We start from the raw sequence: 57275 nt of genomic DNA, 5'->3' as shown, positions 1-57275 counted from the left end.
TTGCGATGGGACCAAAAGTTGCCGAGAAGTGCCACCAAGTTGGCCTGAACAATGTGGTGACCGTTGAGCCATCATATCAAGCCGTATTAACTGTTTTGAAGGAGGCAAAAAACGTTGACAAAGTCAGCAATTCTCATCGTTAGTTTTGGGACAACTTATCCGGATACTCGCAAGAAGTCGATTGGATCAGTTGAGCAAGCCTTTCAGCGAACCTTTCCCGATTCCAAGGTATTTCGAGCATTCACCTCGAACGTGGTGATCAAACGGATTCAAAAGAACGAACAAATTAAGATTGATACGCCAACAGAAGCATTGGAAAAGATTCGCCAAGTTGGTTTTGAGCAGGTCTATGTTCAATCACTGCATCTAATTCCGGGAATTGAGTATGACCTGGTTAAAGAAGTGGTCGCCAAGTTCCAACCAGCATTTCAAAAAATTGTTCTTGGCGCGCCATTATTGAAGACTTTTGAAGATTATCGGCGGCTGGTGGCTTTCATTAAAGGAATGGTTCCGGCTAAAGCAGAACACTCAGGCCTGCTGCTAATGGGACACGGGACAGCCGATAGTGCCTTTACGGCTTATGCCTGCTTGGATCACATGCTGATGGGTACCGGCAACTATGTTGGGGCCGTTGAAAGTTATCCAGATATTGATTTTGAAATTCAACGGTTGACTAATGATGGCATTCAACACGTTGTCATGCAGCCGTTGATGATGGTCGCCGGCAATCATGCCCACCATGACATGGCGTCTGATTCACCGACGTCATGGAGTTCTCAGCTTCAAGCGCATGGAATAACGGCGGATGCTAAGTTTATTGGCCTGGGAGAGTACCCAGAAATCCAGCAGATGTATATTGATCATTTAAAACAAGTGATGTAGGAGGAGCTTATGGGAACGTTTTATGGAATCGGCGTTGGGCCGGGAAATAGTGAATTAATGACGGTTAAAGCTGTCAAAACAATCGAACAGTTAGATATTTTGTACACGCCAAAGGCTCATAAAAGCGCCTTGAGTGTTGCGGAACAGATCGCAACGCCATACTTTACAGACTCGTTAACAATTAAACGGCGGCATTTTCCAATGACTCACAATTTAGAAGAAAAACAGCAGAGTTGGAATGAAATTGCGGCTGAAATTGTTCAAGATGTCAAAGCAGGCAACGATGTTGGGTTTATCACTCTCGGCGACCCATCCGTTTACAGTACTTATAGCTACCTTGCCGACATCGTGAGAGACGATGTGCCGATTAAGACCATCGCCGGGATTTCATCATACAGTCAGATTGCCGCCGAAGTTTCGATCCCGTTAACGATTGATGACGAATCTTTGGAGGTGATTCCGGCCACGGCGTCATTGGATAAAATCAGTCAAGCCCTTGATGTCAACGATAACGTCATCTTGATGAAAGTTTCTACCAAATTTGAAGCGATTTATAAACTATTGAGCGATAGGGAACTTTTGGGTAACGCTTTGTTAGTAACTGACGCGTCCCTTGAGAGTGAAAAGACCCGCAAACTTTCAGAAATGGATGTCTCAGAAAAAGTTCCGTATTTCTCAACGGTATTGATTAAGAAGCAACTTAGGTTTTGAAGGAGGAAAAGGTCATGGATCATTCCACCAAGCGAAATTTGGCCGTCACATCGATTGCGTTGAGTAGTTTCTCGTTTGTTGCTTATTTATTGTATCCGACTAATGCCAACGCAATGCACATCATGGAAGGGATGCTGCCACCAAAATGGTGTATTTTCTGGTTTGCCGTTTCGGCGCCATTCTTCGTGTATGGCCTTTATCGGATGAATAAAATTGTGAAATCCTCTACCCAGAATGCCAAAGTGATGCTGGCTTTGTGTGGGGCGTTTGTCTTCGTCTTATCATCGCTCAAGATACCTTCAGTAACCGGTTCGTGTTCCCACCCGACCGGCGTTGGTCTTGGAACAGTGATGTTTGGTCCCGGTGTCATGTCAGTGCTCGGGGTGATTGTGCTATTATTTCAAGCTTTATTGTTGGCTCACGGCGGCCTAACGACTTTGGGTGCCAATAATTTCTCGATGACGGTTGTCGGCCCATTCGTTGGTTTTGCGGTTTATAAAATTTGTCGAGCTTTCAAAGTAAACCGATCAGTATCGTTATTCCTATGTGCAATGTTGGCTGATTGGTCGACTTATGTCACCACTTCATTCCAGTTAGCCGTTGTCTTCCCTGATCCAAATGGTGGGGTGCTTGGGGCCGTGATTAAGTTCCTGGGAATTTATGCGGTGACCCAAATTCCACTGGCCATTGCCGAAGGATTCTTGACAGTGATCGTTTATAACCTGGTGATCAGCAACAACCTCTGGAAGGAGGCCAGCCTAGGATGAAAACCAAATCAAAGACCAAACAGAATTTACTCTTGTTAGGAGCCGTGTTGATCTTAATCATTGTGCCATTCTTCTATGCTAAGGGTGGCAGCTTTACCGGTAGTGATGATCAAGGAACCGAACAAATCAAAAAATTCGACCCCAGTTATAAAGTTTGGGCGCATCCTTTATGGACACCACCTTCAGCCGAAATTGAAAGTCTATTATTTACCGTCCAAGGTAGTTTAGGAACCGGGATTATTGCCTATATCATTGGGAGTGCCCGGGGTAAGAAAAAAGCCTTGAAACAGATTGAAGAACAAAAAAATGGTAAGAAGTAATGCTGATCATTTGATAGGAGGCTGATTAAAATGCTGGTTATCGACAAATATGCGTATACTAACCGAATCGTTAATTGGTCGCCTAAGATTAAAGGCCTAGTTTGGCTAATGTGTATGGTGATTGCTTTTCAGCCAATCGTTTGGTTGAAAGCCATCCTAATTGTGGCGGTGGCGGCGGACACGATATTTGTCACCAAGGTTTCGCTGCACCGGTATTTAAAGTGGTTCTACGTCATTTTACCTTTCTTATTGTTAAGCATTATTGGGATTGTGTTTACAATGTCGGCATCAAAAGCTCAATTGTATTTTCCAATTCATTTGTTTGGTAACTACTTTGGTGTCTCGCAGGCGATGTTGCCAAAAGGATTATTATTAGGCGTTCAGGTATTGGCTGCGGTTGTTAGTACCTATTGGTTTGCCTTAACAACCCCGTTTCGACAGATATTAGATTTGCTGGTATCACTACATTTATCCAATTTGATTATTGAGGAAACGATGTTGATGTATCGGTTTATTTTCATCTTTATCGATTCGTTCGAAGAAATTCACCGGGCTCAGAAGCTGCGGTTTGGTTATCGTAATATTTGGACATCGCTTCATTCGCTGTCAATTTTAGTCAAGATGCTGTTTGAACAAATTATGGTGAACTATGAAGCGATGACCCATGCGTTGGACGCCAAACTTTACGATGGTGAATTTAAGGTAGGAAAGAGCAGGTCTCAAAATGATTGAATTAAAGAATGTGAGCTTTGCTTATGAAAAGAATCGCCCAACCTTGAAAAACATTTCGTTGAAGCTGGGGGAGGACAATGAAAATATTGTCGGCATCATTGGCCCAAATGGCTCTGGAAAATCAACATTATTTTTGAATTTAGTGGGGATGCTGAAACCATCGCAAGGTGAAATCTTCGTTGATGGTGTGCCGATTAAGTATGGTAAGCGCGCTTTAAATGAACTGCGCAAAAAAGTTGGCATTGTTTTTCAGAATTCTGATCAGCAAATTTTCTACTCGATTGTCCAGGATGATATTGCCTTTGCGCTTCATAATCTCAAATTACCGCAAGCAGAAATTGATGCCAGAGTTGACCGGGTGTTAAAAGAATTAGATATCGAAAGCATCCGCAATAAGCCAATTCAATATTTAAGCGGGGGTCAAAAGAAACGGGTTGCCATTGCCGGCATCCTGGTCCTGAGATCCGAATGGCTGTTATTGGATGAACCCACCGCTGGCTTAGATCCAGATGGTAAGCGGCGAATGCTGGCCCTCATGAAACAGTTGGTTGCCAACGGACAAAAGATCATCGTTTCCAGTCATGACATGGACTTTATGTATGAAATTTGTGATCATTTCTTCATTCTTAATAACGGTCAAATCGTTAAGTCTGGGCGTAAAAAGGATGTCTTCTTAGATGAACAATTGCTGAATGACTGTAAGCTAGAGCAACCTTGGTTAGTCAAAATTCATCAAAAACTTCATTTGCCGTTATACGCTGATCAACAAGATTTATTCAATCAACAAGAGTCTGAACTGAAAGGTCGTGAGCAACAATGAGTGCTGAACGGATTATGTTTGTAGGAACAACTTCTGATTCCGGAAAGAGTTGGGCAGTGACTGCTTTATGTCGCATCTTAAAGCAGCGGGGCAAAAAAGTGGCGCCGTTTAAATCTCAAAATATGGCACTTAATTCGTTTATTACTGCAGACGGTAAGGAAATGGGCCGTGCCCAGGTCTTTCAAGCCGAAGCCGCCGGAGTTGCCCCCGACGTGCGGATGAATCCGATCCTCTTGAAACCATCAACTGATTCGGATGCCCAGATCGTTTTTATGGGCAAAGTGACCGGGAACATGGGCGCCGCTGAATATCAAAACTATAAGCCCAAGCTCCGAACCAAAGTCACCAATATTTTTAACTCGTTGGCCGCAGAAAACGATGTTGTCGTGCTTGAAGGAGCCGGCAGTCCAACCGAAATTAATCTGAGTGATAACGATATCGTTAATATGGGAATGGCCAAGATGGCCGATGCCCCAGTAATTTTAGTTGCCGATATTGACCGGGGTGGCGTGTACGCAACCATTTACGGTACGATCAAATTATTGCCAAAAGAAGATCAGAAACGGATCAAGGGCATTATCATCAATAAGTTTCGCGGCGATGAGTCGCTGTTGGTATCTGGTAATCAAATGATTGAAAAATTGACCGGTGTTCCAGTCATCGGCGTGCTGCCAATGACCGACATTGATTTGGACGACGAAGACAGCGTTTCACTGCAAAGCAAACGCCAGACCCGAGATACCACGAAGGATATTGATATTGCCGTGATCACTTTATCAAAGATTTCCAACTTTACCGATTTCCACAGCCTGGAAATACAACCGGACGTATCAGTCCGCTATGTGCGTCACGCTGATCAAGTTGGGACGCCAGATGTGTTAATCATTCCTGGTAGTAAAAATACCAATGAAGACATGGTGTTCCTGCGTGGAAAGCACCTGGATATGGCGATTAAGGAAGCCGCCGAAAATGGCAGTCAAATCGTTGGTATCTGCGGGGGCTATCAATTACTTGGCAATCAGTTGCGAGATCCCGAGTCAGTTGAATCTGATCTAAAGTCTCAGACGGGTCTGGGCCTATTGGATACCGACACGGTCTTTAATGAAGTTAAGACGACAACCCAAGCTGAAGCCAAGCATGATGGTCAACTCTTAACCGGTTACGAGATTCATATGGGGACAACAACTTTGGGACCGCAAATGCGCCCGTTTTCCCGAATCATTTCAAATAATGGCAAACCGACTGATCGAGACGATGGGGCAGTTAATCAAGACGGCAGCGTCTTTGGTACTTATCTCCATGGATTGTTTGACAATATCGATTGGACCCGGCAATTCTTGAATTCAGTGAGAGAGAAGAAAGGATTGAAACCGCTGGGCAAAGCCGTTGAGCGCCAGTTCAACACATACAAGGAGAATCAGTATGACAAGTTGGCCAATGTTTTCAAGGAGCACGTTGATATGAAACGGATCGATGAGATCTTGGCGGCTTCTGAGAATCATGAGTAAAGAAGGGATGAGAAATGCAAAAACCTTATCCAATTCTATTGGATTTGTCAGATAAAAAAGTCGGCGTTGTCGGCGGTGGTAACGTGGCTGCCCGAAAGATTAAAGGATTGCTGGCGGTGGGCGCTGATGTGACGGTTGTGAGTCCCGAGTTAAATGACAAGATTGACGCGGACAGCATTCATTGGATTAACAGCCGTTACGCAGCTGATTATCTTAAACAAATGGATCTCGTGTTTGCCTGTACCGATGATTTTGAAGTGAACCAGCGGATTAAACAGGAAGCAAAACCATTTCAGTTAGTGAACAACACCAGCAACAAGCACAACTCTGATTTTTATAACGTCGCCCAAATTAACGCTGACGACTTTATGATCACAATTTCAACTTATGGTGCTTCTCCGAGCGCGTCCAAGCAACTCAAGGCAAAGATGCTGACTTGGCTCAAATCTCAGTACCCAGATGAAAGAAGGTAAACTCAAAATTGTTCATTATTTATGTCGGGATTGACGTCAACTCTGTCCCAATCGATATCCGGGAAAAAGTCGTTTTCTCCAAGGAAGAACTCGCTGAAGCCAATTCCAAACTTAACCAAGAAAAAAGTGTCCTTGAAAACGTCATTCTATCGACGTGTAACCGGACGGAAATTTATGCGGTCGTCGATCAGGTTCATACCGGTCGATATTACTTGAAACGATTTTTAGCCCGTTGGTTTAATATTCCGTTGGAGCAGATCAATAATTGGGTTAATATTGGTATCAAAGAGAATGCCGTTAAGCATCTCTTTGAAGTGGCCGTCGGATTGGATTCATTGATCATGGGCGAACCACAAATTTTAGGGCAGGTTAAACAAGCATTTTTTAATGCAGAAGACAATGGCACAACGGGAGTTATTTTCAAGCATCTGTTTAATCAGGTCATCTCGTTTTCAAAACGAATGCATACCAAATATCCAACCAGTGAATTATCACTGACGTCTCATCAAGCGGGGCTCCATCAAATTAAGACTCACTTGGGAACGGTCAAGGGGAACAAGTTGGCCGTTGTCGGTTTGGGAGACGTTGGCTCACATTTGTTGAAGAACGCCAGTACCATGGGATTCGATCATATCTATATCCTGAATCGGACTGACAGCAAGGCCGAAGCAGCTGCTGATGCACTCGGTGATACCGTTGAGGCGGTTCAATTTGATGAATTGCCTGAAGTTGTCACCAAGGTGGATGCGGTCGCAACCGCCGTTTCCAGCAAACAGCCTATTTTAACGATTGACTCACAGGATAGCGGCTCCCTTAAAATCTTGGTCGATCTGGGGGTTCCTCGAAACGTCAAGGTTGTCTCTTCGAAGCCATCGTTTGATTACTTTGACATTGATGGCTTGCACGAAATCCTCGATGATAATCACGAACTGCGGGATCGGATGTTGGCTAAGACTGGGCGTGAGATCCCTCAAGAGGTGACCGACTTCTATATTTGGCAAAAACAGCTTCACGTGGTCCCCGTCATTCGAGACCTTCGAAAGTCAGCACTGACAGTTGAAAGCAACGTTTACGATAGCTTGATGCATAAATTGCCTGATCTGGACGAACATGAGCAAAAAGTGATTCGCAAACACATGAAGAGCATTATCAACCAAATGATTAAGGGACCAATTAAGCAGGTAAAGGAGTTGTCTGTCAAGGACGATGCCAATTTTGACCTTGAGTTCTTCTGTGACATATTTGGCCTGCCCAAGGAAGATATGAAATGAGGACGGATTGACATGGAAAAAGTAAAAGTAGTCGGTACCAGGGGTAGTAAATTGGCTGTTGTTCAAACCAAAATTGTGGTCGATTTGCTGGCAAAGAAGTTTCCTGATATCCGATTTGAGATCAAAACGATTACGACCCAGGGCGATCGTAATTTAAAGGATAGCCTGCAAAAAATCGGTGGTAAGGGCGTCTTCGTCAAAGAAATTGAGCAAGAACTCTATGATCACACAATTGATTTTGCGGTGCATAGCCTCAAAGATGTTACCCCAAAGCTTTCTGATGGGCTGGTGATTGGCGCTGTCCTCAAACGGGCCTCGCCCTATGATTGTCTGATTACCCCCCACCAGATCAGCGACTTTTCTGAGATCCCCCAAGGGGCCAGGATTGGGACTAACAGCTCGAGGCGCCAGGGCCAATTGTTAAACGCCCGGCCGGATTTAAAAATTGTGCCAATTCGGGGCAACGTTGAGACTCGGATTAAGAAAATTGCAACCGACAAGCTGTTTGGGGTTGTCCTTGCGGTTTCCGGCTTGAAGCGGCTCGGGGTTGATCTGTCAAAATACACTCAGCTTCCACTAAAGGACGTGATTATTCCGGCTGCTGGTCAGGGGGCTATTGCAGTTGAATGTCGGGAAGATGATTCTGATACCCTTGCCGTTTTGGATGCCATTAACGACCAAGAAACTCGTGACTGTGTGACAATCGAGCGGAATTTCCTCGGTGAATTGGGTGGTAGTTGTAACTTTCCAATTGGCAGCTTTGCATCCAAGCAGGCCAATGAATATGTCTTCGAGGGTCTGGTGGCCTCAATTGATGGCCAACACTTATTCAAGAAACAAGCCCATCAGAAATCCGTTGAGCACTTTGGTGAACAAATTGCCGATGATTTAATTTCTGAGGGTGCATTAAAAATTATTCAATAAACATCAATTTGAAAGGGAGCAATTATTTTGGTAACTTTTGATCGTCATCGTCGTTTACGTACAAGTCCAGCAATGAGGGATCTCGTTCGCGAGACTCATTTGCTTAAGGATGATTTGATTATGCCAGTGTTTGTGGATGCCAATATCAAGGATCGAAAAGAGATTCCATCCATGCCCGGGGTGTACCAATTTAGTCTGGATTCAATTCTGGATGAGATTAAGGCAATTGTCGATAAGGGCATCAAAGCCATTATTTTATTTGGGTTGCCTGATCATAAAGATGAAGTTGGGACTTCCGCTTGGGAAGATGATGGCATCGTTCAGCAAGCCATTCGTAAGATTAAAAAGGCTTATCCTGATTTGATTGTGATTGCTGACACCTGTTTGTGTGAATATACTTCTACCGGCCATTGTGGGGTCGTTAAGGATGGCGTTGTTTTAAACGATGAATCTTTAACCTACATCGTGAAGACCGCTGTTAGTCAGGCCAAAGCAGGTGCTGACATTATTGCCCCGTCCAATGCGATGGATGGCTACGTAGCCGCAATCCGTCAAGGCCTCGATGAGAACGACTTCAAGAATTTACCAATCATGTCATACTCAGTCAAATATGCTTCCAGTTTTTATGGTCCATTCAGGGATGCAGCTAACAGTGCGCCAGAATTCGGTGATCGCAAAGGCTACCAAATGGATCCTGCTAATCGATTGGATGCGCTGCGAGAGTCAGCCAGTGATGTAAAAGAGGGAGCAGATTTCTTGATGGTTAAGCCGTCAATGGCCTTCTTGGATGTGATGAGAGAAGTTCGCGATCGGTTTGATTTACCATTAGTTGCTTACAACGTTTCTGGTGAATATGCCATGATCAAAGCAGCTTCCCAAAACGGCTGGATCAACGAAGACCAAATTGTTCGCGAAACGTTAGTTGGCATGAAGCGGGCAGGCGCCGATCTGATTATTACTTACTTCGCCAAAGACGTTGCTGATCGCATGAATAAAGGGGAGGTATTTTAAACTTGAGGTCAATTGAAAAATCTAAGCAAGCATTTAAAGAAGCCAGCAATTATTTCCCGGGCGGCGTTAACAGTCCTGTTCGGGCTTTTAAGAACGTTGGTGGAGATCCTTTGTTCATCAAAAAAGGCGCTGGTTCACATATTTATGACATTGATGGTAATGAATACATCGACTACGTTTTGTCGTGGGGACCACTTATTTTGGGCCATGCTGATCCTAAAGTAGTGAGTGACTTACAAGCTGCCGTTTCAAATGGTACCAGCTACGGGGCCCCAACTGAATTGGAAACTGAACTTGCTAAGAAGATCCAGTCCATCGTTCCCTCGATGGAAATGATGCGAATGGTTTCTTCTGGGACTGAAGCCACGATGAGCGCAATCAGAGTTGCTCGGGGAGTGACTAAACGCGATAAGATCGTTAAGTTTATCGGCAATTACCATGGTCATAGTGATTCCTTACTGGTTGATGCCGGTTCCGGCGTTGCAACGTTTGATATCAACACCTCACCTGGCGTTCCCAAATCTTTAGCTTATGACACATTGACTTCGCCCTATAACGACGTCGATACGATCAAGCAGATTTTTGCCAAACACGGCGATGAAATTGCCTGCATCATTGTGGAACCGGTTGCTGGTAACATGGGCGTCATTCCGGGGACCAAGGCCTTCTTGCAAACGTTACGGGATCTCACTCAACAATATGGCTCAATTCTGATTTTCGATGAGGTCATGTCAGGATTCCGAGCTGCCTATCACGGTGCGCAACAGTTGTATGGGATTAAGCCGGATATGACGACCCTTGGTAAAGTGGTCGGTGGTGGACTGCCGGTTGGTGTCTTTGGCGGTCGCCGCGACATTATGGAACAGGTTGCGCCGGCTGGTCCGATTTATCATGCCGGAACCCTTTCCGGAAATCCATTGGCAATGACTGGCGGGATCAGTACCCTGAATCAGTTGACCCCAGAGATGTACGAGCAAATGAGTTACAAGGTCGATCGATTGGCTAAAGGCATTGAAGAGGCTGCCAAGGCCCATCATGTGCCAGTGGTTGTTCATCACGTTGGAACGATGTGGAGCTACTTCTTCAACCAAGGACCGGTGAATAACTTTGCCGATGTCCAAAAGAGTGATATGGACTTCTTCGCGAAATTCTTTAGGGCGTTGTTGGAAAATGGTGTTTATACCGCCCCATCTGAATATGAAACTAATTTCATGTCCAGCAAACACACGGACGAGGAAATTGATCAAACGATCGCTGCATTTAATCAAGCATTTGATGCCGCTTTGAAAGGTTAATTAACATGGCAAAATTAACACTCATCACGGGTGGCGCCAAGAGTGGTAAATCTGAAGTCGCCGAAGATATGTACGCTGACGAGCACGGGGTTTGCTACATCGCTACCAGTGTCATCAGAACGAACCAAGATTCTGAGATGAAATTAAAAATTAAAAAGCACCGTCAGCGCCGCCCAGCAGATTGGACAACCGAGGAGCGTTACAAGGACGTCAGTATTTTTGTGTTGATGAATGATTATCAAAAGTATTTGTTAGACGACGCAACAATGATGACGACGAACCTATTCTTTGATCTGGCTGCTAAAATGTACAACGATTTTCCCGGCAACGTTGATGAAGACATCGACAGGATGAACAAAGACGAAATTGAGTCCATTCAAACCACAATTTTGCAGGAATTTTCCAAAGTGGTTGACTCTTTGCGCCGAACCAATCAAGAGATGACGATTGTCACCAATGAAGTTGGCCTGGGGTTGGTTCCAGCTTCCAAGGAGTCGCGGATTCTCCGGGATACTTACGGGCTGGTGAATCAGTTGTTGGCTAAAAAAGCTGATGATGTGTATTTTGTGATCTCCGGCCTGACTCAGAAGATCAAGTAGGATTGGGGGGGATAAAATGACTTATCTGATTACCTATCCGAAACATAACGTTGCAAGCGACCTTCAAGCCCAATTAGCTGTCAAAGCAGAGACTATCTATCTGCCACTCGGGCACTTTCGACCGGTTGAATTGACTGTGGCGGATATTTCATTAATTAAACAGTCTCAATTTTTAATTTTAACGAGTCCGGTATCAGTGAATCTTTATTTGGACCGGTTAAAGTCGCTTAATCCAAACGCGAACCTTTTAGTCATTAGTCCCAAGATGGCAAATATCCTCAAAGCAGGTGGGATTCGTGACGTTCGCGTTGCTGAGGAAGAAAACGGTCGTTCGTTGGCAAAATGGGTGACCTCGGAAATGGCAGCCAAAACATGCCTGCTGCGAGGTGATAGGAGCGCTATTCAGCAATTCTTGCCAAAATCCGTCAGGCAGGTCATGATCTATGAGAATTATTGGGACCAACAACTAGCCGATACGGCTGTTCAACAATTAGGTGGTCACAGGTTCACAAAAGTATTGGTGACCAGCCCATCCAGCTTTGAACGGCTGACAGAAATTGCAAAACGGATTCCTGAATGTTTTTCTGACGTAACTTATTACACGTTAGGCCGGACCACTGCCAAAGTGATTCCTTCAGGCAAGGTGATTGTGGGCGAAGGTCCTGGCGTCTTAAGAAATACAATTTCGAAGATGTGTGAGGCGTGAAGTTTTTAAGAAAACAAAACGAGTGGGTTTGAAACAAAATGGATTTAACCCAGATTTAAAATAAAAACGGCAATGCATTCTAATTTTGGATGCACTGCCGTTTTTATTTGACTGGCGGGGTTGGCTGCTTGTCGCAAGTTTTATCAATCTAAGAAAGGAAAACCAAGTTGTATTTATGCTCAACTTGCCAGCTAATGTCCCAGCCACACACGTATTGGTGAGGATACTGATGTGAATAGGCTGATTCGAGATTATCGAATATAGGATGCAGCATATGTCCACTGGATCACCGATTTCTTATTGACCGTAATTTCGGCGGCCGGCGCCATTGGTTGGTTGCAGTCGACTGTGTAGATCCAACCCCGTTCATCGTCTGAATCGGTGTAATCGCCGATCCGGCTAATGTAGGGGTAGCCATTGACTGAATGGAAGTAATACGGAATATTGTGGCGGTTGAAGAACCGTTTAGACACATCATAGACACTATCACTACTATTCCAAGAGAGGTCCCGGGAAATTGTGTAGATCTTGTCGATTGATGCATTTGTTTTTCGGTAAAGCAATGGGGTTTCGCCGGTATATGATTTGAAAATTTTAGTGAAATAACTCGTTTGCGAATAGCCGATCTGACTCGCGATTGCACTGATCTTTGCGTTGGTGGTAATCAATTTTTCGCAGGCCAGGGCGATTTTGAGGCTATTTACATAATTGATGAAGTTCACGCCGAGCTTTTGTTTAAACGCCTTACTCAGGTAGGACGGCGACAAAAAGACTGATTTGGCAACTGATTCAAGCGATAATGGCTGGTTAATATTGGACTTGATAAATGACAGGGCGCGTTGAATGTTGACTTGAGAATCGTTATTCAAATGAGTGGTGGAATTGGTGACCAGGCTGCCTGATTCAGGATGAATCATCTCGGCAATTCCGACCAACTTGCGTAATACGGTGACGTTGGCCAAATCGTCTGCTCGAACCGCATTCAAAATTGAAACGTCATTTGGTGCTGCTTTAAAGGCGTTGTTAAAAATGTTCTCTAAAAAGGTTCGCGCTAACTTAATTCGCTCAGGTGTAATCCCTGAACCCTCACAAATGATAAATCCAGACAGGCTGTTTTTTAAAGTGACTGGAAAAATAAAGAAAGAATTTGTATTCGAAGTCGGAAGATTTTTTAGAACATCTTCCGTCTTGGTATAGACGTTACCGTCAATCAATAATCGGTTGTCCAGGTCAAAATAATAACCGTTAATTTGGCTGACCTTGGAAAATTCATTAATCCCTTCAGAAATTGATTTATAGATAGTTGTTTTCGTATTATTTGGTGTGATCATGAGCACCTTCCCTCGGATAGATTATATAATAATATCTTGTGCAGTGCTGAATAATGATAAAAATAATTGAAAATTCTTAGAATTTGAATGAAAATTTTGATTTGTAACACTATTTGTCTCTTAAAATACGATAATTTAATGCTTTATCAAAATTTATTCATCAGATATTCAAAAATGTTATAAAAATGATGTCAAAAATGGAACTCTTTTCTTCAAATTGTTGAAACGAGCCTGATATTTAAAGTGTTACAAATCCAAAGACTGCAAGCGTTTCCAAGTGAATGCTGTTATAATTAAAACAGTGATCATCCGATCATGTGAAATACTTCTATTAGTGATCGGAATACCAGTGAGAAGGATGAGGGTTGAATATGGCGATTAAACAAACAAAAAAGTCGGTACAGACTAAACAAACAGTCGATCTGAAGGCTGCGGATAAACTATTAAAGCAGTTCGCTAAAGTTGTGAACAGTGATCATGCGGTTCGAAAAGCCAAAAAAGATGAAGTCTTTAGTTGTGGAGTTGACTTAGGAACGTCTTCGATTGTTTTAACGGTCCTGGATAAAGACGACAACATCATTTACGGTGCATTTGAATATGCCAAGGCAGTGCGTGATGGGATTGTTGTCAACTACGTGGATTCAGTCAACATTTTGAAGCGATTGAAACACAAAGCGGAAGACGTTTTAGGCGTTGAGCTCACCACAGCTTGTGGGGCAATTCCACCTGGCACAGGCGAAGGCGCGGCAAAAATTGTTGCCAACGTCATCGAGTCGGCGGAACTGCAATGCAAACACGTGGTTGACGAACCAACAGCTGCTGCAAAGTTCTTGAATCTCAAGACGGGAACCGTTGTGGACATTGGTGGTGGCACAACTGGGATTAGTGTCTTCAATCATGGGAAATTGACCCAAGTGCTGGACGAAGCGACTGGCGGTTTCCATATGACCTTGGTCTTAGCTGGTAACCATAAAATTGATTCGGATGATGCCGAACTATTAAAGCGCGATCCGGAAAAAGAGGATGAGGTGTTCCCAGTTATCCGACCAGTTGTCGAAAAGATGGCCACGATCGTCAAAGATTCAGTTGGCAGTTCAATCAAGCAACCCGTTGTCGTGGTGGGTGGTGCGATTAATTTTAAGTCATTTATTCCGGCATTTAGCAAAGTATTAGGAATACCGGCGTATAAGACCGCATTCCCACAGTTCATCACCCCATTGGGAATTGCAATGTATGACCACGACTAGTGCGCGGAGCAAAGCGGTTAGCAACCGAAACATAAGACTCCTCAAATAGAAATCCCGGGTTTGGATTTTTATTTGAGGAACTTATGTGCAGGTTGGTGCTTTGCGGAGCGATCCTAATGGATGATGCCAAAGAAACTAAATTTTCGCATTGGAAATCCCGGGTTTAAATTAAGAAAAGGCTTCAATGATTCGCTCATCATTGGGGCCTTTCGTTTCGCGGTTTCATTAGGCATGGCTATTTTCGGCCAGACACACACACTCCAGGTGATTAAAATGACTCAAGTTTAAGTGATTCCAATCATGATTCACTTCCAGTGCACTTCGTGGATCAATCCTGTACAATATACACTAGATTATCAGCGGAGGAGAATGTGGGATGAATGATAAAGGAATCGTCAATTTTAGAGATATTGGTGACACCGTTGTGGCAGGTGGGTACCTAAAGCTGGGCTATTTCTATCGAAGTGGTGAAATCAGTAGTCTGAACCCTCAACAGATTTCATTTTTGAAAAATGATTGTCAGCTCGATTCAATTTTTGATTTCAGAAGCCAAAATGAAGTTGCCAAGGATCCGGATACCAAGATTCCCGGTACCCGCTATTTTAAGGATGATATCTTGGCTGACCAAACGACTAATGGTGCGAGTTTGGCGGGGATGTTTGCCAATGGCGGCCATATTCGGGACGCGATGCTCAAAACATATGAACAAATTGTGTTAAGCGATTCTGCGCAAGCAGGTTATCGTGAATTTTTCAACGAGATCATTCAAAGTCGCAAGCCAACTTTGTTTCATTGTTTTGCCGGCAAGGATCGAACAGGGTTTGCTGCCGCGGTGATCCTAAAAATGGCTGGAGCTAGCGATGAGGCCATCATGAAAGATTATTTGCTGACTAATGAACTGAGAAAAGCCGCCAACGCTAAGTTACTTGAACAATTCAAGCAAGAAGTTAATGAGCAGCAACTGCACAACTTGAGTGTTGCCCTGGTCGTCGATCAAGATTATTTATTACATGCTGAAGAGACGATTAAACAGAATTTCGGCAGTTTTGCGGGCTACTTGAAATCTGGATTAAAATTAGATAATGGTTACGTTAATGAGTTTCGACACGCTTTTGTGGCAACAAAGTAAACGCATACTTGTTTGTGGAACACGAAGTTGCTAAAATTAAGTTGATTAGAAGCGTTAATTTGGCATACCAATAAACGTCATGAGAAAAGGTGAATTCCATGGTTAACAAACCACTTGTTTTTGATTTTAACACCGCTCAGAGTAAGCCGGAGAACATCAAACATCCTGATGGGTATTGCCCGTTTTGCGATGTTGATCACTTGGAAAATATTTTGGCCAAGGAAGACGATCGAATTTGGCTGGTCAATAAGTTTCGAACATTAGAGGATACGTTGCAGACCGTCTTAATTGAATCCAGTGATCACAACGGTGGTCCGTCGACCTACTCGGTTGAACAGAACCGGAAAGTTTTCGAATTTGCGTTTCGCTGCTGGCATCAAATGATTGCTTCAAATAAATATGCCAGCGTAGTGATGTATAAGAATTTTGGCCCATTATCGGGTGGCAGTTTGCGACATCCTCATTTTCAAATTGTTGGCCTCAACCATTATGACGTTTACCAAAACGTGGGCGTTCGTAATTTTAATGGCGTCGAAGTTTCCAAAAATGAGGATCGCCAGATTACACTATCAACTGATCCGATTATTGGCTTTGTGGAAATCAATATTGCCATTAGTAATGAAAAAAAGATCGATAATCTCGCCGATGCCGTTCAAGCGATCATTAAGTATTTATTGAAAGACTACATGCATGGAACAATGACTTCCTATAATTTGTTTTTCTACAAAATCTACAGTAAGTTTTATTGTAAAATTGTTCCCCGATACGCGACTTCGCCATACTATGTGGGATATAAAATTGCCCAAGTTCAAAATATGCCGCGGTTGGAAGAGATTGCAGAGGACATTCGGCACCAGTTATCATAACTGACGGACCAAAATTAATTAAATATGTCAATATAAAACCAATAGCGCAACCATCCGATCAGGACGGGTTGCGCTATTGGCTTTTAAGGTTACAGTCGTTTTAATTTTATACCGCACTCACGAGTGGAATCGTTGAATCTTCATTCACAACAGTGACATTGGTATCTTGTGCCAATGCTTGTTTGATCATTTGGTTAATCTCAGCATAAATCTTTGGGTCATTTTGGTTGATTTCATCTCGTGAGGCAACGAATAGATGACGAATGTCTTTTGAGTTTAGCAAGTTCTGAATATTGGTAAAGTCGGTAAATAGTTTGTCGCGGAACGTTTTGGTGATAGCATCCGCGGTGTTGGTACGATTGTGCTTCTCGATTTGATCATTTACCAGCTTGGCAATCTCGGTAGGAGCCAGGTTCTGGACGGATTGGTCAATTTCAACCGGAGCAAGTGGTAAGCTGTTATTTAACTTCTTAAACAAATTAATATTCTGGGCGAGCCCCATTAAAATAAATTGATGGTTGGCCAAATCGCTGTCCTTATTGATTAAATCGATAATGAAACGGTAATAACGTTCCTGGTCAATTTTCTTTTCCTGACTGGTTTCGTTATGACCGTGATACTGGGTAGAACCACCTTTACCACTAAAGTTCAGTTCACCACCACGGATTTCAGTTCCAAGCGCATCTTGAACGGTCGCTGGATAATCCTTGACTGCTAAAGGATTAACTCGTTTATTTTTAAGTTCGTACAATTTACTATTGTCACGATTAATTTCAATTAAAGTATAGTCGGCGTTTGGCGCCTCACTCAATAACAACAACCAGTCAATGGCGTCTTCAATTCGATAATCAGGTTCATCAACACTGGTGCGAATCAGGTGATAGACCTTTGAGCCGGTTTTATCAGTGATCACCGAAATTCCTTCATAAGGCAGTTGTTGACGGGTTAAGTCATCCACGTCAGTGACAAACGACTTGAGATCACTGCCAGATTTCTTTTCGATTTCTTTGAGCATATTCTTGACCCGGAGCCGTTCACTTTGATCAAATGCCAGTTTACGCAGGTTCAGATTCAATGTAATCACTGGAGCCTGTAAATCGGGTAATTTTGCCAAGTCGGAAACACTTATAATAGTTGCCATAAATAGGACACTCCTTCGTTTAGAATTATTACAGATTGTGAAATCTATAACTACTATATTAAGTGTATCAGATTCAGTGGGGGAAGTCGCCTTTTCAGCTTGTGAAAGAGGTTACATCATTGGTACTGTTGATCTCCAACGCTGTTGAAAATAATGGGACCAATGACTAAAATCAAGAAAATAATTGCGAACCAAATAATAGATTGATCGAGCATTGACATACATCGTTACGCTGCTCGTTTCCGGTCCATTCTGATGAGCCAGACCAGGCCAACTAGCACAACCATTACGCCAATTAATAAGATCAATAGTTTGAAGTTGCCCTGAAAGAGGGCGTCACCACTGAATGAGTAGAGCGCTGAGGTCACAAGGCTGCCGGTCAAGCACAAGCCAAATAGTTGGTTAGCAGGGAACTTCAAATCGGTGGCGGCAACGTTGACTAAAAAGCTGGGAATAAACGGGATTGAATAACCAATAATAACGCCCAGCTTTGGATGACGCATATTGACGAGATCCGTATAGAGGCGGCTGGGATGTTGCTTGACCAAATGTTGGGAAATTGACTTGAGAAAGGTCGCGCCGATGAAATTTCCCATTGTGATTCCAATGACGTTAATCCCAAAACCCAGCCAGTGGCCAAAACAAACGCCTGCAAGTAGGCCAATAACGGAGGCTGGTAAGCCGGGGATAATTGAAAAGACCATTAGTAAAATCGAAAATGAGATCAGATCAACTGGCGAATTGGACTGGAAATGGTTGAGAATCCATTGGCGGCCCGCTCCCGCATTAAAGAGGGGTTGGATCTTGGGGGCAAATCGAATGATCAAGAGGCCCAAGAAAATCAGACCGATTATGGCAGCGATAATCAAGATAACTGTTTCAAACTGTTTTTTCATTTGGGACTCCTTCAGGTTGATTTTTTATGATGATTTGGGCCAGTTGTTCAGGAGTGAGGGAACGGCTTTGCTGAAAGATTTCGTAGGCCTCAGTTGGCGGCAAAATTGGGTTTTGGTTTAACCAGTAAGTAATTAAATCAATAATGCCCTGCGACACAATTTCAGTTGCGAATGAAACCGGAAATTTTGCTGGATCCCCAGAATGATGAGCTTTTGACTGGACTAGAAGCGCCTCAATCAATCGTTTGATTTTACTGACAAATTTGGTCGTCGTGCCATTTAACAGCAGGGCAGCCAGACTTCTCTGACGGTATAAATATTTGAACAACTGAAAGAAGGCATTATTCTCTTTATCGGCGGATTGAGCCAGCAAATTAAGTTCTGGTTTTGGAAACCGATTAAAAATTTCCTTGATGTTTGCCACAAGTTCATCTTCGTAATGAGTCAACAGATCATACTTATCAATATAGTGTAAATAAAAGGTTCCGCGACTAATTTCAGCTTCTTGGCATAGTTTTTGAATAGTGAGTTTATCGAATCCGGCTAACGTCACCAGCTTAATGAATGCTTTTTGAATTTTGATTTCTGTGGCTAACATTTTAGTATTCGCTTCCAATTTAATTGACCTCCAATAGACACAATGTTCACTTTGTCCTCATTAAACACCAAATGATTTCGTGATGCAATGAACAGTTCTAATGAATTTGTTTATCGGATCCGTTCCTGATAGTCTTTCAATTTCAACTTAAAGTCGTGATTATTTAAGATTTTAAGTGAACAGATTGTGTCAAATTGCATATTGTTATCACATGGGATTCCGGCTATTCTTTCAAATGAACACAGTGTTAATTTGAAAGGTGGTCATTTAATGTTAGTGAGTGAATGGAAATACTTGAAGGAACACAAAATGATTTTGGTCGTTCTAGTGGCGATCGCCTTAATTCCGGCGATTTATTGTTTTATATATTTATCATCCATGTGGAATACTTATGGCAAAATGGATCGACTGCCGGTCGCAGTGGTTAATCATGACCGGTCAGTAACAGACAATCATCGCACTATTAAGATTGGCGAGCAGCTCACCCAGCGGTTGGTAAAATCGCCAACCTTGGATTTTCATCAGGCTTCTGCCAAGGATGCGGCGGCCCAACTCCGGCATGGCAAGTATTATATGGTCTTGACCATTCCAAAGAACTTCTCAAGGGAAGCAACCACGATTATTGGGGCAACTCCTCAAAAGATGGCACTCCATTTTACCTTTAATTCCGGTCAAAACTTTATTGCATCAAAAATGACGACTGGGGCGGCTACTGCGATCAAGGCCAACGTTTCTGCCCAAGTAACCAAGCTTTATTCAACAGTTATCTTAAATGCCTTAGCTGGCGCTAACCACGGGATGAGTCAGGCAGCCAAAGCCAGCATAACGATAGCTCAAGGAACTCAACAGCTTTCTGCTGGTGAAAACAAACTCGTCGTTGGGGCTGGGGCATTGCATGCAGGCATCGGTCAAATTGCTCGCGCTAACGAAAAAGTAATAAAGACCAATCAGAAATTAAGTCAAGGATCCGCCCATTTAGCAGTTGGAGCTCAGCGTTTGATGACTGGAACTCGAACTTTGGAAACAGGGACCGGTAAACTTGCGAGTGGCAGTCAGAAGTTGGCAGGGAAATTGAACCAAGGAGCCAAGAAACTGCAACTCATTCATACCAAGCCAGCGAATGCTGATGCAGTTGCCAGTCCAGTTCATGAGGTTGTTAAGGATATTTCTAAAGTTCCAAATAATGGAACGGGGATGGCGCCGTTTGCGATTGCAATCGGGTTATACGTAGGAGCAATCGCATTAGGGACAATGTATGATGGCTTCCTGCCTCACAAAAAGCCCAGGTATGCGATGACGTGGTGGGGCAGCAAGGCTTCGGTGATTGGGGCCGTTGGGTTATTGCAAACAGTCTTATTGTTTTATTCACTCACCCAGGCTAACCGTTTAAAAGTTGAACAGCCGGTCACTTTCTTTATTGCACTCTTGTTAGGGTCACTACTCTTTCTTTCGCTCATTTTTTGTCTGCGATTATTGTTAGGCGGGTTTGGCACGTGGCTGGTTTCGATCGTATTGGTTCTCCAGTTGGCCGCTTCAGGCGGATTGTACCCAACCTACCTGACGAATTCGTTCGCTAAATCCTTAAATGAATGGCTGCCGATGACTTACCTCATCAATGCGTTGAGAAGCCTCATATCCACACATCAAGGAATCTCGATGGATTTTATTGTCATGATCGGCCTGATTCTGTTGTTTAATCTCGCGATAATTGCCCGGTTTAAGTTGGGCTTACATCAAAGTATGATCGAAATTGAAGAGGATCCACGGACTGCATAGAAGGGGGATCAGAGAATGTCACAACTAAATAAGCTGAAGCAGTCCAAGCTGGCAATCAAGACTGGTGAAAATGCCAGTCAAGCCAGAAAAATGCTATTCGTGAATTTATTGGTTTATGTAATCATCTCACTTGCGGAACTTGAGATTGGCACTCTTGATCATTCGGTGGCTTTGATGGCCGATGGGGAAAATAACTTCACGGGAATTGTGTCAGTATTGTCATTAATTGTTGGCCTGACATTTTCAAAACGGCCATCTGATGACTATCACGTTGAAGGCCACTGGCAATACGAAAATCTCGCTGTTTTTCTTGCCGGGCTCACCATGTTTATCGTTGGCTTGAGCTGTCTCTGGAATGGTGGGGTGAAATTAATTAATTTGGCAAATGGTCGAACTGGTAGCCAGTTAAACGGTCGAGCTGCCTATATGGCAATCGTTTCAGCCGTGTGCATGTTGGGACTTTCGATTATTAATGAGTTTGTCAGTCACAAATTGACCAGTGCATCATTGGCCGCATCAGCCCGAGATTTTTTCAGTGATTCGTTAACCTCGTTTGGAACCATGCTAGCGATCGCTGGGGCCACGTTTTTGCACATTGATTGGGTGGATTCAGCTGCCGCAATTCTGCTGGGCGGCTTTATCATTTATAATGGCTCAAAAATTTTAAGCACTAGTGCCGCCAAACTTTCGAACGGATTCAGTCCGACAATCAGAAAACAGATGGTTAAGGCTATTCAAGCAATCCCTGGGGCAGGAAGTGTGACGTTCATTGATGTGAGATATTCGGGCAATAACCTAGTTGTCACGGCAGAAATTGAACTTGCCGGTGAAACGAAGGTTGTCCAGTCTTATGGCCTTTGTAAAGAGATCGAGCAGCTTCTCCAGCGTCAGTATCCAATCCTTTATTGTTGCATTCAAGTAAGGCCAAAAAATTCTGGCTAAATTGATCGTAATTCTCTTGAAATACCCATCCCTTAAAATAAAAAAAGAACCCGCGAACAAATCGCTGGTTCTTGATAACTAACGGTTGGCAGTGCCTCGGTTAGCGAGCGGAGAGCCGCTCTTTCATTAAGTCGTATCCTACTAGTGATTATTAATATAGTCAATTAAAACGGTCAAAATCTGCTTAAAAGTATTCATATTAACGTTATCTGAGTACCAATCCCGATGCTTGTTGAATCGCTCAATCAGGTAGTCTCCGGTTTGGCGGCGGTGGGCATCGAGTGGTTGGCTGCGCAAAAGCTTATGAAGATAAAATAACGAAACGAGGTCGTTAATTTTCCAGTCATGCAAGTATTGTGACGAAATGCCTAACGTACGGGCAGCGGTTCGAATCGGGGCGGCTGGTTTACGCAAAAATGTTTTGTCTGAAAATAAGTTGACCAGGATTGGGTTGTTGTGGGCGCAAGCGTTTCGGATGTTTTTGGCGTACTGTAAATAATTATGAATTTGCCGGGTTACTTTTGAGGAGGTCCGTTTGGTATAGAAATCGACAAATAATACGAGGGTGCCGAAGGTCGTGCCTTCAAAGAACAGCCAAATAGAAACCTGGTCGGAACGTGGTTGAAATAAGTCTTGTAGATACTGGCTTTTCTTCAAATGATCCATTGTCTTGCCATACTCAAATTTATTTTGCCGGCCAAAGTCCTGAACGATCGAATAGCCGTCTTCCCTTGGATCGTTGGCAATTAAGGCCATGAGCTTTACTTTGATTCGATGCTCAATGTCGAGGCATAGTTGCATCAAGTATTCACGAAGATGGAAATCCAGCGAGGACACATCAACGAGGTAAGCGAAGTCTAAGTTCTGATATTGTCCCTTGATCTTTGGGAAATTATCCGCGTATAAAGACAGTTCGAAATAATAGTTGTCATGTTCCAGAATTTGGCGGGCCTTTGTGGTTGATACCTTGTTAAACACAATCCCTTTGCTCTTCATCGTCTTAATTAATTGACTAGTTGCCAGCATCGGTTTGCGATTACTTGACGTCATCCCAATCATCCCTTCATTCAACCCGAGAAAAATGCTCCTGGCGATCGGTCGCCGAGAGCATCGCCAATGCTTATTTTTGGTCTTTTAACAGGATTTTCAACACTTCATATACCAGTGAATTGGCATATTCCATCGAGGCCTTGTCGCCGTTCTTAACTAATTGCGCCAGCTGATCGGTTGAATCACCGGCCGTTGGATTGTACCGACCGCTTTTGACCCGCTCATTATGACGAACGGTTGCTGCCTGAATTGCGGAACGGATTAGTTCCTGTAATTTTTCATCATCCATTTGAATTGCCACCTTTCACGCTCATTATAGCAAATAAGTGTCGATCAAGCGGGTAAATGATAGCTTAGTGATTTCGACGAATTAGAATCCACTCTGAGTTAAAGATAGAGGTCATTAGAATGGAATGCTCACATTCTATTTGGTGGCTTTTTTATTTACGATTGAGTCGCAACTGGTTCTTACGTTTTTTATAAGCTAAGCGGCTGATCCACCTATTTAAGATCCATTTAACCCACCTTCAATAAACTACTTGTAATTAGAAAATTAGTTTGATGATCAGTCTGAAAGGAAGGTGCTCATGATGGTTCGATGGATTCCGTTTTTTATGAATGTCACTGCGTTGATGATTTGGTTAAAACTGCAATCTCGGCGCTTGTCCCAGTTGTCGTTGTGGCAGCTCATCACGGTCATTTCGGCAGTGAGTTATGTCATGGTGGTCGGGTACCTCACGTTGGCACCGACCTCGAATGCCTTTGTAACCGATCAACAAGTTGCCCCGATGATGATTGATAAAGCACCCGTGAACTTGATTCCATTTTGGAGCACGTCGGCCGATTTTTACCAGAACGTGTTGATGATGATCCCAATGGGCGTGTATTTGGCACTATTATTGCCGAACTTCAAATTCAAAGATATGATGTTAACCGGGACGCTGATTGGCATTGGGATTGAAAGTATGCAATTTGTATTAGACCAGGCAATCAATTTGTTGCGTTGGGTTGACATCAATGACATATTGACAAATGCGGTAGGGGTTATGCTTGGTTGGCTTTTAATGAAGGGATTGGCTCACACAAGGATCGATCATATAATTAGAAAATTTAGGGTTGACCTTTATTAACCGGCATTTTGTTAGATAACAAAAAAGAGCCCAAGTTCGGCTCCTTCATCCTTCATTTATAATAATTGCCCCAATAGCGATCGTATTTACCTTTGACCCCAGAGTTCGCCATATGATGACTATTGAACCATTTAAAGTAGCGGTTGGTCCGTTTTTTGCTGTATAGCGGCTCATAACCGTTAATTACGTAATAATGGTGGCCGAGATATTTATAGCGGGTGTTCTTAATGTAATCTGGATCAAATCCGGTGGCGTAAGCGGAAGTTTTAGTAATCTTATAAGTGAATGTGTGATGAAGTGATCTATTGTAAGACTTCCAATATCCCCTCAATGCAGTTGGAGTCCCTCGATGCCAACTGGCTGCTTTGGTTGTTGATCCAAAAAGCGGTAATGCGAGTGCGACTGTTGCAAGTGCCAATAATGTTTTTTTCATCCAATCCCTCCTTAAAACCATCATACCCTGAAATGAGGTGGCCGAGGCATTTAATTCGACTACTCAGAAATCTCTACCCAGAGTGTTTGGATTTGGCCCTTTGAATTAAAAGTGTAAGTGTCGTAACCGTGAAGGGCAAATAGTTTACCAGTTTTCTTCCGGCCTGAAACTGCCCATTCTGCCTGATACTTGTTGCCTTTGACAAATACTCTGCAGAGATGCTTTAACTGTTCATTGCGTTCAAAGAAAGCTTGAAAAAAATGCCTGATATTTATGATACCAGTGCAAGTGTCTCCGGTCGCGCTTCGGACGGTTGAATCATTCGCAAAAAGTTTGATAATGGAATTGAGCGCTTCTTGATCGCTGGATGCTTGATCAGATAATTTGAAGTATTGGTTAATTATTTTTTCTGGTTGATTCATATTGATTCCTTCTTTCAACTGTTTAGTATATACTAAACAGTTGAAAAATAAAGGCTGTGAGGTGAGAAAATGGCAGAATCGCAATTACCCGATATTGATTTGAAAAATATTCCTATCACAAAAATCTTGAAGTCATTAAGTGATCCCACCAGGCTGGCAATCATTACCGAACTTGAAAATAATGGAACCGAAATTTCATGTGCGGAATTCGAACATTTAGGTAAAAAAAGTAATCTTTCTCAACATTATCGGAATTTAAGACTATCGGGGCTGATTTCTATTAGGCGAGAAGGCCGGCACAGTTATTTAAGCTTGCGAAAGGACGACCTGGACAAAGAATTCCCTGGTTTGATCGAAAGTATTGTGAAAAGCACAAACAGGCACAATTCTATTGGATTCTAATCACTTCTATATTTGGACAATCTATGATAAGATATCTATTGTATCGGGGTCGTTATGGATTCGACGGGTATAGGTTGAGCCTGGATTGCGTTTCGTGCAGCGTCACGTTAAACCGCCCAGTTTATTATAACTGCAAAAAATAATAACAATTCTTACGCTTTAGCTGCCTAATAAGCGCTTAACGTAGATCCTCCTAATCTCGCCCATGGGTTAGATCTGGGTCCTAAATTTAGTGGGCTCACGCAAATTGCTCCCACCTGAAGTGATTTGAAGAGACTAATCAGGTTAGCCTACTGTGGGTGCCTTGATTTATGGCGTTTCAGTAGGTGAACTTTAAATAATAGATCTATGAACGTAGATATCTAGGTGGCGATATGCTCGGACGCGGGTTCAACTCCCGCCGACTCCATTGATAGTAAAAAGCCAGTCGTAATTAATGCTTAAAACGTTGATATGACTGGCTTTTAATTTTTCTCCTAAATTGCCAAATATCACCAAATGCAATTTGGTGATATTTTGGCATTCATTTTTGAATCAATTAACCGTGGTAGGGATGGGCTGTTATCCGTTTTGGATAGCAGCTTTTTATTTTGTTTTAACCTTTATAAACATCCCGTCTATAAAATTTGCTGTCTTTGAGTTAGTTCATATTGTTGAGAAACCGCCTTCACTTACCTCTAAGCATGTGATAATCTTAATAATAAGATTAGTAAAAACAAAAAATGTCTGGATATGAATAGGAGCGGATAAAATGGATCAATTTGAATTAGTTAAATCAACCCTTGATAAGATGGGCATTTCTTATGATATTGTTGAGCATCCAGCAGCCCATACCACTGAAGAAGCTGATGAATACATAAAAGGCAAAGCCGGCGTTCGGACGAAGACAATGTTCATGACTAACAAGAAGAAAACGGATTATTATCTTCTGGTTATGGATGATGCTAAGCGGCTTGATTTTCATGAGTTCCAAGATTTAACTGATACGAAGCGAATCAAAATGGCATCATCGGACGCACTTATGGAGAAAATGGGGCTGGAGCCTGGCGTCGTTTCAATCTTTGGTTTGATTAACAACCATGAAAAAGATATCCATGTTTATTTTGATCAAGCCATTCTGGATGAAGAGATCTGGACATTTCATCCAAACGTCAACACGAGAACGATCTTTGTTAAATCTCAAGACGTTCTGAAATTTGTCAAAGAGATGGGCTACACTTACACAATATTAGATTTGGACTAACCGGAAAAGTTGACTGGACGTAAAACGCTGGGTTTCACTGATTGATTGTGAAACGCAGCGTTTTACTCGTTCAATTATGATTAGGCCATGCCAATTTTCACTTGATAATTGGGTTATGAGAAATTCAGAGGAAAGCATCACTCACATCAGATATGCCTGATAGCCCAAGACGATTGCCAGCCCGATTGCGAAAATTCCAATCGCCGTTTTGATTGCTTTGGAGGGGATGAACCGCACAATGATTGGACCAATGTAACCACCCGTGAACAGCCCGATCAGTAGCGGGATGATCACTGCCCAATCGATTCGAATCATCGAAATAAACATGGTAGCTGCCACAATGTTATTACAAAATGACGCGAAGCTTCGCATAGAATTATAAATGGCATAGTTTTCTTTAACAATTTTTGAAGGAGACGGCAATCATCAATAAATTGGGTGCAACACCGAAGTAACCGTCATAAATGCCGACCAGAAACATCCTTAACTAACTCATTTCAGCGACAATTGGAGTGCTCAAATATTGCTTTAACTTTTTCTCTGGTGCGTAAGACCATCATCCTAGCCAACAAACTCATCAGTACGCAACAAATAATTGACAGCGCAATTCTCCACTTGCATTGTTGCTTTTGGTTACATGCTGATCATGCATTAGTTAAATAACTGGTCGCTGTCTTTGTTAAAGCGCGCGCCAACAAAAATGATCGACAACGAAACGATGACCATTTGAAGGGCTGGGATATAGATAATCGCAACAATCGAAGCGATGATCTGAAGACTTGCCCATTTCCAGTTACGCATAAACCGAAAAATAGCCATTGATCGAATGCTCTGTGCAGCGTCCCACTGGTGGTCTTTTTTGTTAGCCCTCACAAGCATGAGAGATAGGATAAAGTATGCTACCGACCAAAGCAAGTAGACCATAAAGTAAAAAATCTCAGGCCCTTGCTGGTTTAATCCTTTACCAACCCAAGCAGTTGCGACTGGCAAAAATGACGTTGCAAACATCCAAAAGTTATTTGCCCAGTAAACATTTTGACTGATCCATCTGGTCTTTGAAAACATATAGTGATGATTGTACCAAGCCACGCCGATAAATAAATAACCAATTGCATACGAGATCAAATAAGGTACCTGATCCAAAATGGCACTAATCGAAAATGATTCTGGGGTTTTAAATTCCAAAATCATAATTGTCAAAATAATTGCCAAAACTGCATCTGTGAATGCTTCAACTCTTCCCTTGTTCATCGTCTAACTCCTTAGGACCATTTATTCATAATATACATCATTTGCTCTAAGGAGTTATATAAAAGGCTCGAAATAAAAATCATAGATCAACCTGTAGTGTTTTTGAGGTTAGTAGCTGTGATTTCTAAATCAATGGAATCATCTACCAAGCTCTGGCTGATAGTATTATTGAGGTTGCTAGCAAGCACCGCATGGGGGAACGTGGATCAGTTTGCTAACTAGTTTGTCATGAGTTTCCGTCAATGGAAGGACATAGCAAGCTAAGTTGTGGGCACAGCCTGAAACGGATCTTCAATTCATGCTTACACTTGTCAATATTATGATGATCTAACAGAAACTTTCAGATAATAAAAAGCCCTCAGATTTTACTGAGAACTGGTTGAAGCATTATTTAGCTGCCGAAGTTCCGACATCAGTTGAATCAATTGGGCATGGTAAACATCTGCCCGTAAAGCTTCATTTTGAGCGCTGAACCAATATTGTTTGGCCGGGGCAACATAGCTTTCAGGAACTTGATATTTATTGGCAATTTGCTGAAATGTCGTCGGATTATCAGCTGCTTGTTGCAATCTGTATAAAGGCTCTTCCTCAATAATGCGGACGACTTGTGGGCGGACCGCTTCCGGTAGTTTTGGTTCCACTACCTTGACGACGGTTCGCTTGATTGGCTTATCTAAAATGGTGTTGGTTTGGCGTTGGGCATCGGTGAGTTCATGCACCTGGTGACCGATGTAAAAGGCTCCACCTAGGATGACCAATAAGACAGCAATTAAAATATAGAGCTTTGTGTGTTTAGAATGTTTATTTTGTTGCTTCGATTTTTGCCGTTGAAGTCGCGATGGTGTTTGGTCTTGCATAAACCACATCTCCTTGGAATCGTTCTATCACAAGTTCAGTTTAACATTGATCTGGTGAGGTGGCGGGGTTGGCGATCGGAATTTGGGATTGGTGTTTCTGGAGATTCCGACCATGACATTGCTGAAACGTGAGCTAAAAAGCAATAACCTGCATGCAAGCGCCGAACAAACCAAGTGTACTTCTCATGTATTCCTGTTTCTCTGGGCAACATTGCCGAAACGTGAGCTAAAAAGCAACAATCTGCATGTAAGCACCTTTTGCCAAATTCCAAATTCGGGAATTCAGCAAAAGGAGACTTACACTCCGATTGCTAAGCCCTTTTTAGCTCACTCTACAAAAATGGCGAGCCGCTTCGACCTTCTGAACGCTCTCGCGCCGATCGTTACGAACTCACCGTGGTTTGGCACCGCCTTGGAGTATAGCATGAAAAAGGTGACCGGTGCAAGTCATCGTTTTACTTAAAGTAAATCGTAGTGTTTCAATCCATTCACAATGCCGTGGTCAGAATTCTTGGTGGTAATATATTCAGCGTATTCTTTAACCCGGTCAAGCCCATTACCCATGACGACGGGATGATCCACATAGTCTAGCATTGGGATATCATTATTTCCATCCCCAAACGCATATGTTGGAATACCATCAAGGTTGGCATTCTTGATGAGTTCCTGGATACCCCGTTTTTTAGAGCTCCCTTTGGCAACAATATCCATACTAAATGGGGTATTCCTAAAGAAAGTAAGCGTGTCGCTGAATTTATTGATGTAGCGCTCGTCGGGGCCTTTTGTATTAATTAACATCATGACAATCTCATTATGTTCAATAAAGTCACTAACACCCAACGGAGGCTTACGAGAGTTGATAAAATGATAATTGCCCTCAACAATTTCGTTAATAAAATTAATTCGGGCATCTTGGCTATTCATAACCGTGGTTGCTTCGTCAAAACCTTGAGCGAAGTCGACAAAACTGTTCACAACGTTCTTTGGCAAGACAGCTTTGTACACCGGCTTGCCTTCAAAGATAACGTAACTACCGTTGGCTGAGACAACTGTGTCAATGCCGGTCTGCTTCATTGTCGTGGGAATCTCAAACAAGTTTCTGCCGGTTGAAATAACCGGTAAAACGTTATTTGCTTTCAGTTGGTGCATCGCGTCAGCAACTTCTTGATCTACTTTGGTTTGTTCATTATAAAGCGTATGATCCAAGTCAAAAAAGGCAATTCCTTTATACATAGGTTAAACCATCCTATTCTTAAGTAGTTTTGATAATCAAACATTACCATATTATGATAACAATCTGCTTAGTTTTCAAGCAAGTTTGTCATTTTATTGGTAAAATAGAATACATATGGGGTGAGATGATTGGAAAAAACGACTATTGCCAATGAGAAAACAAATCGATTCTTCGTTCGTTTGCGGAGAATTCCAGGAGAACACTGGTATTTAGCAACTAACACTGAAAAAAATGTGACGCTGGATGATCGGGTAAAAGTTCCCGATGATATCAAGGCACAAGATTTCTTGATTGACCAGATCAGTTTTTTTAACAAACAAATTTGGTATCATTTTACCCGGGATGATTTAGTCGGGTGGTTGCCAAAGCGCAATATCCGAAAAACTTTTAGAAGATTGGCGGTTCAACCGATTAAACAAGCAACTCAATCAGATATTGATAATGAGTGTGCAGCCGTTAAAATGTTATTGATGAGTGCTAATGCAGCCATTACTGATGATGCGCTCAAAGCAGCGGTTGAAAAATGGCGTCAACAGTCTGATAATTTAATTGATTTGAGTGAATTAATTATTTCTCAAACCCATTCAATTAGGGATCTTAGCCGGGTGAATTTTCGGCAGCTCAATAAACAATTGCTCAGAAGAAGGCCGGTTGTCATCAAAGTGGCCGGATTAGATAATTTAAAATCCAGCCTGATTGTTTTGACGGGCTTTAATCGAAAGTTGTACTACTATAATGATCCGTGGACCGGCCGACTAGAATCTATCTCCCAAAACCACTTGAGAAAGCATTGGAAACGCGGCAACTTAGAAGCAATCAGTTATTAGGGGTGGTAATTAAAATGAAATTATTGATGATTGAAGATAATAAGTCCGTTTCAGAAATGATGCAGATGTTTTTCCAAAAAGAAGGCTGGAATGTTTCCTTTGCATATGATGGTATTGAAGCCGTGAAGATGTTCAATGAGGATCCCGAAAGTTGGGATATGATCACATTGGATTTGAACTTGCCCAAAAAAGATGGGATGGAAGTCGCCAAAGAAATTCGAGCAAAGTCCCAAACAGTTCCAATTATCATGTTGACTGCCCGAGATTCTGATAGTGATCAAGTTCTTGGGTTCGAAATGGGTGCGGATGATTATGTCACCAAACCTTTTTCACCGATTACGTTGGTTGCTCGGATTAAAGCACTGCAGCGACGTGCGCATACTGAACAGCAGGCCGCAGTTGAAGATCAGCAAAGCGAAAATGACGCTTTTCAAATTACCACCAAACATTTCAAGTTGAACACCAATACGCGTGAAGCATATCTTGACGATAAATTAATCCCAGATTTAACGCCGAAGGAATTTGAACTTCTAAAAACCTTGGCTCAAAAGCCTCGCCAGGTATTTTCTCGAGAGCAGTTGCTGGAACTAGTTTGGGATTATGAATATTATGGCGATGAGCGGACAGTTGATGCCCATGTCAAGAAGCTCCGCCAAAAGATTGAACGGGTAGGGCCTCAAGTGATCCAAACTGTTTGGGGCGTTGGCTACAAATTTGACGATAGTGAAGTGGATAGTAAATAATGAAAATGATTTACCAGCAACTGATGGCGTTCTTTTTGGTGATTGCAATTACTATCGTTCTTCTGGGACTATCCTTTAGTAGAATGTCCAAAACATTTGTGTATGACAACACATGGAACAGCTTGGAAAAGTATTCTGACAGTTTGATTCAGCATTCATTAAAAGTGGATGGTAAACATAACGGTCGAGTGACTTTTAATTTAGACAAAATTAAGACGACGCAGTCCATTTTAGAGAATCAGTCTGTTCACTTTACGGTTTTCTCAGCTAAAAACCAAGTTGTTTATCCAGCTGATGGGATTTCACCACAGATTACCCAAAACGATTGGAAACACCTGAAAAAAGACCAGATTGTCCGAAAAGTGAATAATAAGAATTCAAAGCTCAAAAATGGGAAAACTCGACCAGCGATGATCGAAGTCGTCAAGCCATATTATTATAAGAAACGATTGGTGGCTGCTGTGACTGCTGGGGCGTTTATTTCCGACGTTAACTCCAACGTTGCCAGAATTAACCGTAATCTGTTAAAAGGACCCTTGGTAGCCTTGGTCATCTCAATGGTTATCAGTTTCTTTATTGCCCGGCGCTTAAATCGACGGATTGCGATGCTGAGAAGTGGCGCCAATCAAGTTTCCAACGGGAATTATAAGGTTAGACTGAAGCCTGGTGGTAAAGATGAAATTGGCGAGCTGATTAACGACTTTAATCACATGACCGCGTCACTCGAACGAGCGAATATCGAAATTCAACGGCAAGAGGAACGCCGCCAAGAGTTTTTGGCCGATGCTGCTCATGAAATGCGGACACCGTTAACGACTATTTCTGGGATTCTTGAAGGAATTAAGTATGATGTCATTCCTCAGGAGTCGCGAACAAAGAGTATCGAACTGATGAGCGAAGAAACCCAACGTTTGATTCGGTTGGTGAACGAAAACTTGGATTTTGAGAAGATCCGGTCGAATTCAATTCAGTTGGACAAACGGCACTTCAACGCAACCAAGGTCTTCCGTAACATTGTTGATCAGCTGACAAATAAGGCTCAAGAGTCTGGTGACAAGTTGATTTTAAATGCCCCGGATGACTTGCCGATCTATGCCGATTATGACCGGTTTGTTCAGATTGTTTTTAACATTGTGACCAACGGGATTCAGTTCACAAATAAGGGGACAATCACGATTACCGGTGAACGGGGATACAACGAGACAATTGTTAAAATTGCCGATACCGGTATCGGGATGACCCAAGATCAACAGAAGAATATTTTTGAACGGTACTACAAAGCTGATGCCTCGAGAAGAAGTGGCAAGTACGGCGAATCTGGTTTAGGATTAGCAATCGTTCATCAGCTGGTTAAGTCACATGGTGGTAAAATTTCAGTAGCATCCAAAAAAGGGAAGGGGTCGACATTTACGATTATTTTCCCTGACCAGACGGCTGCTGAAAAGAAAAAACACACGTCTGGGAGCAGTGATTAATTTGGTATCATAATTTATTAAAAAGGTGAGGTTTTACAATGTCTTATATTAAATTTGATAGCTCTAAACTTTCCAAGTTTGTCCATGAGAATGAATTACCTGAATTGCAAGCGATGGTCAATGCCGCAAACGACCAACTTCGTCAGGGAACGGGGGCCGGTAGTGACTTCCGCGATTGGTTGGAGCTGCCAACCAAGTACGATCATGAAGAAGTTGATCGGATTCAAAAGGACGCTAAAAAGATTCAAAGTGATTCAAAGTATCTCATCACTATCGGAATTGGCGGGTCATATTTAGGCGCCCAAATGGCCGTTAACTTTTTACACAAGAACTTTTATGAACGTAAAAATCAGGCTACTCAAGTTGAATTTGTTGGTAACTCTCTGAGTTCATCGTATATGAACGATTTACTGGAATTAGTTGGTGACGATGATTTCTCTATTAATATGATCTCTAAGTCTGGAACGACCACTGAATCAGCAATTGCTTTTCGGGTTTTCAAAGAAAAACTGATTGAAAAGTATGGAGAAAAAGAAGCCAATCAACGAATTTATGTAACGACCGATAAAGCTCATGGGGCATTGCGTCACGAAGCTGATGTGAATGGATGGGAGTCATTTATCATTCCAGATGGTGTTGGTGGCCGTTATTCTGTTTTGACGCCGGTTGGTTTGCTACCGATTGCCGTTTCAGGTGGTAACATTATTGATATCCTAAATGGGGCTGCCGATGCTCAAAATGAGTATACGGATCCTGATTTGAAGAAGAATGATGCGTATCGTTATGCGGCCTTGAGAAACATTTTGTATCGCAAAGGCTTCACAACGGAGATTCTTGAGAATTATGAACCCAATCTGCGGATGTTTGCCGAATGGTGGAAGCAACTTGCTGGTGAATCAGAAGGTAAAGACAATAAAGGGATTTATCCGTCATCAGCTAACTTTACGACCGATCTGCATTCATTTGGTCAATACATTCAAGAAGGTCTGCGTAACTTATTTGAAACTGTCGTTAAATTGGATTCGCCCGTTAGCGATGTCACAATTCCAAGCGCAGAGAAGGATCTTGACGGCTTGAAGTACCTAGAGGGTAAGGACCTTGATTGGGTTAATACAAAGGCCTATGAGGGCGTTGTATTGGCTCACACAGACGGTGGTGTGCCAGTGATGACTGTTCATCTGCCTGATGAGAGTGAATATTCCCTTGGTTACTTGATTTACTTCTTTGAGGTCGCCATTGCTATTTCTGGTTATTTGAATGGCATTAATCCATTTAATCAACCCGGTGTGGAAGCTTACAAGACTAATATGTTTGGCTTGCTGGGTAAACCTGGATTTGAAGAAATTGGGAAGAAATTGAATAAACGGCTTTAATCGAAAGGCACTGATGAGAAATCATTGGTGCTTTTTTAATTCGGGCAAAATCGGACATAAATCGGATATAGACTATCGATTCTCACAACCTGTCCGAAGTGTGACCGATCTTTTGTATATGAAACTTTTTGAGTGCATAAATATAGCCACCAAACATTGAATTATCAACGTTTGGTGGCTTCTCTGTACTTGCATATTCGACTATCTATCACCCGCACGGGGCTCGAACCCGTAACTCCGCCTTGAGAGGGCGACGTCTTAAACCAGTTTGACCAGCGGGCAATGCTATCAAACTCACTTAAATAGTTTATCTAAATTGGCGGGGTTTGTCAACTAAGAAAGAATAAATATAATGTTGACAAAAAGCCAAAAAATCGATAAACTATTTAGTTGTGATGTTCATTGGGTATTCGCCAAATGGTAAGGCAACGGACTCTGAATCCGTAATTTACTGGTTCGACCCCAGTATACCCAATAAGTGCTTTAGCTCGAATTTCATCTAAGCAGTATAAAATAACGCCAACCCAATTTGGGAAGGCGTTATTTTTATGCCGCTTACCAATAACCTAATAACTTGGTCAACTTTGCCCGGTTGATGTCTCGTGACGACAACTCGGCGGTTTCGTAAGACCTGGTTGCATCCGGATCCTTGGGCTCGGTCCAAGAGTACTTGACTGGACTGGGCGTTGATTCAGATTCGTTGTCTGTTGGGGCATACATGATATCGCTCTGATAGGGGGTGTGGTAAAGCCCTAACGCATGACCCAACTCATGGGTGATAACGGTTGTCCAATAATTTGTTTCCAAGCTTGCTGAGGAAGATTCTTGTTCAGCATTGTAGTCGTCTTTAATTTGCTGGCGAATTTGATCAAGTTGGGTATTGTAGTCATTCCGAATTTGTTGGTCGGTGATATGGTGATGATTCTTCAAATCATTTATTTGTTGAGTAATTTGATCTCGTTGGCTGTCGGAAGATGCATTGTTCAATTGTGAATTGAGCAGTTGCAGCTGGGTTTGATAATTTTCGCGGTTAGCTTTCAGCTCTGCATTCGTATTTGCAAGAAGTTGGCTGGCTTGATCAGAAAGTGCCTTGATCTTTTGTTGAAACGCTGGGCTGAGCGTATTCGCACTTACGTAAGACTGATCATTGAAATGGGTTTGATCCACTTGCACCGAGGTGCCGTTGAACAAACCATCCCAACCGGCCGCTGTGCCGTCACCAAATCCAACAGTCAGGGTGCTGTTAGATTTGCTGCCAATTGAAAATACGTCGGCTCCTAAAGCAGCATTCCATTTATCAATTGCTGAGTTGACGTTGCTTTGAAGGGCACTATCCTCAACGTAAATCGTTGCGTGATCGTGGAAAAAAACACCAGGAGCCGCAAAATTACCAACATTGTACTGCTTATTAAAAATCGTGGCATATTTACTGTAAACATCTTTGTTGAGACTTAACACCTGCTTGTCCGGTTGCAGATCCGGGGCAGCCGAGATGAGTTGGTTGAGCTTTGATTTAGAAATCAAATTTGTTTGTTTGTTGCTGGCTTTGGTTAAGTAGCCGCGCCAAACCCAGCCAGAGATTTTATGGTTAGCGGTATTTTTGGCATAGTAATAAACCCGATATTTGCCGTGAACTTTAACCTTCTGTTGATAGGTGACCGTAAATTGTTTGTGGGCATATTTTGATAACCGAAACTTCTCATGAGCGAGTTTGGCTGAGTACGCATACGATCGTTTTGACTTGATCCCTTTCATTTGATAGGTGGCCGCGGGTCGAACCTTATGGCGCCAAACGATTTTGACGCTCGTTTTTGCCTCGGCAGTCGTTGAATGGGTGCTCGTTGCCGCAAAACCCATTGTGAACAAGGTTGTCAATAGCATTGTTGAAATGAATTTAGTCCTGACTATCAATTTGATACCTCCTATTGTTAGATTAATACAGATTATTTTATCGCTCATCATAGCAAAAGCAATATACCAGTGTTGGAGGATGAGTGTGGCCATTGTTTTTGAGTAAAAAAATATCCGCTATTCGCGGACAGTGATTATTCAAACGACAGATCAACTAAAAACTTGTTTCGTTTCGCCAGGTGAGAAGTTGTAATCCATAACTCATGATAACTGGAATCTTTAACCCTGGTTTGATCATGGAAATAATCGAGCAGTTCGTTATTCATTGACATGAACTCTGGGGCCATTCGATTAACCATCAGTTTGTGGGATGGAAAATAAATTTCAGGGTTGCCCAGCTTAACGTCATCATCTAAATACATAACGATTGCATTGTCATACTGGCCAGGTTCGACGATCACCTTGTCAGGGTGGGCTTTGATATATGAAAGAACGTGGTAAAGTGTATCAGAATTGCTTGCCACAGTGGGGTGCCTCCAATTCGATTGGGATTTCTAATTCCATTGTATCAAATCTGATCGGTTCATGATGAATTTGTTTTGATTTTTTAAAGCCCTGCGTTGTTAACGGCATTTTCTGATATGATTGGGTTATTAAAGTTCGATCTGCCAGCTATTTCTAATTTAGAATGGCGAAATGGTCATGAAAGGATAATGTCGATGAAATACAACGAAACAATTGCGAAAATGCATCAATTTGTCGATGATCAAATTGTGCCCGGGGTCACCTATGGCATTATCAATCAACATTCAGTTCTTTCCAGCTACTTTGGTAATCAGGAGCTGATCCCCGAAACGCTCCCCTTGGAACAGGGCGAACTGTACGATTTGGCATCTTTAACTAAAGTGGTTGGGACTACCAATTTGATTGTCAGACTGTTGGCACTGGGAAAATTGTCATTAGACGATTCGTTGAGTCGGTATTTACCAGAATGGCAGTCACCCCAGGTTACGATTAGACACTTACTCACGCACACTTCGGATATTGTTGGGTACATTCCCAACCGCAATCAGTTACCGAAAGATGAACTCATTCCGGCATTATTGAATCTTAAGAGCGGGCCCGATATCGGCAAAGTCGTTCACTATCAGGATTACAATTTTATCTTCTTGGGGTGGATTGCATCAACAATTATGGGCGAGCCGGTGCAGCAATTGATTTCAGAATACGTTTTGCGACCTTTAGAATTACGACAAGCAACTTTTCATCCACAAAACCCACTAGAGGTCGTTCCAACTGAGAAATTACCTCATGAAGGGCTGTTAAGGGGAAGTGTCCATGATCCGAAAGCTCGGATATTAGGCGTTGATTGTGGATCAGCCGGGTTATTTGCAACGTTAACTGACTTGGTTCACTTTTCCAAATGGTTACTAGGTCAAATTAGTTACCCGGATTTCTTGTCAAATACGTGGCTGGATCAATTCTTCGTCGATCAAACCCCAGACCACACCAAGAACCGCTCGTTTGGGTGGATTTTACGTGAGTATAATGGTCATCCATATATTTTGCATACCGGCTTTACAGGGACGCTGATTGTGATTGATCGAACTGCCCAGCAGGCACTTGTGTTTCTATCAAATCGAGTTCATCCAAACGCCCTCAATAAGGCTTTTTTCCCATATCGCAGTGAGTTGATTCGGACATTCATCAGGGAAGCAAATGCATGACGCCGGGATTGCCGCTAACTGGGATTTAGAACGGTTCTTGCAATATCGATTACGAAAACAGGGGTTCATTACCGTAGCCCAAGATCAGGCTGTCGTAATGAACCCCTTATATTAATCACATCAGAATGTTTTTTCGGGTACTAGAATGTTTCGGTTACCTTCAACTGTTCCTGTTTGGAAATATCAGCATCCGGATACTTTCGTTTCAACGCATTAATCAAAACATGCTTCGCAATTTGATTGTTTCTGGCTAAGATTGGTCCGTGGAAGTAAGTGCAATAAACGTTCTTGTAGATCGCACCCTCGGTTTTATCCTGACCATTATTCCCATGGCCTTCCAATACTTTTCCGAGTGGCCGTTCACCTTTGCCTAGGAAGGTAATGCCTTGATGGTTTTCGAAGCCGTGGTATTGTTCACCGGTTTCTTCGTTTTCAATGACAACATTACCGATAAATCGATGATCTTTTTGTTTGTCTGTGTAATGGTCCAAAGCGCCAATTCCCAGCAGCTTTTCACCATTTGCGCCAATGTAGTAGTGTCCCAATAGTTGATAACCACCACAAATTGCGACAACTGAGCCATTATCCTCAATGAAGTCAGTCAGGCCGGCCTTCTTTGTTTGGATGTCTTTTGAAACAATTGACTGTTCAAAATCTTGACCACCGCCGAACACGATGATGTCATATTTGTCAGGATCAAATGCTTGATCCAAACTGATTACTTCGGAAGTGAGCTCAACGCCCATCTTTTCAGCTAAATAATTGAGTACCAGGATGTTTCCCAGATCGCCGTAAGTATTCATCAAGTCACCATATAGATGGCAAACATTCAGTGTATAAGCCATTAGTCAAGACCTCCTTTGATAAAACCTTTTGTGGCAAAGACTTTTCGCAAGTGCAGCATAGCCGTATAAGTGGCTAAAATATAGACTTTCTCGGTCGGGGCGTTTGGAATCATCTCAACGACCTTGTCCAAATCTGGTTCAACCAAGTGTTTAGCTGGATCTACTCCGGCAACTTGAAGCCGGTAGGTGATGTCTTTGTAGCGCTCGCCACCCGTGATGAATTGTTTGATGTTCATCTTGGGAAGTCGTTCGAAGTCGCCATCCCAAATCCAACTGGTATCAATTCCGTCTGCGTAATTGGCATTCAGTAGGCCAATAAACGTGAAAGGATCTTTATCAGTCGAAATCATGTCAATTACTTGATTTAAACCAACAGGATTTTTAACTAGGATTAAAGTCACTTTCTTGCCGTCAACGTCGATCTCTTCTTGGCGGCCAAAAATGCTTTTTCCTTGGTGGAAGGCCTGCTGGGTTTGAGCAGGGGTGACCCCCATGAACCGGCCGACCGTGTATGCGGCTAAGGCGTTATAGATGTTGTAGACTCCACCAATTTCAATTTTGATTGGCTCGCCATCGATTTCGAATTTTGACGACTTTGGGGTCAATTCCACAATTTTATTGAGCGCAAAGTTTAATTCCGGCCGTTGATACCCACAATTTGGGCAGAAATACTTACCCAAGTTTGAATAACTAATGTAGCGATAGTGCAAAATGTGTTGGCATTGGGGACAGAGCACACCATCAGTGTTTGGGGTCGCCTTGATGTCGCCCTCGGGCTGGTTAGCAAATCCATAATAGATCATGGGATTGGGGAGTTGTTTTGAATGGAAAATTGGGGCATCACCATTGGCGATAATCGTGGCGTTCGGCGCCAACGCAACCCCGTTTAAAATCTTTTGGTAAGTCGTGTAGATTTCACCATAACGATCCATTTGGTCCCTGAAAATATTGGTGAAGACGAATGCTTTTGGTTTAATGTATTTCGTTACCATGATCACGTTGGCTTCATCAACCTCTAGAACTGCCAGCGGGCGCTTGTTTTTAGTCCGGGGCGCATGAAGAAAGGTCGTGATAATTCCCTGTTCCATGTTTGATCCAGTCGGATTAGTCAGAATGTTTTCATACTTTTCCTTGAGAACTTGAACAGTCAAAGCAGTGGTTAGTGTTTTGCCGTTGGTTCCCGTGATGACAATCACGTCGTAATTTCGAGCAAGATTTTGTAAAATATTTGGATCAATTTTTTTGGTGATTTTTCCAGGAAACGAACTGCCACCCTTTAAGAACGTGTGTAAGAACCAGTAAGAAGACTTGCCGGCTGCAGTTGCAATTGAACTTTTCAATGACATAAGATTTACTCCTTAAACTAAGTACATATCGTACTAATCAAAGACTAAGTTTATCATACGGATGGCGGTTTGAACACGGTTTGGCTCTTTGTGGCCGAAAATTTTGAATAATATCGATATTCAAAGGGAATTTCTGTATAATGGAATAGAAGCTTTCAAGGAAAAAGGTGGAAATATTGGCTCAATTATTTTATCGTTATGGTGCTATGAATAGCGGCAAAACGATCGAAATCATTAAAGTTGCTCACAATTATGAGGAGCAAAATAAAAGTGTTATTATTATGACTAGTGCCTTGGACACACGTGAGAAACAGGGGATGATTGAATCTCGAATTGGCCTGGAACGAAAAGCGGATCCGATTTCTGAAAAGACAAATATTTTCGAACGGGTTCAAGAACTCGATCCCCATGCCAGTTGTGTCCTAATTGACGAAGCCCAATTTCTAACAAAGAAGCATGTGTTTCAATTGGCGGAAATTGTTGACGAATTGAATATACCAGTCATTGCATTTGGCCTCAAGAACGACTTTCAGAACCATTTGTTTGAAGGATCCGAATACTTACTGCTATATGCAGATAAGATAGAAGAAATGAAGACAATTTGCTGGTTCTGCGGCAAAAAGGCCATTATGAATCTCAGATTTCACGATGGTAAGCCTGTGTATGAAGGTGAACAAATTCAAATGGGTGGTAACGAATCGTACTATCCAGTGTGCCGAAAGCACTATTACAATCCACCGATTAAGTAACAAAGTGAGGAATTATTAAATGGATGAAATTTTCGACAAATTACAAGCTGTAGTTGATCGTTATGATGAACTGAATGAATTGATCAGTGACCCTGAAGTGATTGCGGATACCCAAAAGTTCATGAAACTATCAAAAGAAGAGGCAGATCTGCGGGACACCGTAGCGGCCTTTAAGAAGTATCAAAAAGTGACGGGTCAATTAAACGACGACAAAGAGATGCTTCGAGAAAAGATCGATGATCCTGACCTGGAATCAATGGTTAAAGATGAAATTTCCGATTACACAGAACAAAAGGAAAAGCTTGAGAGTGAATTAAAGGTTATGCTGCTTCCAAAGGACCCGAACGATGATAAGAACATCATCATGGAGATCCATGGAGCCGCTGGTGGGGATGAAGCCAGCTTATTTGCAGCCGATTTGTTTAGCATGTATTCCAAGTATGCTGAGCGCCAGGGTTGGCAAGTTGAAGTGGTTGATAAGAACGAAACCGAGGTCGGGGGATTTAAAGAAATCGCCTTGATGATTACCGGCGACAAGGTTTATTCAAAGCTGAAGTACGAAAATGGTGCTCACCGAGTTCAACGGGTGCCAGTGACTGAATCAGCCGGCCGAGTTCATACTTCCACCGCGACTGTTGGGGTGATGCCTGAAGAAGAGGACGTTGATATTGATATTGACCCTAAAGATATTCGAGTGGATGTTTATCGTTCATCGGGTGCTGGTGGTCAGCATATCAACAAGACGTCGTCTGCGGTTCGAATGACCCATTTGCCAACCGGAATTGTCGTTGCCATGCAAGACGAGCGTTCGCAACAGCAGAACCGTGCTAAGGCAATGAAAATTTTGAAAGCCCGGGTTTACGACTATTATTCACAACAAGAACAGGATCAATATAACGCCGAGCGAAAATCTGCTGTGGGAACGGGTGACCGCTCTGAACGAATTCGGACTTATAATTATCCTCAAAACCGGGTAACCGATCATCGAATTGGACTGACCCTTAACAAATTGGATCGAATCATGAATGGTGAACTTGGTGAAATCATTGACGCGTTAATTTTGTCTGATCAAGCCAAGAAACTTGAGAATTTGACCAATGAATAATTCAAATAATGTGACTTATTTTGAAGCCCGGAAATGGGCTTCTTTTCGTGTTAAAGGGACTTCAAATATTGATATGTACGATGTGGATTTCATTCTTCGCCATCGCGCACATTTATCTGCGACCCAATTGTTAATTAATTATCAGCACAAAATGCCAAATGATCTGTGGCAAACGTTCCAAGAGGATATCAGTCAACTGATTGCTGGAATGCCACCTCAATATATTGTTGGCCAGGCAGACTTTTACGGACTCACGCTCACAGTTAGCCCAGCAGTACTGATTCCCCGAGTTGAAACTGAAGAGTTGGTCGACTGGATTTTAGCCGAAACTCAGCAGGAATCTGGTCAACTTTCTGTGTTGGATATTGGAACTGGAAGTGGGGCGATTGCCCTTGCACTTAAAAAGCAACGATCCCAGTGGCAAATGACTGCTAGCGATATCTCCAACGCTGCATTGCAAGTTGCCAAAAGCAATGCTGATCAGTTGAACTTAAAGGTGAAATTTATCAACAGTGATGTGTTTGAGCAGATTGATTCACAATTTGACGTGATCGTCTCAAACCCACCGTATATTTCCCACAGTGAAACCAATTATATGGATCAAAGTGTCATCCATAATGAGCCGGATTTGGCTTTGTATGCTGAGGAAAACGGTTTGGCAATTTATAAACGGATCGCTGCCGGTGCTGCCGCCCATCTAAAGCCAGGTGGCCGACTCTTTGTCGAGATCGGGTTTCACCAAGAGTCTGCAGTGGTCGCTATTTTTTCTAAAGCAATGCCAACCGCGACAATTAGTGTTAAGCATGATGTAACCGGGCATCAGCGAATGGTTCAAGTAAAGAAATGAGGTTAATAAAATGAAAACTTTAATATTGAACGGCAATCAATTGGACACTGCCGCCAAAATCATTCAGCAAGGTGAATTGGTCGCTTTTCCAACCGAAACGGTATATGGGTTGGGAGCAGATGCAACCAATGAATCAGCTGTTAAAAAAGTTTATCAGGCAAAAGGCCGCCCGAGCGACAACCCGTTGATTGTGACTGTGTCAAGTGTTTCAATGGTGGAAACTTATGTGGCTAGTTTTAGTGATGATGCCAAAAAGCTGATTAAACAATTCTGGCCAGGTTCTTTGACAATGATTTTTAAGCTCAAGCCTCACGCCCTTTCTAAAACGGTGACGGGTGGTCTTGACACTGCAGCTTTCCGTTTTCCAAATAATCAACTCACCTTGGATTTGATCACCAAAGCGGGGGTGCCAATCGTTGGCCCTTCAGCCAATACTTCCGGCAAGCCAAGCCCAACAACTGCCCAGCATGTTTATCATGATTTGAACGGCAAAATTGCAGCTATTTTGGATGATGGCCCAACAACGGTCGGAGTTGAGTCAACCGTGCTGGACATGTCAGTTGACACGCCATCAATTTTACGACCAGGGGCGGTCACCAAAGAAGATATTGAAGCGGTGATTCAGCGACCGGTAATGGATGAATTGCATCATGTGGGCATGAGCCAGACGCCTAAAGCACCTGGGATGAAATATAAGCATTATGCCCCTGATGCTCAGGTCTATATCGTGGACCCGGACGATAACTGGCAGGAGGTTGCCGACTGGATTGGTGCCCATCAGCAGCCAGTCGGTGTGATGGCGTTCAATGATGTGATCAATTCGATTGATTGGCCAAAAAACACCGACGTCATTTCGCTAGGGGACGACGCAAAATCCGCTGCCCATGATCTTTTTGCAGAGTTGAGAGATTTTGATAATCACAAACAATATAAAATTGTATTTGCGCAAGGCCTTAAACCAACTGGGATTGCGGAGGCTTACATGAACCGATTGAATAAATCAGCTGGGCAAATGCATTTTAAGCAGTTATAATCAATCTGTACCACAATAAAATAGTGAGGTGTTGCAGTTGAATTACGATTACAAACAGCAGGATCCTGAACTTTGGGATGCAATTGCGAACGAAGAAAACCGTCAGGAACATAACATTGAACTGATTGCTTCCGAGAACATCGTATCAAATGCCGTTCGGGCAGCTCAGGGATCAGTGTTGACCAACAAGTATGCTGAGGGTTATCCGGGCCGTCGGTATTATGGTGGCTGTGAATACATTGACATCGTTGAACAGTTGGCCATTGATCGGGCTAAGGAACTGTTTGGTGCTGAATACGCCAATGTTCAACCTCACTCAGGCTCTCAAGCCAACCAGGAAGTTTACGCTGCTCTATTGAAGCCTGGTGACAAGATTTTGGGAATGGGATTAGATGCTGGTGGCCATTTAAGCCATGGAGCCAAGGTTAGCTTTTCTGGTAAGTTGTACGATTCTTATTCGTACGGACTGGATCCGAAGACCCAATTGATTGACTATGACGAGGTTGCTAAAATTGCCAAGGATGTTCAACCTCAATTGATCATTGCCGGTGCTTCAGCATATAGCCGAATCATTGATTGGCAGAAGTTCCGCGACATTGCCGATTCCGTCGGTGCCTACTTGATGGTTGATATGGCACATATCGCCGGCCTTGTAGCAACTGGCTTGCATCCAAGTCCAGTTCCCGTAGCCGATGTTGTGACCACAACGACTCATAAGACATTACGGGGCCCTCGTGGCGGTATGATCCTTGCCAAAGCTAAGTATGCTAAAAAGCTCAACTCAGCTGTATTCCCCGGCAGCCAAGGTGGTCCGTTGGAACATGTCATTGCTGGTAAAGCTGCTGCTTTTTACGAAGATCTGCAACCCTCATTTAAGCAGTATGGTGAACAGGTTATCAAAAATGCGAAAGCGATGGCCGATGAATTTCAAAGTTCAGCCAAAGTTTCAGTATTGACGGGTGGTACTGATAATCATTTGATGACGATTAATCTCACCCAAACTTCTTTAAATGGAAGAGATTTACAAAACATCTTGGATTCGGTTCACATTACGACCAATAAAGAGTCCATTCCAAATGATCCATTGCCACCTTCAAAAACAAGTGGTCTTCGTTTAGGAACGCCGGCCATTACAACTCGTGGATTTGATGAAGAAGATGCCCGTCAAGTTGCCAAGTTGATTCTTCAAGTGATCGATAATCCAGAAGATGAAAGTAATTTACAAGATGTTGCTAATAAAGTAGAAGCATTAACTCAAAAACATCCAATTGAATCATGATTCAATGAAGCTCGAAACTAATTGCGGTTTCGGGCTTTTTTGTGAATTTAGCGACCACATGTGTGATACAATTATTTAGAAATATAAATAAGGAGTGGGAAATAATGGGTAAGTTTCAAGTTATGGATCATCCACTGATTCAGCATAAGTTATCAATGATTCGGGATAAAAATTGTGGGACAAAGGAATTTCGTGAAATTGTGAATGAAATCGCAACTTTGATGGCGTTTGAAGTCTCACGTGACATGCCCCTTGAAGATATTGATATTCAGACTCCTGAAGGCATTGCACATGCCAAACAAATTTCAGGTAAGAAGGTTGCCATTGTGCCAATTCTTCGGGCTGGAATCGGAATGGTCGACGGCATTTTGGACTTAATTCCTGCAGCTAAGGTTGGTCACATTGGGATGTATCGAGACGAGAAGACACTGGAACCTCACGAATACTTTGTCAAATTACCTTCTGATATTGAACAGCGCCAAATTTTTGTTGTTGATCCGATGCTTGCAACTGGTGGTTCTTCTATCATGGCCATTGATGCCCTGAAGAAACGTGGTGCCTCGAACATCAAGTTTGTTTGTTTAGTAGCCGCTCCAGAAGGGGTAAAAGCATTACAGAAAGCTCACCCCGATGTTGACATTTACACGGCAGCCCTGGATGAGAAGCTAAATGATAAAGGCTATATTGTACCTGGCCTGGGCGATGCAGGCGACCGGTTATTTGGTACCAAGTAATTCGAAAATGAAGATTGTTGTGGTGGAGCGAATGTAATCGCTCCATTTTGTATTATCCAGGATTTAATTTAGTAAAAAGCCGGCAAATATGATTCAAAGTCGTTTGATTTTATTAATGTTTTGTCAGCTATTCGAGTTTGGCCGGTTGTGATTTCGCGTTCATAAACCTGACATGAGGTTGATAATTGTGTTAAGGGCGCGCTTTAAAAGGTGTGAAGATTACTAATATTGTTTTGAATTTTATGATGATTGGTGGTATAGTTTCAATTGTATTTGGACAATATTGTGTGTCCATTACCATCGCAAAGTTTCACTTTGGTAATCATGTCTTCTTGACCAATAACCAGATTGATTTACTTGCGTATACTGTATCTTGGAAAGAGGTGAGATTTTGTGAGTGGAGGAACTCCTTCGACTTTTGAATTTTTGGGTCTAACGTTTAACGTGGGGAACATGATCTCCATTTTAATCGCTTGTGCAGTTGTATTAGGCCTTGTGTATGCATTATCAAGGCACCTTACCATGAAACCGGGTAAGGGTCAGAACGTTCTAGAATATGCTGTTGACTTCACTAATGGAATCGTGAATAGTTCGATTCCGGGTGCCACAAGCAAGTTTTTAGGGCTCTGGGGTTTTACCTTGTTTATGTTCATCATAGTTGCGAATTTAGAGGGTCTATTTTTGCATATTGATGTATCAGGTGTAGCATATGTCAAAAGTCCAACTTCCGATCCGGTGGTGACGATGACTTTGTCTCTGATGACGATGACGCTTGCACAATTCTTAGGAATTCGAAAGCTGGGTTATAAGGGACATTTTGAGAATTACTTGAAGCCATTTGTATTTTTCTTACCAATTAATCTGTTCGAGGAGTTTACTAATTTCTTGACGTTAGGTTTGCGACTATTTGGTAACATTCTTTCAGGTGAAATGCTTCTTGGCATCATCGTTGGCATGGCTCATGGTGGGCCGGTCATTTGGATTGGTGCATTCATCCTGGAATTGGTTTGGACTGGTTTTTCAGTCTTTATTGGATGTATTCAGGCCTATGTTTTTGTAACATTGTCCTCAGTTTACATTTCTCGAAAGATAGAACTAGAAGATTAACAAAATTTTTTTAGATTATTAAGGAGGATTTATTATTATGGGAGCAATTGCTGCAGGTATTGCAATGGCTGGTGCCGCTATTGGTGGAGCTATTGGTGATGGTATTTTAATTTCTAAGATGTTGGAAGGTATGGCACGACAACCAGAATTGTCAGGTCAACTTCGTAGTAACATGTTCATTGGTGTTGGTTTGGTTGAAGCTATGCCTATCATCGCCTTCGTTGTTGCTTTGCTGGTTATGAACAAGTAGTGACTAGTATCGCTAAATATACAAAGAAGGAGGTGCCAATTGATGTTTTCATATTCGATAGTTGGAGCTCAGCTTTATGTTGGTGACATGCTGTTTGTGATGCTTAGTTTTCTTGTTTTAATGTGGTTGATCAAAATCATTGCATGGAAGCCAATCACTAAGATGATGCAAAACCGTTCAGATAAAATTGCCAGTGATATTGATTCTGCAAAGGAGTCACGGACTAAGGCCGCTGAATTAGCAGCAACACGTCAAGCTGAATTGCAGAAAACCCGTGAAGATGCAAACGGAATTATTAACACCGCAAAGCAAAATGGACAACAACAACGTGAAAAGATCGTTGAAGATGCACGAAATGAAGCATCTAATCTTAAGAGTTCTGCTGAGAAGGATATTGAACAACAACGACAAGAAGCTTTGGCTAATTCTCGAAAAGATGTGGCAAGCCTGTCTATTGAAATTGCAACCAAGATTATTTCAAAAGAATTAAACGCAGATGATCAAAAAGGGCTTGTTGATTCTTATATTGAAGGGTTGGGTAAGCAGAAATGACATTAGATAGTATGACAGCTTCAAAAAAATACGCTAAAGCCATGTTCGAAGTTTTGACGGATACGAATGAACTCGAATCTGGTTACGCTGATTTGCAAGAGCTAAGAAAAGTGTTTGCTGCTAATCCTAAGTTGATTGATATCCTTGATGATATTCGAGTTGCCGATAAGGACAAACAGTCCCTCCTCGCTCCTATCACCGAAAATGCTTCAGATTTTATTAAAAACTTTTTAAAAGTCGTTGCTGATTATCGTCGTTTTCCACAAATTTTGGATATTATTGATCAATTCCAAAAAGTGTATGAAGATGATAAGAAGATCGTCAGGGCAGAAGTTGTTTCAGCAACTGAACTGAGTGACGATCAACGTGATCGATTAGCAAAGGCATTTGAAAAACGGGTTGGAGCTGCCAAGGTTATTTTTGATACGAAAGTCGATTCATCACTCATTGGTGGTGTTATGATTAAGTCTTCTGATATGACAATTGATGGCAGTGTTAAGACACGAATTAATAAAGTTAAGGAATTATTGTTAAATTAACGATATCTATTTAAAGAGGTGAAACTTATGAGCATTAAAGCTGAGGAAATCAGTGCTCTTATTAAGCAACAGTTACAAGGCTATAAGAACGAGCTCGACGTTCAAGAAACAGGTATCGTTACATATGTTGGTGATGGTATTGCTCGCGCTCATGGGCTCGAAAATGCGTTGTCTGGAGAGTTGCTCGACTTCGGCCACGGCGTTTATGGAATGGTACAAAACCTTGAAACCAATGATGTTGGTATCATGATTTTGGGTGATGACACAAATATCCGTGAAGGTGACTCTGTAAAGAGAACCGGCCGAATTATGGAAGTTCCCGTTGGGGACGATTTGATTGGACGAGTTGTTAATTCACTCGGTCAACCAGTAGATGGTAAAGGCCCAATTAAAGCCGCAGATCACAAGGCGATTGAACACAAAGCGCCTGGTGTTATGGATCGACAATCAGTTTTTGAACCATTACAAACAGGTATCAAAGCGATTGATTCATTGATTCCAATTGGTCGTGGACAGCGTGAATTGATTATCGGTGACCGTAAAACCGGTAAGACTTCAATCGCCATTGACACGATCTTGAATCAAAAAGGTCAAAATATGAAATGTATTTACGTTGCTATTGGACAGAAACAATCAACTGTTCGAACGGCCGTAAGTACACTTGAAAAGTATGGTGCCATGGATTATACAACAGTTATTTCAGCTGGACCTTCTGAACCAGCATCACTGTTGTACATTGCACCATATGCTGGCGCTACTATGGGTGAATACTTCATGCATAATGGTGAGCATGTCTTAATTGTGTATGATGATTTATCAAAGCAAGCTGACGCTTACCGTGAATTATCACTTATTCTTCGTCGTCCTCCTGGTCGTGAAGCTTATCCTGGTGATATTTTCTATACCCACTCACGTTTGTTGGAACGTGCCGCTAAGTTGAGCGATAAGTTGGGTGGCGGTTCAATGACTGCTCTTCCTATCGTTGAAACCCAAGCTGGTGACGTTTCCGCTTATATTCCTACCAACGTTATTTCCATTACCGATGGACAGATCTTCTTGGATGCCGATAGTTTCTATTCTGGTGTTCGTCCAGCCGTTGATGCTGGTACTTCTGTTTCTCGTGTTGGTGGTGATGCGCAGGTTAAGGCAATGAAGAAAGTTTCTGGTACCTTACGACTTGATTTGGCTTCTTATCACGAACTGGAATCATTTGCACAATTTGGTTCTGATCTTGATGAAGCAACGCAAGCCAAGTTGAATCGTGGTGCTCGAACGGTTGAAGTCTTAAAACAACCACTTCATTCTCCAATTCCTGTCGAAAAGCAAGTTGTGATTCTTTACTGCTTGACTCACGGATTCTTGGATAAGATTGCCATTGATGACATTTTACGTTATCAGAACGAAATTTTTGATTTCTTCGACCATTCACACAAAGATTTGCTTGATGAAATTACAAAGACTGGTCAATTACCTGATACCGGCAAACTAGATGCTGCAATTAAGGAATTCGAACAGACATTCCAACCAAGTAAATCAGACGACCAACAAGCCGCACCAAAGAATGATCAAAATTCAGCTGCTTCAAATGACTAGTTAAGGAGGGTGAGATTACATGGGTGCTTCGCTAAACGATGTTAAACATCGGATTACTTCTACAAAGAAGACGCGTCAAATTACGAATGCTATGGAAATGGTCTCACAAGCTAAGCTTAACCAGATTCAGAAGCATACGAAGAGTTATGCGGAATATGCAAGCCAAATCAAATCTGTTGTATTACATTTAGCCCAGTCTCACATTTTGGATGGGTTAAGTCAGTCCTCAGGTCATGCAGCCGAAAATGATCAGTCTAAAGCTAAGAGAACGGCGTATTTGATTATAACTTCCGATCGAGGAATGGTTGGTAGTTATAACAGTAACGTTATTCGAGAAACCAACCAATTTATTGACGGCCATTCGGGTTCGAATGACTATCAAATATTAGCTGTTGGTGGAACTGGATCTGATTTTTATCGGAAACGGGGAACTAACGTTGCATACGAATATCGTGGTGTGAGTGACGTGCCGACGTTTAATGAAGTTCGCCAAATTGTAAAAATGGTTACAACCATGTATAACAAAGGTGAATTTGATGAATTGTACGTTTGTTACGAACATTTCGTTAACCGTTTGATATCTCGGTTTAGAGCTGAAAAGATGCTTCCAATTGATGATGAAGCTATTCAAAGCCAAGCTAGCCAGGATATTGAGGTTAAGCCAATGACTGCTGAGTATGATGTTGAACCATCCGAAAAGGAAGTTTTAAATGTGATTCTTCCTCAGTATTCTGAAAGCTTGGTATATGGGGCAATCCTAGATGCCAAAACTTCAGAACACGCTTCTAGTTCAACTGCCATGAAGTCTGCATCTGATAATGCGGATGATTTGATTTCGTCACTGGAATTACAGTATAACCGGGCTCGGCAAGCTGCAATTACCACTGAAATTACCGAAATTACCGGTGGTCAAGAAGCTCTTAGTCAACAATAAAATTTAGATGGAGGAATTAACTAACATGAGTACTGGTAAAGTTATACAAGTTATCGGACCTGTTGTTGATGTTGAGTTCTCCTTGGACGATAAATTACCTGAAATTAACACCGCTTTGAATATTCACGTCACCGACGACAAATTTCTTGTCGTTGAAGTTGCCCTTGATTTAGGTGACGGTGTTGTGCGTACAATTGCGATGGATGGAACCGACGGTCTTCGTCGAGGGATGGTTGTAGATAATACTGAATCATCTATCAGTGTTCCAGTTGGTAAGGATACTCTTGGTCGAGTATTTAATGTTCTCGGAGATCCAATTGACGGCGGTCCAGAATTTGGACCAGATGCAGAACGCTGGCCAATTCACCGTGATGCACCGAAGTATGAAGATTTAAATCCATCAACTGAAATTCTTGAAACTGGAATTAAAGTGATCGATTTATTGGAACCATACACCCGTGGTGGAAAAGTTGGATTGTTCGGTGGTGCCGGAGTTGGTAAAACCGTTCTAATTCAGGAGTTAATTCACAATATTGCCCAAGGACACAATGGTATTTCTGTATTTACCGGTGTTGGTGAGCGTACTCGTGAAGGTAACGATATGTACTTTGAAATGAAAGGTTCAGGAGTTCTCGCCAAAACGGCCATGGTTTATGGTCAAATGAACGAACCTCCTGGTGCTCGTATGCGGGTTGCTTTGACTGGTTTGACAATTGCTGAATACTTCCGTGATCGTGAAGGCCAAGATGTTTTGCTGTTTATTGATAACATCTTCCGATTTACACAAGCTGGTTCAGAAGTTTCCGCCTTGCTTGGCCGGATTCCATCAGCCGTTGGTTATCAGCCAACTTTAGCTACTGAAATGGGTCAATTGCAAGAACGAATTACTTCAACAAAGAAGGGTGCTATTACATCTATCCAAGCCGTTTATGTGCCTGCCGATGATTATACCGACCCTGCTCCTGCAACGACATTTGCCCATTTGGATGCGACTACTAACTTGGAACGTTCATTGACTCAACAAGGAATCTATCCAGCCGTTGATCCGTTAGCTTCAACATCATCAGCTTTGGATCCCGCAATTGTTGGCCAGGAACATTACGAAGTTGCTACTGAAGTTCAACACGTTTTGCAACGTTATCGTGAACTTCAGGATATCATTTCTATCCTTGGTATGGATGAACTGTCTGACGAAGAAAAGACGATTGTTAACCGTGCTCGTCGAATTCAGTTCTTCTTATCTCAAAGTTTCTCAGTTGCTGAACAGTTTACTGGTTTACCTGGTAAATATGTGCCAGTTGCTGAAACTGTTAAAGGGTTTAAAGATATTCTTGCTGGTAAGTACGATGACATTCCTGAAGATGCTTTCAGAAACTGTGGCCCAATCGAGGATGTTTTGGAAAATGCCAAGAAGATTAAGCAAACAACAGACAATGAAAAGCAGAGTGCAGCAAACTAAAGGAGGAGGATTCTAATTGGCTGATAATTCAGTTCTTACCGTTAGTATCGTTACTCCTGATGGAAATGTTTATGAGCATACTGCAAATATGTTAGTGGTTTCAACAAAGTCAGGACAAATCGGAATCATGGCTAACCATGTTCCGATCATCGCAACCTTGGCTGTTGATGAAGCTCGAGTTAAGTATGATGATACTGAAGACAATATTGCTGTTAACGGTGGATTCCTTGAGTTTTCCAATAACATGGCAACCATTGTCGCTGATAGTGCCGAGAATCAACAAGATATTGATATTGCGCGGGCTCAAAAGGCTAAGCAAAACGCTGAACAGCGGATTGCTGCCGCTCGTCAACGCCAAGACAAAGCTGCTTTGGATCGTGCCCAAGTTGCTTTGCGGCGAGCAATTAATCGAATCAATGTTGCTAAAAAGTAATTCTGAAAGACTGTGTTCAAGTTTAGGCTTGATGGCGGTCTTTTTTTGTTGTTTAAAGGAATTAGAGATTGGAACAATAGACGTTTTGATCCCAGAATTTCTCTAAGTGGCTGCGGCGATCTATGCGAATGATTACAAATTGGAAATTCATATATGTCCAAGCTACTCGCATAGGGTGCCTGGCTAGTGCAATTTTGGTTTTACATAATGGATGTGTGTAAGCAGCAGTTGGAAGAACACAGCCAACGGTACCCTGACTCGCGTCAATTGAACAGAGAAGAGAAACTCACGTTATCTGATCATTTAAGACAAACAAGCCACCCTCAGCATTAACGCATGGGTACGAAAATAGTCAAATTTTAGCCGTAAATTCTTCGTATTGATTTGATATGATTTGGGACATCAGTTTTAGAAACGTGGAGCTTATCGATATTGTGGATTTTATAACATAGTTTGCGGTTGATTGAAAATATGACTTTCGGGTTCTCCTAATTATATCGGCGATTTGTAGGCGTTAATTGACATTTTTTTCTAAAAGAAACCGAAAAGTTAAGACAAGTTTGCGTCTTTATGATATAGTTGACTTTGAATTGGGGGAAGATGCATGAGAACAATTGGAATTCAAGCTGTAATTACACTTGTTACATATTTTCTTTTTATTGCGATGGCATTTTGGAGTGTTCAAGAAATCCACATCGAACGATATATCCCAATGAGAGCTTTACCCGGGAAGCTGCTGATCGTTTTACTTGCAGTCGCGATTGGGTATGGAGCCAGCTCTTTTTTCCTTTCTTTTATTGATAATATTCGCAATTTAATATACTTAGTAAAGTGATGTAGGAGGCGTTCTTGTGGAAAAGATTATTGTGCATGGTGGTAACCCACTGAAGGGGACTGTACATATTGATGGTGCTAAAAATGCGGTATTACCGATTCAAGCAGCTACTATTTTAGCAAGTGAAGGTCAGACAACCATTTCAAATGTACCGTTGTTATCCGACGTTTATACGATGAATAAGGTGTTGCGATTCTTGAATGTGAAGACTCGTTTTAATGAAGATGCCAATGAAATTACGTTTGATGCATCTTCTCAACTTTCAAGTGAAGCACCTTTTGAATATGTTTCAAAGATGCGAGCATCGATTGTGGTGATGGGCCCGTTGTTGGCTCGGCTTGGCAAAGCAAAGGTTGCCTTACCAGGTGGGTGCGCGATTGGTTCGCGACCAATTGATTTGCATTTGAAGGGCTTTGAAGCGTTGGGTGCTCAAATTGAACAACATGATGGTTACGTTGAGGCCAGTGCTCCCAATGGTCTCGTTGGTACAGATATCTATCTTGATTTTCCAAGTGTTGGTGCTACTCAAAATATCATGATGGCCGCAACCCTTGCAAAGGGTAAGACGGTGATTCAAAACGCCGCCCGCGAACCAGAAATTGTTGATTTGGCAAACGTCTTAAACAAGATGGGGGCAACTGTCATCGGTGCTGGGACTGAGCAGATTCGTGTTCAAGGAGTGGCTAAGCTCCATGGGACTGAGCATGCAGTTGTCCAAGATCGCATTGAGGCTGGGACCTTTATGATTGCAGCCGCTGTGACTAAAGGTGACGTCATGGTTGATGGCGCGATTGCAGAGCATAACAAGCCGTTGATCTTGAAAATGCGTGAGATGGGAGTTCGAGTGATCGAAACTGATGAGGGTGTTCGGATTATTGGACCAGATCAACTTAAACCAGTTGACGTTAAGACCTTACCTCACCCAGGTTTCCCAACCGATATGCAACCACAAATGACTATCCTTCAGCTCTGTGCCAATGGTAGTAGTTCGATGACTGAAACGGTGTTTGAGAATCGTTTCATGCACATGGAAGAATTGCGGCGGATGAATGCGCAATATACGATTTCCGGTCGGACAGTTGTGATGCAAGGCCCAACTGACTTCAATGGCGCCGAAGTGGCGGCGAGTGATTTAAGAGCCGCTGCTGCCTTGGTGATTGCCGGACTGGTTGCATCAGGCTACACACAAGTTCGCAATTTACAATATTTGGATCGTGGGTACCATGATTTCCATAAAAAATTAGCAAGTCTTGGCGCTGAAATCAAACGGGTTGACGTTCAAGATGACGACTCAATTATTCTTAATCAATCATTAAAGAATCGCTTATAATTAATCAAATGGGGTTGAGATCGTTATTGATCTCAACCCTTTATTGCCTGAGATGGCATTCGAATCGTCATTTTTATGTGGTATAATGTTTTTTTGAGATAAAAGTTTTCAGGAGGAAGTACACAGATGGCAAAAGACATTGGAATCGATTTAGGAACTGCCAACGTTTTAATTTACGTTGCAGGAAAGGGTATTGTATTAAATGAACCATCAGTTGTCGCGATTGACACACGGACCGGAAAAGTTCTGGCAGTCGGCTCCGAAGCCTATCGAATGGTCGGCAGAACCCCAAGTAACATTCGTGCAATCCGTCCACTCAAGGATGGGGTAATCTCTGATTTTGACATTACCGAAGAAATGCTGACTTACTTCATCAACAAACTGGATGTAAAGGGATTCATGTCTAAGCCAAAGATTATGATCTGTGCGCCGACTAATGTTACTGAAATTGAACGAAACGCCATTATTCAAGCAGCAGAGAAGGCCGGTGGCGGCCAAGTTTATCTTGAAGAAGAACCCAAAGTTGCCGCAGTTGGTGCCGGAATGGATATTTTTCAGCCCCGTGGTAACATGGTGATCGACATGGGTGGTGGTACCAGTGATATTGCGATTATTTCTCTCGGTGATATCGTTGCCAGCAAGTCAATCCGGGTAGCCGGTGATCGGATGAACGTTGAAATCGCCAACTATATTAAACAGAAGCATAACTTGATTATTGGTGAACACACTGCTGAAAAGATCAAGATTGAAATTGGAACTGCCAAGGAAGACAAAGATGACGTTAAGAAGATGGAAGTTCGTGGCCGTGACGCTGTTTCAGGCATGCCTCGCGCAATCACCATCGACAGTAATGAGATTGCTGAAGCCATTCACGACACCGTTCAATTAATTGTAGACGGTGCAAAAGAGGTCTTGGAAGTTATTCCACCCGAATTAGCTTCTGATATCGTTGACCGTGGCATCATGTTGACTGGTGGCGGCGCATTATTACGCAAGATTGATCAAGTGATCTCTGATGCGCTGACGGTGCCAGTGATCATTTCTGAAAAGCCACTTGATAATGTGGCTAAGGGAGCGGGGATTCTGTTGGAACATTACATCAAGAATCCGAAGTTAAAGAGCAAAGAATAGATTTTAGGTGTCGCATTGAAAAAAATTCTGATTGTTATTGTTCATGGTTATCAGCGCTTTATATCACCCTTATTTCCCCCTACATGCCGTTATTACCCAACTTGCAGTAGTTATATGGTGACGGCGCTACAAAAGCATGGGGCACTCAAGGGAGCCATTATGGGGATTGCACGGATTCTTCGCTGCCATCCTTTTGTTAAAGGTGGATATGATCCCGTACCAGATCATTTCACAATTTTTAGAAATAAAGCTGCTCGGGACGAGTATCGTAAATCAATGCACTTAAAGTAATCTGTGAACAAGGAGAATAGAATTGAGCAAAGCTAACAAGAGTATTAATGTTGAAATTAAAGATCGCACAGATTCAACTGGCCAAAATATCTCTGAGTTATTTATTGGCAAAAAGTTGATTGGGACACTTAAAGAAGTGAGTGCCAATAAATTTGAAGCAGTTAATACCCATCAAGAACAATTCCACGTGAAAAGTTTCGAAGAGGGCGTTACGCTGTTAATTAAGGAATTCCATCTTCATCATTAAAGTTTAAAATTTAAGGAGGGTCTATTTTGGATACCAGTCGTAGGACGTCAAAAGACGATCAATCCCGGATAGACTGGGGAATAATCTTCTGTGTTTTAATGTTGGCTTGTATTGGGCTGGCTTCTATTTATGTTGCCGCAACCCATGATTCCAGTGCTACCAGCGTTTTAAGACAAGTGATTTCCCAATTAGTTTGGTATGTGATCGGAATTGTGGCCGTTGTTGTCATTATGCAGTTTGATTCCGAGCAGTTGTGGAAAGTGGCCCCAATTGTGTATTGGGGTGGGATTGCCCTTCTAGCCAGTGTTTTAGTTTTGTACAGTCGGGCTTATTATGCTAATACTGGGGCGAAAAGTTGGTTCTCCATTTTTGGATTAACGTTTCAGCCTTCAGAAGTCATGAAGCCAGCATACATTTTGATGATGGCGAGAGTTATTGTTCAGCATAATGATAATTATCCCATCAGAACGGTCCGGAGTGATTGGTTGCTGTTGGGCAAAATGATCCTCTGGACAATTCCGGTTGCGATTTTATTAAAACTGCAAAATGATTTTGGGACTATGTTGGTCTTCTTTGCGATTTTAGGTGGGTTGATCATCGTTTCAGGAATTACTTGGCGGATTATTCTACCGTCAATGATAGCGATTTTTGGCGTTGCCGGAACTGCACTGGC

General features: G+C 42.4%; 65 protein-coding genes, 2 tRNA genes and 1 other RNA gene (2 of these 68 cut by a window edge). 51 read left to right on the top strand and 17 right to left on the bottom strand.

The genetic code is table 11. From position 1 onward, the window contains the following. The 15 genes in view from cobA to FD12_RS10365 are tightly spaced (at most 30 nt apart) and all read left to right on the top strand, a layout consistent with a single transcriptional unit that may run on beyond the window. On the top strand, positions 1-143 hold the 3' portion of the coding sequence (gene cobA, locus FD12_RS10435; RefSeq protein ID WP_056983039.1) for a uroporphyrinogen-III C-methyltransferase. The gene continues 1279 nt to the left of window position 1, outside the view; only the last 143 of its 1422 coding nucleotides appear in the window; its start codon lies beyond the left edge, outside the window; it ends in the stop codon at positions 141-143. After that, a complete protein-coding gene (locus tag FD12_RS10430) occupies positions 115-882 on the top strand; it encodes a sirohydrochlorin cobaltochelatase (protein ID WP_056983036.1) in 768 nt (255 codons plus the stop codon). Before cobA ends, FD12_RS10430 begins: the two co-directional genes overlap by 29 nt. Positions 883-891: 9 nt before the next feature. Further along, complete coding sequence (locus FD12_RS10425) at positions 892-1593, top strand: cobalt-factor II C(20)-methyltransferase (protein ID WP_054746496.1); 702 nt, start codon at positions 892-894, stop codon at positions 1591-1593. A gap of 14 nt (positions 1594-1607) precedes the next feature. Continuing rightward, on the top strand, positions 1608-2360 hold the full coding sequence (locus tag FD12_RS10420; RefSeq protein ID WP_054746497.1) for an energy-coupling factor ABC transporter permease: 753 nt from the start codon (positions 1608-1610) through the stop codon (positions 2358-2360). Further along, positions 2357-2680, top strand: coding sequence for an energy-coupling factor ABC transporter substrate-binding protein (locus FD12_RS10415; RefSeq protein WP_054746498.1), 324 nt, complete (start codon positions 2357-2359; stop codon positions 2678-2680). Before FD12_RS10420 ends, FD12_RS10415 begins: the two co-directional genes overlap by 4 nt. Before the next feature lie 30 nt (positions 2681-2710). Continuing rightward, positions 2711-3412, top strand: coding sequence for a cobalt ECF transporter T component CbiQ (gene cbiQ, locus FD12_RS10410; RefSeq protein WP_054746499.1), 702 nt, complete (start codon positions 2711-2713; stop codon positions 3410-3412). Continuing rightward, on the top strand, positions 3405-4232 hold the full coding sequence (locus tag FD12_RS10405; protein ID WP_054746500.1) for an energy-coupling factor ABC transporter ATP-binding protein: 828 nt from the start codon (positions 3405-3407) through the stop codon (positions 4230-4232). The genes cbiQ and FD12_RS10405 overlap by 8 nt, the downstream gene beginning before the upstream one ends. Beyond that, the gene (locus tag FD12_RS10400; RefSeq protein ID WP_056983034.1) at positions 4229-5740 is read left to right on the top strand and encodes a cobyric acid synthase; all 1512 of its coding nucleotides are present in this window, start codon (positions 4229-4231) and stop codon (positions 5738-5740) included. The genes FD12_RS10405 and FD12_RS10400 overlap by 4 nt, the downstream gene beginning before the upstream one ends. Positions 5741-5754: 14 nt before the next feature. Continuing rightward, the gene (locus FD12_RS10395; protein ID WP_056983031.1) at positions 5755-6213 is read left to right on the top strand and encodes a precorrin-2 dehydrogenase/sirohydrochlorin ferrochelatase family protein; all 459 of its coding nucleotides are present in this window, start codon (positions 5755-5757) and stop codon (positions 6211-6213) included. Positions 6214-6221: 8 nt separating this feature from the next. After that, entirely contained in the window at positions 6222-7484 is a 1263-nt protein-coding gene (hemA, locus tag FD12_RS10390; RefSeq protein ID WP_056983029.1) for a glutamyl-tRNA reductase, read from the top strand. A gap of 12 nt (positions 7485-7496) precedes the next feature. Then, the gene (gene hemC, locus FD12_RS10385) at positions 7497-8408 is read left to right on the top strand and encodes a hydroxymethylbilane synthase (protein WP_056983027.1); all 912 of its coding nucleotides are present in this window, start codon (positions 7497-7499) and stop codon (positions 8406-8408) included. Positions 8409-8435: 27 nt separating this feature from the next. After that, positions 8436-9419: a porphobilinogen synthase gene (gene hemB / locus FD12_RS10380; protein ID WP_056983025.1), complete on the top strand. Its 984-nt coding sequence runs from the start codon at positions 8436-8438 to the stop codon at positions 9417-9419. 2 nt (positions 9420-9421) lie between these two features. Continuing rightward, on the top strand, positions 9422-10714 hold the full coding sequence (gene hemL, locus FD12_RS10375; protein WP_056983023.1) for a glutamate-1-semialdehyde 2,1-aminomutase: 1293 nt from the start codon (positions 9422-9424) through the stop codon (positions 10712-10714). 5 nt (positions 10715-10719) lie between these two features. Next, on the top strand, positions 10720-11313 hold the full coding sequence (locus FD12_RS10370; protein WP_056983021.1) for a bifunctional adenosylcobinamide kinase/adenosylcobinamide-phosphate guanylyltransferase: 594 nt from the start codon (positions 10720-10722) through the stop codon (positions 11311-11313). A 16-nt stretch (positions 11314-11329) separates the two neighbouring features. Further along, positions 11330-12019, top strand: a complete 690-nt coding sequence (locus tag FD12_RS10365) for a uroporphyrinogen-III synthase (protein ID WP_056983019.1) — start codon at positions 11330-11332, stop codon at positions 12017-12019. A gap of 251 nt (positions 12020-12270) precedes the next feature. On the opposite strand, the gene FD12_RS10360 is transcribed toward FD12_RS10365, so the two are convergent. Further along, positions 12271-13350: an AraC family transcriptional regulator gene (locus FD12_RS10360; protein WP_056983017.1), complete on the bottom strand. Its 1080-nt coding sequence runs from the start codon at positions 13348-13350 to the stop codon at positions 12271-12273. Positions 13351-13721: 371 nt separating this feature from the next. On the opposite strand from FD12_RS10360, the gene eutJ reads away from it, so the two are divergent. The 3 genes from eutJ (at position 13722) to FD12_RS10345 (ending at position 16592) form a co-directional block, all read left to right on the top strand. Next, entirely contained in the window at positions 13722-14597 is an 876-nt protein-coding gene (gene eutJ, locus FD12_RS10355; protein WP_056983015.1) for an ethanolamine utilization protein EutJ, read from the top strand. A 376-nt stretch (positions 14598-14973) separates the two neighbouring features. Further along, positions 14974-15726 (top strand): tyrosine-protein phosphatase, encoded by a 753-nt coding sequence (locus tag FD12_RS10350; protein WP_054746504.1) that lies wholly within the window; start codon positions 14974-14976, stop codon positions 15724-15726. Between the two features lie 98 nt (positions 15727-15824). Further along, the gene (locus FD12_RS10345; protein WP_056983011.1) at positions 15825-16592 is read left to right on the top strand and encodes a DUF4931 domain-containing protein; all 768 of its coding nucleotides are present in this window, start codon (positions 15825-15827) and stop codon (positions 16590-16592) included. 106 nt (positions 16593-16698) lie between these two features. On the opposite strand, the gene FD12_RS10340 is transcribed toward FD12_RS10345, so the two are convergent. The 3 genes from FD12_RS10340 to FD12_RS10330 all read right to left on the bottom strand — a co-directional run bounded on the left by FD12_RS10340 (position 16699) and on the right by FD12_RS10330 (position 19245). Continuing rightward, positions 16699-17733 (bottom strand): baeRF6 domain-containing protein, encoded by a 1035-nt coding sequence (locus FD12_RS10340; protein ID WP_056983009.1) that lies wholly within the window; start codon positions 17731-17733, stop codon positions 16699-16701. Positions 17734-17960: 227 nt separating this feature from the next. After that, entirely contained in the window at positions 17961-18629 is a 669-nt protein-coding gene (locus tag FD12_RS10335; RefSeq protein ID WP_056983007.1) for a TVP38/TMEM64 family protein, read from the bottom strand. After that, the gene (locus FD12_RS10330) at positions 18613-19245 is read right to left on the bottom strand and encodes a TetR/AcrR family transcriptional regulator (RefSeq protein ID WP_056983004.1); all 633 of its coding nucleotides are present in this window, start codon (positions 19243-19245) and stop codon (positions 18613-18615) included. Before FD12_RS10330 ends, FD12_RS10335 begins: the two co-directional genes overlap by 17 nt. A gap of 252 nt (positions 19246-19497) precedes the next feature. Here FD12_RS10330 and FD12_RS10325 point away from each other — a divergent pair, with 252 nt between their 5' ends. Both FD12_RS10325 and FD12_RS10320 read left to right on the top strand, forming a co-directional pair. Beyond that, on the top strand, positions 19498-21003 hold the full coding sequence (locus tag FD12_RS10325) for a YhgE/Pip family protein (protein WP_056983002.1): 1506 nt from the start codon (positions 19498-19500) through the stop codon (positions 21001-21003). Between the two features lie 15 nt (positions 21004-21018). Next, positions 21019-21945, top strand: coding sequence for a cation diffusion facilitator family transporter (locus FD12_RS10320; protein ID WP_056983001.1), 927 nt, complete (start codon positions 21019-21021; stop codon positions 21943-21945). A gap of 141 nt (positions 21946-22086) precedes the next feature. Here the strand turns inward: FD12_RS10320 and FD12_RS10315 are convergent, their stop codons facing one another. Both FD12_RS10315 and FD12_RS10310 read right to left on the bottom strand, forming a co-directional pair. After that, positions 22087-22995 carry an Abi family protein gene (locus tag FD12_RS10315; protein ID WP_162258728.1) on the bottom strand — a complete coding sequence of 303 codons (909 nt, stop codon included), beginning with the start codon at positions 22993-22995 and terminating at the stop codon, positions 22087-22089. Between the two features lie 70 nt (positions 22996-23065). Continuing rightward, complete coding sequence (locus tag FD12_RS10310; RefSeq protein WP_056982999.1) at positions 23066-23284, bottom strand: hypothetical protein; 219 nt, start codon at positions 23282-23284, stop codon at positions 23066-23068. Positions 23285-23582: 298 nt separating this feature from the next. On the opposite strand from FD12_RS10310, the gene FD12_RS10305 reads away from it, so the two are divergent. Then, the gene (locus FD12_RS10305; RefSeq protein ID WP_225427244.1) at positions 23583-24125 is read left to right on the top strand and encodes a VanZ family protein; all 543 of its coding nucleotides are present in this window, start codon (positions 23583-23585) and stop codon (positions 24123-24125) included. A 52-nt stretch (positions 24126-24177) separates the two neighbouring features. Here FD12_RS10305 and FD12_RS10300 read toward each other — a convergent pair whose 3' ends face one another. Together FD12_RS10300 and FD12_RS10295 are read right to left on the bottom strand one after the other, a co-directional pair. Next, positions 24178-24558, bottom strand: coding sequence for a hypothetical protein (locus FD12_RS10300; RefSeq protein ID WP_056982996.1), 381 nt, complete (start codon positions 24556-24558; stop codon positions 24178-24180). A gap of 59 nt (positions 24559-24617) precedes the next feature. Beyond that, positions 24618-24980, bottom strand: coding sequence for a nuclear transport factor 2 family protein (locus FD12_RS10295; protein ID WP_056982995.1), 363 nt, complete (start codon positions 24978-24980; stop codon positions 24618-24620). Positions 24981-25049: 69 nt separating this feature from the next. On the opposite strand from FD12_RS10295, the gene FD12_RS10290 reads away from it, so the two are divergent. The 3 genes from FD12_RS10290 to FD12_RS10285 all read left to right on the top strand — a co-directional run bounded on the left by FD12_RS10290 (position 25050) and on the right by FD12_RS10285 (position 26625). Further along, positions 25050-25382, top strand: a complete 333-nt coding sequence (locus FD12_RS10290) for an ArsR/SmtB family transcription factor (protein ID WP_054746512.1) — start codon at positions 25050-25052, stop codon at positions 25380-25382. Between the two features lie 45 nt (positions 25383-25427). Next, positions 25428-25794: a transfer-messenger RNA gene (ssrA, locus tag FD12_RS13675) on the top strand. A 339-nt stretch (positions 25795-26133) separates the two neighbouring features. Then, a complete protein-coding gene (locus FD12_RS10285) occupies positions 26134-26625 on the top strand; it encodes a prolyl-tRNA synthetase associated domain-containing protein (RefSeq protein ID WP_054746513.1) in 492 nt (163 codons plus the stop codon). Between the two features lie 141 nt (positions 26626-26766). Here the strand turns inward: FD12_RS10285 and FD12_RS14240 are convergent, their stop codons facing one another. The 3 genes from FD12_RS14240 to FD12_RS10270 all read right to left on the bottom strand — a co-directional run bounded on the left by FD12_RS14240 (position 26767) and on the right by FD12_RS10270 (position 28733). Next, positions 26767-26952 (bottom strand): hypothetical protein, encoded by a 186-nt coding sequence (locus FD12_RS14240; protein ID WP_235809042.1) that lies wholly within the window; start codon positions 26950-26952, stop codon positions 26767-26769. Positions 26953-27276: 324 nt separating this feature from the next. Next, positions 27277-27876, bottom strand: coding sequence for a TMEM175 family protein (locus tag FD12_RS10275; RefSeq protein WP_054746514.1), 600 nt, complete (start codon positions 27874-27876; stop codon positions 27277-27279). 365 nt (positions 27877-28241) lie between these two features. Further along, the gene (locus FD12_RS10270; RefSeq protein WP_054746515.1) at positions 28242-28733 is read right to left on the bottom strand and encodes a hypothetical protein; all 492 of its coding nucleotides are present in this window, start codon (positions 28731-28733) and stop codon (positions 28242-28244) included. A gap of 112 nt (positions 28734-28845) precedes the next feature. On the opposite strand from FD12_RS10270, the gene FD12_RS10265 reads away from it, so the two are divergent. Continuing rightward, the gene (locus FD12_RS10265) at positions 28846-29196 is read left to right on the top strand and encodes a hypothetical protein (RefSeq protein ID WP_054746516.1); all 351 of its coding nucleotides are present in this window, start codon (positions 28846-28848) and stop codon (positions 29194-29196) included. Here FD12_RS10265 and FD12_RS10260 read toward each other — a convergent pair. Then, positions 29193-29966, bottom strand: coding sequence for a Cof-type HAD-IIB family hydrolase (locus tag FD12_RS10260; RefSeq protein ID WP_056982993.1), 774 nt, complete (start codon positions 29964-29966; stop codon positions 29193-29195). The genes FD12_RS10265 and FD12_RS10260 overlap by 4 nt on opposite strands. 129 nt (positions 29967-30095) lie before the next feature. On the opposite strand from FD12_RS10260, the gene FD12_RS10255 reads away from it, so the two are divergent. The 4 genes from FD12_RS10255 to FD12_RS10240 are packed head-to-tail and all read left to right on the top strand — an operon-like array spanning position 30096 to position 34385. Then, on the top strand, positions 30096-30794 hold the full coding sequence (locus FD12_RS10255) for a cysteine peptidase family C39 domain-containing protein (protein ID WP_056982991.1): 699 nt from the start codon (positions 30096-30098) through the stop codon (positions 30792-30794). A 14-nt stretch (positions 30795-30808) separates the two neighbouring features. Beyond that, positions 30809-31537: a response regulator transcription factor gene (locus FD12_RS10250; protein WP_054746517.1), complete on the top strand. Its 729-nt coding sequence runs from the start codon at positions 30809-30811 to the stop codon at positions 31535-31537. Then, positions 31537-33012 carry a sensor histidine kinase gene (locus tag FD12_RS10245; RefSeq protein WP_056982989.1) on the top strand — a complete coding sequence of 492 codons (1476 nt, stop codon included), beginning with the start codon at positions 31537-31539 and terminating at the stop codon, positions 33010-33012. The genes FD12_RS10250 and FD12_RS10245 overlap by 1 nt, the downstream gene beginning before the upstream one ends. 38 nt (positions 33013-33050) lie before the next feature. Then, complete coding sequence (locus FD12_RS10240) at positions 33051-34385, top strand: glucose-6-phosphate isomerase (RefSeq protein WP_054746518.1); 1335 nt, start codon at positions 33051-33053, stop codon at positions 34383-34385. Positions 34386-34593: 208 nt separating this feature from the next. Here the strand turns inward: FD12_RS10240 and FD12_RS10235 are convergent. Then, a tRNA-Glu gene (locus FD12_RS10235) sits at positions 34594-34667 on the bottom strand. 121 nt (positions 34668-34788) lie between these two features. Here FD12_RS10235 and FD12_RS10230 point away from each other — a divergent pair. Beyond that, positions 34789-34860: transfer RNA gene (locus FD12_RS10230), tRNA-Gln, on the top strand. Between the two features lie 80 nt (positions 34861-34940). Here the strand turns inward: FD12_RS10230 and FD12_RS10225 are convergent. Together FD12_RS10225 and FD12_RS10220 are read right to left on the bottom strand one after the other, a co-directional pair. Then, positions 34941-36296: a matrixin family metalloprotease gene (locus tag FD12_RS10225; protein ID WP_056982988.1), complete on the bottom strand. Its 1356-nt coding sequence runs from the start codon at positions 36294-36296 to the stop codon at positions 34941-34943. Between the two features lie 134 nt (positions 36297-36430). Further along, a complete protein-coding gene (locus tag FD12_RS10220) occupies positions 36431-36760 on the bottom strand; it encodes a hypothetical protein (protein WP_054746521.1) in 330 nt (109 codons plus the stop codon). 195 nt (positions 36761-36955) lie between these two features. Between FD12_RS10220 and FD12_RS10215 the strand changes: the two genes are divergently transcribed. After that, positions 36956-37963: a serine hydrolase domain-containing protein gene (locus FD12_RS10215; RefSeq protein ID WP_054746522.1), complete on the top strand. Its 1008-nt coding sequence runs from the start codon at positions 36956-36958 to the stop codon at positions 37961-37963. Between the two features lie 140 nt (positions 37964-38103). Here the strand turns inward: FD12_RS10215 and FD12_RS10210 are convergent, their stop codons facing one another. Together FD12_RS10210 and FD12_RS10205 are read right to left on the bottom strand one after the other, a co-directional pair. Continuing rightward, entirely contained in the window at positions 38104-38808 is a 705-nt protein-coding gene (locus FD12_RS10210; RefSeq protein WP_054746523.1) for a type 1 glutamine amidotransferase, read from the bottom strand. Beyond that, positions 38808-40154, bottom strand: a complete 1347-nt coding sequence (locus tag FD12_RS10205) for a Mur ligase family protein (protein WP_056982986.1) — start codon at positions 40152-40154, stop codon at positions 38808-38810. The genes FD12_RS10210 and FD12_RS10205 overlap by 1 nt, the downstream gene beginning before the upstream one ends. A 176-nt stretch (positions 40155-40330) precedes the next feature. Between FD12_RS10205 and FD12_RS10200 the strand changes: the two genes are divergently transcribed. The 20 genes from FD12_RS10200 to FD12_RS10110 form a co-directional block, all read left to right on the top strand. After that, positions 40331-40903 (top strand): thymidine kinase, encoded by a 573-nt coding sequence (locus tag FD12_RS10200; RefSeq protein ID WP_054746524.1) that lies wholly within the window; start codon positions 40331-40333, stop codon positions 40901-40903. A gap of 19 nt (positions 40904-40922) precedes the next feature. Then, the gene (gene prfA, locus FD12_RS10195; RefSeq protein WP_054746525.1) at positions 40923-42008 is read left to right on the top strand and encodes a peptide chain release factor 1; all 1086 of its coding nucleotides are present in this window, start codon (positions 40923-40925) and stop codon (positions 42006-42008) included. Beyond that, complete coding sequence (prmC, locus tag FD12_RS10190) at positions 42001-42855, top strand: peptide chain release factor N(5)-glutamine methyltransferase (RefSeq protein ID WP_056982984.1); 855 nt, start codon at positions 42001-42003, stop codon at positions 42853-42855. Before prfA ends, prmC begins: the two co-directional genes overlap by 8 nt. 10 nt (positions 42856-42865) lie before the next feature. Next, entirely contained in the window at positions 42866-43888 is a 1023-nt protein-coding gene (locus tag FD12_RS10185; protein WP_056982982.1) for an L-threonylcarbamoyladenylate synthase, read from the top strand. Positions 43889-43916: 28 nt separating this feature from the next. After that, the gene (glyA, locus tag FD12_RS10180; RefSeq protein WP_054746526.1) at positions 43917-45167 is read left to right on the top strand and encodes a serine hydroxymethyltransferase; all 1251 of its coding nucleotides are present in this window, start codon (positions 43917-43919) and stop codon (positions 45165-45167) included. Between the two features lie 104 nt (positions 45168-45271). Beyond that, positions 45272-45901: a uracil phosphoribosyltransferase gene (gene upp / locus FD12_RS10175; protein ID WP_056982980.1), complete on the top strand. Its 630-nt coding sequence runs from the start codon at positions 45272-45274 to the stop codon at positions 45899-45901. 393 nt (positions 45902-46294) lie between these two features. Further along, positions 46295-47008 (top strand): F0F1 ATP synthase subunit A, encoded by a 714-nt coding sequence (gene atpB, locus FD12_RS10170; RefSeq protein ID WP_054746527.1) that lies wholly within the window; start codon positions 46295-46297, stop codon positions 47006-47008. Positions 47009-47045: 37 nt separating this feature from the next. After that, positions 47046-47258, top strand: coding sequence for a F0F1 ATP synthase subunit C (gene atpE / locus FD12_RS10165; RefSeq protein ID WP_008858078.1), 213 nt, complete (start codon positions 47046-47048; stop codon positions 47256-47258). A 42-nt stretch (positions 47259-47300) separates the two neighbouring features. Next, entirely contained in the window at positions 47301-47810 is a 510-nt protein-coding gene (gene atpF / locus FD12_RS10160; protein ID WP_054746528.1) for a F0F1 ATP synthase subunit B, read from the top strand. Continuing rightward, positions 47807-48349 (top strand): ATP synthase F1 subunit delta, encoded by a 543-nt coding sequence (gene atpH, locus FD12_RS10155; RefSeq protein WP_056982978.1) that lies wholly within the window; start codon positions 47807-47809, stop codon positions 48347-48349. Before atpF ends, atpH begins: the two co-directional genes overlap by 4 nt. A 27-nt stretch (positions 48350-48376) precedes the next feature. Next, the gene (atpA, locus tag FD12_RS10150) at positions 48377-49942 is read left to right on the top strand and encodes a F0F1 ATP synthase subunit alpha (protein ID WP_054746529.1); all 1566 of its coding nucleotides are present in this window, start codon (positions 48377-48379) and stop codon (positions 49940-49942) included. 19 nt (positions 49943-49961) lie between these two features. Next, positions 49962-50876 carry a F0F1 ATP synthase subunit gamma gene (locus FD12_RS10145; protein ID WP_054746530.1) on the top strand — a complete coding sequence of 305 codons (915 nt, stop codon included), beginning with the start codon at positions 49962-49964 and terminating at the stop codon, positions 50874-50876. A gap of 25 nt (positions 50877-50901) precedes the next feature. Continuing rightward, positions 50902-52335, top strand: coding sequence for a F0F1 ATP synthase subunit beta (gene atpD, locus FD12_RS10140; protein WP_054746531.1), 1434 nt, complete (start codon positions 50902-50904; stop codon positions 52333-52335). Positions 52336-52351: 16 nt separating this feature from the next. Next, a complete protein-coding gene (locus FD12_RS10135) occupies positions 52352-52768 on the top strand; it encodes a F0F1 ATP synthase subunit epsilon (protein WP_054746532.1) in 417 nt (138 codons plus the stop codon). Positions 52769-53372: 604 nt separating this feature from the next. After that, positions 53373-53603, top strand: coding sequence for a DUF1146 family protein (locus tag FD12_RS10130; RefSeq protein WP_056982976.1), 231 nt, complete (start codon positions 53373-53375; stop codon positions 53601-53603). A gap of 16 nt (positions 53604-53619) precedes the next feature. After that, positions 53620-54933 (top strand): UDP-N-acetylglucosamine 1-carboxyvinyltransferase, encoded by a 1314-nt coding sequence (gene murA / locus FD12_RS10125; protein WP_054746533.1) that lies wholly within the window; start codon positions 53620-53622, stop codon positions 54931-54933. A gap of 126 nt (positions 54934-55059) precedes the next feature. After that, the gene (mreB, locus tag FD12_RS10120) at positions 55060-56064 is read left to right on the top strand and encodes a rod shape-determining protein (RefSeq protein WP_054746534.1); all 1005 of its coding nucleotides are present in this window, start codon (positions 55060-55062) and stop codon (positions 56062-56064) included. Positions 56065-56079: 15 nt separating this feature from the next. Then, complete coding sequence (gene yidD / locus FD12_RS13670; protein ID WP_082622239.1) at positions 56080-56355, top strand: membrane protein insertion efficiency factor YidD; 276 nt, start codon at positions 56080-56082, stop codon at positions 56353-56355. Positions 56356-56377: 22 nt separating this feature from the next. After that, complete coding sequence (locus tag FD12_RS10115) at positions 56378-56602, top strand: DUF2969 domain-containing protein (RefSeq protein ID WP_054746535.1); 225 nt, start codon at positions 56378-56380, stop codon at positions 56600-56602. Between the two features lie 26 nt (positions 56603-56628). Beyond that, positions 56629-57275, top strand: partial view of an FtsW/RodA/SpoVE family cell cycle protein gene (locus FD12_RS10110; RefSeq protein ID WP_056982974.1) — the 5' portion only. 556 nt of this gene lie beyond the right edge of the window; the window shows 647 of its 1203 coding nt (coding positions 1-647); the start codon lies at positions 56629-56631; its stop codon lies off the right edge, out of view.

Origin of the sequence: Lentilactobacillus rapi DSM 19907 = JCM 15042, from assembly GCF_001436255.1 — a bacterium.
In the GTDB taxonomy this organism is placed as follows: domain Bacteria; phylum Bacillota; class Bacilli; order Lactobacillales; family Lactobacillaceae; genus Lentilactobacillus; species Lentilactobacillus rapi.
Note: the sequence above shows the minus strand (reverse complement) of the source record. Positions and strands in the feature narration are given on the sequence as shown.

Coding starts and splice junctions, on each gene's coding strand:
- FD12_RS10315 (WP_162258728.1), bottom strand. CDS start 22,995: ATGACGTCAAGTAATCGCAAACCGATGCTGGCAACTAGTCAATTAATT.
- FD12_RS10215 (WP_054746522.1), top strand. CDS start 36,956: ATGAAATACAACGAAACAATTGCGAAAATGCATCAATTTGTCGATGAT.
- FD12_RS10130 (WP_056982976.1), top strand. CDS start 53,373: ATGAGAACAATTGGAATTCAAGCTGTAATTACACTTGTTACATATTTT.
- FD12_RS10365 (WP_056983019.1), top strand. CDS start 11,330: ATGACTTATCTGATTACCTATCCGAAACATAACGTTGCAAGCGACCTT.
- eutJ (WP_056983015.1), top strand. CDS start 13,722: ATGGCGATTAAACAAACAAAAAAGTCGGTACAGACTAAACAAACAGTC.
- FD12_RS10295 (WP_056982995.1), bottom strand. CDS start 24,980: ATGAATCAACCAGAAAAAATAATTAACCAATACTTCAAATTATCTGAT.
- FD12_RS10395 (WP_056983031.1), top strand. CDS start 5,755: ATGCAAAAACCTTATCCAATTCTATTGGATTTGTCAGATAAAAAAGTC.
- FD12_RS10335 (WP_056983007.1), bottom strand. CDS start 18,629: ATGAAAAAACAGTTTGAAACAGTTATCTTGATTATCGCTGCCATAATC.
- FD12_RS10285 (WP_054746513.1), top strand. CDS start 26,134: ATGGATCAATTTGAATTAGTTAAATCAACCCTTGATAAGATGGGCATT.
- FD12_RS10405 (WP_054746500.1), top strand. CDS start 3,405: ATGATTGAATTAAAGAATGTGAGCTTTGCTTATGAAAAGAATCGCCCA.
- prfA (WP_054746525.1), top strand. CDS start 40,923: ATGGATGAAATTTTCGACAAATTACAAGCTGTAGTTGATCGTTATGAT.
- FD12_RS10425 (WP_054746496.1), top strand. CDS start 892: ATGGGAACGTTTTATGGAATCGGCGTTGGGCCGGGAAATAGTGAATTA.
- FD12_RS10245 (WP_056982989.1), top strand. CDS start 31,537: ATGAAAATGATTTACCAGCAACTGATGGCGTTCTTTTTGGTGATTGCA.
- atpE (WP_008858078.1), top strand. CDS start 47,046: ATGGGAGCAATTGCTGCAGGTATTGCAATGGCTGGTGCCGCTATTGGT.
- atpH (WP_056982978.1), top strand. CDS start 47,807: ATGACATTAGATAGTATGACAGCTTCAAAAAAATACGCTAAAGCCATG.
- FD12_RS10415 (WP_054746498.1), top strand. CDS start 2,357: ATGAAAACCAAATCAAAGACCAAACAGAATTTACTCTTGTTAGGAGCC.
- FD12_RS10265 (WP_054746516.1), top strand. CDS start 28,846: ATGACATTGCTGAAACGTGAGCTAAAAAGCAATAACCTGCATGCAAGC.
- FD12_RS10340 (WP_056983009.1), bottom strand. CDS start 17,733: ATGGCAACTATTATAAGTGTTTCCGACTTGGCAAAATTACCCGATTTA.
- FD12_RS10400 (WP_056983034.1), top strand. CDS start 4,229: ATGAGTGCTGAACGGATTATGTTTGTAGGAACAACTTCTGATTCCGGA.
- FD12_RS10290 (WP_054746512.1), top strand. CDS start 25,050: ATGGCAGAATCGCAATTACCCGATATTGATTTGAAAAATATTCCTATC.
- FD12_RS10345 (WP_056983011.1), top strand. CDS start 15,825: ATGGTTAACAAACCACTTGTTTTTGATTTTAACACCGCTCAGAGTAAG.
- FD12_RS10275 (WP_054746514.1), bottom strand. CDS start 27,876: ATGAACAAGGGAAGAGTTGAAGCATTCACAGATGCAGTTTTGGCAATT.
- upp (WP_056982980.1), top strand. CDS start 45,272: ATGGGTAAGTTTCAAGTTATGGATCATCCACTGATTCAGCATAAGTTA.
- FD12_RS10320 (WP_056983001.1), top strand. CDS start 21,019: ATGTCACAACTAAATAAGCTGAAGCAGTCCAAGCTGGCAATCAAGACT.
- FD12_RS10210 (WP_054746523.1), bottom strand. CDS start 38,808: ATGGCTTATACACTGAATGTTTGCCATCTATATGGTGACTTGATGAAT.
- mreB (WP_054746534.1), top strand. CDS start 55,060: ATGGCAAAAGACATTGGAATCGATTTAGGAACTGCCAACGTTTTAATT.
- hemC (WP_056983027.1), top strand. CDS start 7,497: ATGGAAAAAGTAAAAGTAGTCGGTACCAGGGGTAGTAAATTGGCTGTT.
- FD12_RS10350 (WP_054746504.1), top strand. CDS start 14,974: ATGAATGATAAAGGAATCGTCAATTTTAGAGATATTGGTGACACCGTT.
- atpA (WP_054746529.1), top strand. CDS start 48,377: ATGAGCATTAAAGCTGAGGAAATCAGTGCTCTTATTAAGCAACAGTTA.
- FD12_RS10325 (WP_056983002.1), top strand. CDS start 19,498: ATGTTAGTGAGTGAATGGAAATACTTGAAGGAACACAAAATGATTTTG.
- FD12_RS10370 (WP_056983021.1), top strand. CDS start 10,720: ATGGCAAAATTAACACTCATCACGGGTGGCGCCAAGAGTGGTAAATCT.
- FD12_RS10310 (WP_056982999.1), bottom strand. CDS start 23,284: ATGGATGATGAAAAATTACAGGAACTAATCCGTTCCGCAATTCAGGCA.
- FD12_RS10145 (WP_054746530.1), top strand. CDS start 49,962: ATGGGTGCTTCGCTAAACGATGTTAAACATCGGATTACTTCTACAAAG.
- FD12_RS10185 (WP_056982982.1), top strand. CDS start 42,866: ATGAAAACTTTAATATTGAACGGCAATCAATTGGACACTGCCGCCAAA.
- FD12_RS10270 (WP_054746515.1), bottom strand. CDS start 28,733: ATGCAAGACCAAACACCATCGCGACTTCAACGGCAAAAATCGAAGCAA.
- FD12_RS10300 (WP_056982996.1), bottom strand. CDS start 24,558: ATGAAAAAAACATTATTGGCACTTGCAACAGTCGCACTCGCATTACCG.
- cbiQ (WP_054746499.1), top strand. CDS start 2,711: ATGCTGGTTATCGACAAATATGCGTATACTAACCGAATCGTTAATTGG.
- FD12_RS10305 (WP_225427244.1), top strand. CDS start 23,583: ATGATGGTTCGATGGATTCCGTTTTTTATGAATGTCACTGCGTTGATG.
- prmC (WP_056982984.1), top strand. CDS start 42,001: ATGAATAATTCAAATAATGTGACTTATTTTGAAGCCCGGAAATGGGCT.
- FD12_RS10260 (WP_056982993.1), bottom strand. CDS start 29,966: ATGTATAAAGGAATTGCCTTTTTTGACTTGGATCATACGCTTTATAAT.
- FD12_RS10240 (WP_054746518.1), top strand. CDS start 33,051: ATGTCTTATATTAAATTTGATAGCTCTAAACTTTCCAAGTTTGTCCAT.
- atpD (WP_054746531.1), top strand. CDS start 50,902: ATGAGTACTGGTAAAGTTATACAAGTTATCGGACCTGTTGTTGATGTT.
- FD12_RS14240 (WP_235809042.1), bottom strand. CDS start 26,952: ATGTTTATTTCGATGATTCGAATCGATTGGGCAGTGATCATCCCGCTA.
- FD12_RS10420 (WP_054746497.1), top strand. CDS start 1,608: ATGGATCATTCCACCAAGCGAAATTTGGCCGTCACATCGATTGCGTTG.
- FD12_RS10205 (WP_056982986.1), bottom strand. CDS start 40,154: ATGTCATTGAAAAGTTCAATTGCAACTGCAGCCGGCAAGTCTTCTTAC.
- FD12_RS10250 (WP_054746517.1), top strand. CDS start 30,809: ATGAAATTATTGATGATTGAAGATAATAAGTCCGTTTCAGAAATGATG.
- FD12_RS10360 (WP_056983017.1), bottom strand. CDS start 13,350: ATGATCACACCAAATAATACGAAAACAACTATCTATAAATCAATTTCT.
- atpF (WP_054746528.1), top strand. CDS start 47,301: ATGTTTTCATATTCGATAGTTGGAGCTCAGCTTTATGTTGGTGACATG.